The 56,555-nt window shown below is 71.9% G+C and carries 53 protein-coding genes (1 of these 53 running past the window's edge); 22 read left to right on the plus strand and 31 right to left on the minus strand.

Going from position 1 to position 56,555, the window contains the following annotated elements; genetic code table 11:
- A partial coding sequence (locus IEX22_RS15765; RefSeq protein WP_438816587.1) for a hypothetical protein occupies nucleotides 1–399 on the plus strand: 399 nt, incomplete at its 5' end.
- A gap of 340 nt (nucleotides 400–739) precedes the next feature.
- Here IEX22_RS15765 and IEX22_RS04025 read toward each other — a convergent pair.
- Nucleotides 740–2,002, minus strand: coding sequence for an FAD-dependent oxidoreductase (locus IEX22_RS04025; protein WP_188666622.1), 1,263 nt, complete (start codon nucleotides 2,000–2,002; stop codon nucleotides 740–742).
- Nucleotides 2,003–2,160: 158 nt separating this feature from the next.
- Between IEX22_RS04025 and IEX22_RS04030 the strand changes: the two genes are divergently transcribed.
- Nucleotides 2,161–3,951, plus strand: a complete 1,791-nt coding sequence (locus tag IEX22_RS04030) for a thiamine pyrophosphate-requiring protein (protein ID WP_188666624.1) — start codon at nucleotides 2,161–2,163, stop codon at nucleotides 3,949–3,951.
- 3 nt (nucleotides 3,952–3,954) lie between these two features.
- On the opposite strand, the gene IEX22_RS04035 is transcribed toward IEX22_RS04030, so the two are convergent.
- The 5 genes from IEX22_RS04035 to IEX22_RS04055 form a co-directional block, all read right to left on the minus strand.
- Nucleotides 3,955–4,998, minus strand: a complete 1,044-nt coding sequence (locus IEX22_RS04035; RefSeq protein WP_188666626.1) for a squalene cyclase — start codon at nucleotides 4,996–4,998, stop codon at nucleotides 3,955–3,957.
- Nucleotides 4,999–5,114: 116 nt separating this feature from the next.
- Complete coding sequence (scpB, locus tag IEX22_RS04040) at nucleotides 5,115–5,798, minus strand: SMC-Scp complex subunit ScpB (protein WP_188666628.1); 684 nt, start codon at nucleotides 5,796–5,798, stop codon at nucleotides 5,115–5,117.
- A complete protein-coding gene (locus IEX22_RS04045; protein ID WP_188666630.1) occupies nucleotides 5,791–6,768 on the minus strand; it encodes a segregation and condensation protein A in 978 nt (325 codons plus the stop codon). Before IEX22_RS04045 ends, scpB begins: the two co-directional genes overlap by 8 nt.
- 41 nt (nucleotides 6,769–6,809) lie before the next feature.
- Nucleotides 6,810–7,685, minus strand: coding sequence for a ParA family protein (locus tag IEX22_RS04050; RefSeq protein ID WP_188666632.1), 876 nt, complete (start codon nucleotides 7,683–7,685; stop codon nucleotides 6,810–6,812).
- Between the two features lie 262 nt (nucleotides 7,686–7,947).
- Nucleotides 7,948–9,342: a cation:dicarboxylate symporter family transporter gene (locus tag IEX22_RS04055; protein WP_188666634.1), complete on the minus strand. Its 1,395-nt coding sequence runs from the start codon at nucleotides 9,340–9,342 to the stop codon at nucleotides 7,948–7,950.
- Between the two features lie 211 nt (nucleotides 9,343–9,553).
- Here IEX22_RS04055 and IEX22_RS04060 point away from each other — a divergent pair, with 211 nt between their 5' ends.
- From IEX22_RS04060 to IEX22_RS04070, 3 genes are all read left to right on the plus strand, one after another.
- Nucleotides 9,554–11,341 (plus strand): sensor histidine kinase, encoded by a 1,788-nt coding sequence (locus IEX22_RS04060; RefSeq protein ID WP_188666636.1) that lies wholly within the window; start codon nucleotides 9,554–9,556, stop codon nucleotides 11,339–11,341.
- Nucleotides 11,338–12,117, plus strand: coding sequence for a response regulator (locus tag IEX22_RS04065; RefSeq protein WP_188666638.1), 780 nt, complete (start codon nucleotides 11,338–11,340; stop codon nucleotides 12,115–12,117). The genes IEX22_RS04060 and IEX22_RS04065 overlap by 4 nt, the downstream gene beginning before the upstream one ends.
- Nucleotides 12,118–12,303: 186 nt before the next feature.
- A complete protein-coding gene (locus IEX22_RS04070; protein ID WP_188666639.1) occupies nucleotides 12,304–12,507 on the plus strand; it encodes a hypothetical protein in 204 nt (67 codons plus the stop codon).
- Nucleotides 12,508–12,511: 4 nt separating this feature from the next.
- Here IEX22_RS04070 and IEX22_RS04075 read toward each other — a convergent pair whose 3' ends face one another.
- Nucleotides 12,512–14,416: a propionyl-CoA synthetase gene (locus tag IEX22_RS04075; protein WP_229659762.1), complete on the minus strand. Its 1,905-nt coding sequence runs from the start codon at nucleotides 14,414–14,416 to the stop codon at nucleotides 12,512–12,514.
- Nucleotides 14,417–14,588: 172 nt separating this feature from the next.
- Here IEX22_RS04075 and IEX22_RS04080 point away from each other — a divergent pair, with 172 nt between their 5' ends.
- From IEX22_RS04080 to IEX22_RS04095, 4 genes are read left to right on the plus strand one after another with little or no spacing between them, the layout of a single operon-like run.
- On the plus strand, nucleotides 14,589–15,281 hold the full coding sequence (locus IEX22_RS04080) for a GntR family transcriptional regulator (RefSeq protein WP_188666643.1): 693 nt from the start codon (nucleotides 14,589–14,591) through the stop codon (nucleotides 15,279–15,281).
- A 55-nt stretch (nucleotides 15,282–15,336) separates the two neighbouring features.
- Nucleotides 15,337–16,866 (plus strand): MmgE/PrpD family protein, encoded by a 1,530-nt coding sequence (locus tag IEX22_RS04085; RefSeq protein WP_188666645.1) that lies wholly within the window; start codon nucleotides 15,337–15,339, stop codon nucleotides 16,864–16,866.
- A 26-nt stretch (nucleotides 16,867–16,892) separates the two neighbouring features.
- Nucleotides 16,893–17,843, plus strand: coding sequence for a methylisocitrate lyase (gene prpB / locus IEX22_RS04090; protein ID WP_188666647.1), 951 nt, complete (start codon nucleotides 16,893–16,895; stop codon nucleotides 17,841–17,843).
- Nucleotides 17,840–18,979: a bifunctional 2-methylcitrate synthase/citrate synthase gene (locus tag IEX22_RS04095; protein WP_188666649.1), complete on the plus strand. Its 1,140-nt coding sequence runs from the start codon at nucleotides 17,840–17,842 to the stop codon at nucleotides 18,977–18,979. The genes prpB and IEX22_RS04095 overlap by 4 nt, the downstream gene beginning before the upstream one ends.
- A gap of 76 nt (nucleotides 18,980–19,055) precedes the next feature.
- On the opposite strand, the gene IEX22_RS16005 is transcribed toward IEX22_RS04095, so the two are convergent.
- From IEX22_RS16005 to IEX22_RS04140, 9 genes are all read right to left on the minus strand, one after another.
- Nucleotides 19,056–19,754: a PadR family transcriptional regulator gene (locus IEX22_RS16005; RefSeq protein ID WP_188666651.1), complete on the minus strand. Its 699-nt coding sequence runs from the start codon at nucleotides 19,752–19,754 to the stop codon at nucleotides 19,056–19,058.
- A 144-nt stretch (nucleotides 19,755–19,898) separates the two neighbouring features.
- On the minus strand, nucleotides 19,899–20,426 hold the full coding sequence (locus IEX22_RS04105; protein ID WP_229659764.1) for an 8-oxo-dGTP diphosphatase: 528 nt from the start codon (nucleotides 20,424–20,426) through the stop codon (nucleotides 19,899–19,901).
- 35 nt (nucleotides 20,427–20,461) lie between these two features.
- Complete coding sequence (gene xerD, locus IEX22_RS04110; RefSeq protein WP_438816588.1) at nucleotides 20,462–21,511, minus strand: site-specific tyrosine recombinase XerD; 1,050 nt, start codon at nucleotides 21,509–21,511, stop codon at nucleotides 20,462–20,464.
- Between the two features lie 3 nt (nucleotides 21,512–21,514).
- On the minus strand, nucleotides 21,515–22,174 hold the full coding sequence (locus IEX22_RS04115; protein ID WP_188666653.1) for an NUDIX domain-containing protein: 660 nt from the start codon (nucleotides 22,172–22,174) through the stop codon (nucleotides 21,515–21,517).
- Nucleotides 22,175–22,177: 3 nt separating this feature from the next.
- Nucleotides 22,178–23,899, minus strand: a complete 1,722-nt coding sequence (gene pyrG / locus IEX22_RS04120) for a CTP synthase (protein ID WP_306464425.1) — start codon at nucleotides 23,897–23,899, stop codon at nucleotides 22,178–22,180.
- Nucleotides 23,896–25,614, minus strand: a complete 1,719-nt coding sequence (gene recN, locus IEX22_RS04125; protein ID WP_188666656.1) for a DNA repair protein RecN — start codon at nucleotides 25,612–25,614, stop codon at nucleotides 23,896–23,898. Before recN ends, pyrG begins: the two co-directional genes overlap by 4 nt.
- Nucleotides 25,611–26,594, minus strand: coding sequence for an NAD kinase (locus IEX22_RS04130; protein WP_188666659.1), 984 nt, complete (start codon nucleotides 26,592–26,594; stop codon nucleotides 25,611–25,613). Before IEX22_RS04130 ends, recN begins: the two co-directional genes overlap by 4 nt.
- 64 nt (nucleotides 26,595–26,658) lie before the next feature.
- Nucleotides 26,659–27,399, minus strand: coding sequence for a TlyA family RNA methyltransferase (locus IEX22_RS04135; RefSeq protein ID WP_188666661.1), 741 nt, complete (start codon nucleotides 27,397–27,399; stop codon nucleotides 26,659–26,661).
- 36 nt (nucleotides 27,400–27,435) lie between these two features.
- On the minus strand, nucleotides 27,436–27,672 hold the full coding sequence (locus IEX22_RS04140) for a hypothetical protein (RefSeq protein ID WP_188666663.1): 237 nt from the start codon (nucleotides 27,670–27,672) through the stop codon (nucleotides 27,436–27,438).
- A 70-nt stretch (nucleotides 27,673–27,742) separates the two neighbouring features.
- Between IEX22_RS04140 and IEX22_RS04145 the strand changes: the two genes are divergently transcribed.
- Genes IEX22_RS04145 through IEX22_RS04165 form a run of 5 tightly spaced genes read left to right on the plus strand, consistent with a single transcriptional unit; the run spans nucleotide 27,743 to nucleotide 32,458 of the window.
- The gene (locus IEX22_RS04145) at nucleotides 27,743–28,501 is read left to right on the plus strand and encodes an EAL domain-containing protein (protein ID WP_229659765.1); all 759 of its coding nucleotides are present in this window, start codon (nucleotides 27,743–27,745) and stop codon (nucleotides 28,499–28,501) included.
- A gap of 42 nt (nucleotides 28,502–28,543) precedes the next feature.
- Nucleotides 28,544–29,575, plus strand: a complete 1,032-nt coding sequence (locus IEX22_RS04150) for a HoxN/HupN/NixA family nickel/cobalt transporter (protein WP_188666665.1) — start codon at nucleotides 28,544–28,546, stop codon at nucleotides 29,573–29,575.
- Nucleotides 29,576–29,607: 32 nt separating this feature from the next.
- On the plus strand, nucleotides 29,608–30,561 hold the full coding sequence (locus tag IEX22_RS04155) for a carbohydrate ABC transporter permease (RefSeq protein WP_229659766.1): 954 nt from the start codon (nucleotides 29,608–29,610) through the stop codon (nucleotides 30,559–30,561).
- Nucleotides 30,558–31,571, plus strand: a complete 1,014-nt coding sequence (locus IEX22_RS04160) for a carbohydrate ABC transporter permease (protein WP_229659767.1) — start codon at nucleotides 30,558–30,560, stop codon at nucleotides 31,569–31,571. Before IEX22_RS04155 ends, IEX22_RS04160 begins: the two co-directional genes overlap by 4 nt.
- A complete protein-coding gene (locus IEX22_RS04165; RefSeq protein WP_188666667.1) occupies nucleotides 31,571–32,458 on the plus strand; it encodes an alpha/beta fold hydrolase in 888 nt (295 codons plus the stop codon). Before IEX22_RS04160 ends, IEX22_RS04165 begins: the two co-directional genes overlap by 1 nt.
- A gap of 68 nt (nucleotides 32,459–32,526) precedes the next feature.
- Here IEX22_RS04165 and IEX22_RS04170 read toward each other — a convergent pair whose 3' ends face one another.
- Nucleotides 32,527–33,903, minus strand: coding sequence for an ABC transporter substrate-binding protein (locus tag IEX22_RS04170; RefSeq protein WP_188666669.1), 1,377 nt, complete (start codon nucleotides 33,901–33,903; stop codon nucleotides 32,527–32,529).
- A 250-nt stretch (nucleotides 33,904–34,153) separates the two neighbouring features.
- Here IEX22_RS04170 and IEX22_RS04175 point away from each other — a divergent pair, with 250 nt between their 5' ends.
- Nucleotides 34,154–35,914, plus strand: coding sequence for a purine-cytosine permease family protein (locus IEX22_RS04175; RefSeq protein ID WP_229659768.1), 1,761 nt, complete (start codon nucleotides 34,154–34,156; stop codon nucleotides 35,912–35,914).
- Nucleotides 35,915–36,124: 210 nt separating this feature from the next.
- On the plus strand, nucleotides 36,125–39,460 hold the full coding sequence (locus IEX22_RS04180; protein ID WP_188666671.1) for an ATP-binding protein: 3,336 nt from the start codon (nucleotides 36,125–36,127) through the stop codon (nucleotides 39,458–39,460).
- Here IEX22_RS04180 and IEX22_RS04185 read toward each other — a convergent pair.
- From IEX22_RS04185 to IEX22_RS04215, 7 genes are all read right to left on the minus strand, one after another.
- Entirely contained in the window at nucleotides 39,442–40,272 is an 831-nt protein-coding gene (locus IEX22_RS04185; RefSeq protein WP_188666673.1) for an ABC transporter permease, read from the minus strand. The genes IEX22_RS04180 and IEX22_RS04185 overlap by 19 nt on opposite strands.
- Nucleotides 40,269–41,258, minus strand: coding sequence for an ATP-binding cassette domain-containing protein (locus IEX22_RS04190; RefSeq protein ID WP_188666680.1), 990 nt, complete (start codon nucleotides 41,256–41,258; stop codon nucleotides 40,269–40,271). Before IEX22_RS04190 ends, IEX22_RS04185 begins: the two co-directional genes overlap by 4 nt.
- Nucleotides 41,259–41,407: 149 nt before the next feature.
- Nucleotides 41,408–42,394 carry an HAD-IIA family hydrolase gene (locus IEX22_RS04195; protein WP_188666686.1) on the minus strand — a complete coding sequence of 329 codons (987 nt, stop codon included), beginning with the start codon at nucleotides 42,392–42,394 and terminating at the stop codon, nucleotides 41,408–41,410.
- Nucleotides 42,391–43,485, minus strand: a complete 1,095-nt coding sequence (locus IEX22_RS04200) for a hypothetical protein (protein WP_188666688.1) — start codon at nucleotides 43,483–43,485, stop codon at nucleotides 42,391–42,393. Before IEX22_RS04200 ends, IEX22_RS04195 begins: the two co-directional genes overlap by 4 nt.
- Nucleotides 43,422–44,015, minus strand: coding sequence for a hypothetical protein (locus tag IEX22_RS04205; RefSeq protein WP_188666691.1), 594 nt, complete (start codon nucleotides 44,013–44,015; stop codon nucleotides 43,422–43,424). Before IEX22_RS04205 ends, IEX22_RS04200 begins: the two co-directional genes overlap by 64 nt.
- A 270-nt stretch (nucleotides 44,016–44,285) precedes the next feature.
- The gene (locus tag IEX22_RS04210) at nucleotides 44,286–44,774 is read right to left on the minus strand and encodes an SRPBCC family protein (RefSeq protein WP_188666692.1); all 489 of its coding nucleotides are present in this window, start codon (nucleotides 44,772–44,774) and stop codon (nucleotides 44,286–44,288) included.
- A gap of 56 nt (nucleotides 44,775–44,830) precedes the next feature.
- Entirely contained in the window at nucleotides 44,831–45,076 is a 246-nt protein-coding gene (locus IEX22_RS04215; protein ID WP_188666694.1) for a DUF2630 family protein, read from the minus strand.
- A gap of 116 nt (nucleotides 45,077–45,192) precedes the next feature.
- On the opposite strand from IEX22_RS04215, the gene IEX22_RS04220 reads away from it, so the two are divergent.
- The gene (locus tag IEX22_RS04220) at nucleotides 45,193–45,471 is read left to right on the plus strand and encodes a mycoredoxin (protein WP_188666696.1); all 279 of its coding nucleotides are present in this window, start codon (nucleotides 45,193–45,195) and stop codon (nucleotides 45,469–45,471) included.
- A gap of 62 nt (nucleotides 45,472–45,533) precedes the next feature.
- Here IEX22_RS04220 and ald read toward each other — a convergent pair whose 3' ends face one another.
- From ald to IEX22_RS04235, 3 genes are read right to left on the minus strand one after another with little or no spacing between them, the layout of a single operon-like run.
- Nucleotides 45,534–46,637 (minus strand): alanine dehydrogenase, encoded by a 1,104-nt coding sequence (ald, locus tag IEX22_RS04225; RefSeq protein WP_188666706.1) that lies wholly within the window; start codon nucleotides 46,635–46,637, stop codon nucleotides 45,534–45,536.
- Nucleotides 46,638–46,693: 56 nt separating this feature from the next.
- Entirely contained in the window at nucleotides 46,694–47,788 is a 1,095-nt protein-coding gene (locus IEX22_RS04230; protein WP_188666716.1) for an NAD/NADP-dependent octopine/nopaline dehydrogenase family protein, read from the minus strand.
- A 58-nt stretch (nucleotides 47,789–47,846) separates the two neighbouring features.
- A complete protein-coding gene (locus IEX22_RS04235) occupies nucleotides 47,847–49,433 on the minus strand; it encodes an AbgT family transporter (RefSeq protein WP_229659769.1) in 1,587 nt (528 codons plus the stop codon).
- 153 nt (nucleotides 49,434–49,586) lie between these two features.
- Here IEX22_RS04235 and IEX22_RS04240 point away from each other — a divergent pair, with 153 nt between their 5' ends.
- From IEX22_RS04240 to IEX22_RS04250, 3 genes are all read left to right on the plus strand, one after another.
- Entirely contained in the window at nucleotides 49,587–50,249 is a 663-nt protein-coding gene (locus IEX22_RS04240; protein ID WP_188666720.1) for a GntR family transcriptional regulator, read from the plus strand.
- 166 nt (nucleotides 50,250–50,415) lie between these two features.
- Nucleotides 50,416–51,501 carry an S-(hydroxymethyl)mycothiol dehydrogenase gene (locus IEX22_RS04245; RefSeq protein WP_188666722.1) on the plus strand — a complete coding sequence of 362 codons (1,086 nt, stop codon included), beginning with the start codon at nucleotides 50,416–50,418 and terminating at the stop codon, nucleotides 51,499–51,501.
- Nucleotides 51,501–52,142 (plus strand): MBL fold metallo-hydrolase, encoded by a 642-nt coding sequence (locus IEX22_RS04250; RefSeq protein WP_188666724.1) that lies wholly within the window; start codon nucleotides 51,501–51,503, stop codon nucleotides 52,140–52,142. The genes IEX22_RS04245 and IEX22_RS04250 overlap by 1 nt, the downstream gene beginning before the upstream one ends.
- 9 nt (nucleotides 52,143–52,151) lie before the next feature.
- Here the strand turns inward: IEX22_RS04250 and IEX22_RS04255 are convergent, their stop codons facing one another.
- Together IEX22_RS04255 and IEX22_RS04260 are read right to left on the minus strand one after the other, a co-directional pair.
- On the minus strand, nucleotides 52,152–53,006 hold the full coding sequence (locus IEX22_RS04255; protein WP_229659770.1) for a thioesterase family protein: 855 nt from the start codon (nucleotides 53,004–53,006) through the stop codon (nucleotides 52,152–52,154).
- A 72-nt stretch (nucleotides 53,007–53,078) separates the two neighbouring features.
- Complete coding sequence (locus IEX22_RS04260; protein WP_188666726.1) at nucleotides 53,079–53,795, minus strand: lipoyl protein ligase domain-containing protein; 717 nt, start codon at nucleotides 53,793–53,795, stop codon at nucleotides 53,079–53,081.
- 88 nt (nucleotides 53,796–53,883) lie between these two features.
- Here IEX22_RS04260 and IEX22_RS04265 point away from each other — a divergent pair, with 88 nt between their 5' ends.
- The gene (locus IEX22_RS04265; RefSeq protein ID WP_188666728.1) at nucleotides 53,884–54,525 is read left to right on the plus strand and encodes an endonuclease; all 642 of its coding nucleotides are present in this window, start codon (nucleotides 53,884–53,886) and stop codon (nucleotides 54,523–54,525) included.
- Here IEX22_RS04265 and IEX22_RS04270 read toward each other — a convergent pair.
- Nucleotides 54,512–55,510: a DNA topoisomerase IB gene (locus tag IEX22_RS04270; RefSeq protein WP_188666730.1), complete on the minus strand. Its 999-nt coding sequence runs from the start codon at nucleotides 55,508–55,510 to the stop codon at nucleotides 54,512–54,514. The two genes, IEX22_RS04265 and IEX22_RS04270, sit on opposite strands and share 14 nt — an antisense overlap.
- 127 nt (nucleotides 55,511–55,637) lie before the next feature.
- Nucleotides 55,638–56,435: an SDR family oxidoreductase gene (locus IEX22_RS04275; protein ID WP_188666732.1), complete on the minus strand. Its 798-nt coding sequence runs from the start codon at nucleotides 56,433–56,435 to the stop codon at nucleotides 55,638–55,640.
- Nucleotides 56,436–56,528: 93 nt separating this feature from the next.
- Here IEX22_RS04275 and IEX22_RS04280 point away from each other — a divergent pair, with 93 nt between their 5' ends.
- A protein-coding gene (locus tag IEX22_RS04280) for a DUF6480 family protein (protein WP_188666733.1) crosses the window boundary here: on the plus strand, nucleotides 56,529–56,555 show its 5' portion. Its footprint extends 264 nt past the window's final position; only the first 27 of its 291 coding nucleotides appear in the window; it begins with the start codon at nucleotides 56,529–56,531; the stop codon falls past the right edge of the window.

The raw sequence follows: 56,555 nt of genomic DNA on the forward strand, positions 1-56,555 counted from the left end.
GTCGTCGCCGGGCCAGCCGCCGCCGGTACGCCGGTCGTCGCCGGGACGGCCGCCGAAACCGCGGGACTCGTCGTCCCGGCCGTACCGGTCACCGTTGCCGCGCGGTGCGCCGGCGCGGGGAGCACCGGAGCGCTGTCCGGCCGAACGCGGAGCGCCGGCGCCGCCGCGTCCTCCAGCGGGACGTCCCGCGCCGTCACGGCGGTCACCACCGGAGCGGGGCGCGCCGTCACGGCCGGCACCACCGAAGCGAGGCGCGCCGTCACGGCCCGCACCACCGAAGCGGGGCGCGCCGTCACGGCGCTCACCACCGGAACGCGGGGCGCCGTCACGGCGGTCTCCTCCGGAGCGGGGGGCGCCGTCACGGCCGGCACCCGAGCCGCCGGAACGCGGGGCGGATGAACGGGGGTTCGAGGAACGCGGGTTCGACGAACGCGAAGCGGAGTTCCGGCCGGAGCCGGATGCCGAGTCGCCTCGACGGCGGTTGGCCTCCCGGCCCGCGCCGGAAGCTGGCGGCTGAGTCATGGTGCTGCCTCACAGACAAATGGTGTGGAGTGTCCGGCTCGTCGGCCGGAAAGGAGATGCGCCCCGGGCCTGGCCGGGGCGAACGCGGCCGCGCACGGCCACCCTCCACTGTATCGCGAGGCCACCGGCGATGAGCGGCTCCGAGCTGACGGGTGCGTCACGACGCGAGCCACGCGACGTCGCCGAGTGAACGGGAAAGGCACGCATCCGCGCCGGATCACCGCATCTGCCGTCCACTCGGCGCGACAACGGAAGCGTGCGGTCGGCTGGCCGGCGGCGACCAGCCGAGTACCGGGTCGAGGCCGCGGGCGATCACCGCAGCAGGGACGGCGCCGCCGGCCCGCGCCAGGACGCGGGCGAGGGCGGGTGGCAGGTCGTAGACGCGGCCGGCCCAGCGGGAGCGGCGCACGATGTCGGCCGTCCGGCCGGCCCGCAGCGCGGAGTACCGAGCCAGTCCCGCGTCGACGCCGCCGGGATGCGCGAGCACTGCGCCCAGCGTGACCGCGTCCTCGAGCGCCTGACAGCCGCCCTGCCCCAGGTCGGGCGTCATCGCGTGGGCGGCGTCGCCGAGCAGGACGACCCGGCCGCGGTGGTGGACGCCGAGCGGTTGCGCGACGAAGACGGCGTCGGTACGGATCACGTCCGACGGTGCGACGGCGTCGAGCAATTGGGGGATCGGCCGGTGCCAACGGCCGAACCGGTCCCGGAGCACCGCCCGCTCGTCGGTGTCCGCGGAGCCGGTCGTGACCGGTTCGGCGTAGGCGGTCGCGTAGCAGTAGCACCATTCCGCGTCGACGGGCAGGATCGCGAACCGTTCCCCGCGCCGTCCCCACGTCTCCCCGACGGGGAGGCTGCCGTCGTCGTCGAGCGCGTCCCGGCGGCGGACCAGCATCCGCCACGTGGTGTAACGGGCCGGTGTCAGGCCGGGATGCGCGGGGAACAGGCTCGTGCGCAGTCGGGACCGGGCACCGTCGGCGACGACGACGAGGTCCGCCGCGCGCTCCCGGCCGCCCTCCTCCACGACCGCCGCCCGCGCGGCGCCGGGTAGCACCGAGGCGACCGTGACGCCGTGCACGAGCCGGTCCGCCGGGATCCGCTCGCGCAACCGCCGCAGCAGGGTCTCGCGGCGGGTGATGAGCAGCGGACGGCCGTAACGGACGCGGATGGCGTCGGTCAGGTCCGTCCGGGCCAGCCATCGTCCGGCCGGGTCACGCACGCCGCTGCTGCCGCCCAGCACCGCGCCGGCGGCGACGACGTCGTCCAGGCCGAGTTCGGCGAGCGCGCGCAGGGCGTTCGGCCAGAGGCTGATCCCGGACCCGCGCCCACCTGCGCCGACGGCGTCGACGGCTGCAACGGCGTCCGGCGACGATGCCGCGGGATGACGCTCCAGCACCGTCACCGACCAGCCGGCGGCGGTCAGCGCCAGCGCGGCAGCGGCGCCACCGACACCCGCCCCGACGACGATGGCCTCGCGCGTCATCCCGTCCCTCTCGTCCCAGGCCGCACCGGGCGCGTCGATGCGTCGGCGCGTCCTCAGCGGCACCGTACGCCGCACCACCGACATCGGCCACTGCCCCGGTGCCGTCCGCGGCGGGCATAGACTGTCAGCCTACTGATCATCGATGCGGAGGATCCGTCATGGCGCAGACAGTGGCCGCCCACCTGCTCGAACGACTGCGCGACTGGGGAGTGGAGAAGGTCTTCGCCTACCCCGGCGACGGCATCAACGGCATCGTGTCCGCGTTCGGGGAGGCCGACAACCAGCCGGCCTTCATCCAGGCCCGGCACGAGGAGATGGCCGCGTTCGAGGCCGTCGGCTACGCCAAGTTCACCGACCGGGTCGGCGTCTGCATGGCCACCTCCGGGCCGGGGGCGATCCACCTGCTCAACGGCCTCTACGACGCCAAGCTGGACCACGTGCCGGTCGTCGCCGTCGTCGGCCAGACCAACCGGACGGCGATGGGCGGCTCCTACCAGCAGGAGGTCGACCTGCTCAGCCTCTTCAAGGACGTCGCCAGCGACTACGTGCAGGTGGTGACCGTCCCCGAGCAGCTGCCCAACGTGATCGACCGGGCCATCCGGGTGGCGCTGACCCGCCGGGCGCCCACCGCCGTCATCATCCCCAACGACGTGCAGGAGCTGGACTACACGCCGCCGGCCCACGAGTTCAAGATGGTGCCCTCCAGCCTCGGCCTGGAGCCGTCCACGACGGTGCCCGACGACGACGCCGTCCGCCGCGCCGCCGAGGTGCTCAACGCGGGCGGCAAGGTCGCGATGCTCGTCGGTCAGGGGGCGCGGGGTGCGGCCGCGGAGATCGAGCAGGTCGCGGAGCTGCTCGGCGCCGGCGTAGCCAAGGCGCTGCTGGGCAAGGACGTCCTCGCGGACGACCTCCCGTTCGTCACCGGATCGATCGGGCTGCTGGGCACGCGGCCGAGCTACGAGATGATGCGCGACTGCGACACGCTGCTGACGGTCGGCTCGTCGTTCCCCTACAGCCAGTTCCTGCCCGAGTACGGGCAGGCGCGAGCGGTGCAGATCGACGACGACGGCGCGATGATCGGCATGCGCTACCCGTACGAGGTGAACCTGGTCGGCGACGCCACCGCGACGCTGCGGGCGCTGATCCCCCTGCTGACGCGGAAGGAGGACCGGAGCTGGCGAGAGGGCATAGAGTCCGACGTCGCCCGCTGGTGGGAGACGATGGACAAGGAAGCCCACGTCAGCATGGATCCGGTCAACCCGATGCGGATCTTCTCCGAGCTGTCCGCGGTACTGCCCGAGGACGCGATCGTCACCGCCGACTCCGGCTCGGCCGCCAACTGGTACGCCCGGCAGCTGCGGTTCCGCGGTCGGGTGCGCGGCACCCTCTCCGGCACGCTCGCCACCATGGGCCCGGCCGTCCCGTATGCCATCGGCGCGAAGTTCGCCCACCCGTCGCGGCCGGTGATCGCCTATGAGGGCGACGGCGCCATGCAGATGAACGGGCTGGCCGAGCTGATCACCGTCCAGCGGTACTGGCGCGAGTGGGAGGACCCGCGCCTCATCGTCGCCGTCCTGCACAACAACGACCTCAACCAGGTCACCTGGGAGCTGCGGGCGATGGGCGGCAGCCCCAAGTTCGCGGAGTCGCAGCGGCTGCCCGAGGTGGACTACGCGGCGTTCGCTCGGAGCCTCGGCCTGCGGGGCATCGCGGTCACGACCGAGGACGACGTCGCCGGCGCGTGGCGGCAGGCGCTCGACGCCGACGCGCCCACCGTGCTGGACTTCCACGTCAACGCCGACATGCCGCCGATCCCGCCGCACGCCACCCTTGATCAGGCGCTGAACTCGGCCAAGGCGGTCCTGGCCGGCGACGAGAACGCTCTGGGTGTGATCGCCGAGGGCATCAAGACGAAGGTCCAGGAGTTCCTGCCGCACAAGGAGGGCTGACGCTCAGCGAGCGCCGTCCCACCAGTCCAGGACGCGGGTGGCGAAGAACGTCAGCCACGGGGACGGCTCGCCGACGGGCACGTCCACGTCGAACCAGACCTCGCCGGGGTGCCGCCGCTCCTGAAGCCACCGGCCGTCCGGCTGCCGCTCCATGCGGACGCGCTCGACGGCGTCGGCCATCCGCGGGTCCGGCGTCGTGCCGTCGCGCAGGGCGGCGGCCCGCAGGTGGTCCGCGGCGCTGAGGATGTTGTACACCCAGCGCGAGGGGTAGGCGAGGCAGGTGGCCCACGGGCCGACGACGTCGCCGGTCGAGAGCCGGTACAGCAGCTTCCGCTCGAGCAGGTACTGCTCCCCCGCGTGCCGGACGTCGCGGAGCGACTCGTCCCCGGTGATCTCCTCCCACGCCAGCAGCCCCTTGACCGTGTTCAGGGTCGAGTGGAACGACGACCGCGTCGACCCCTCGACCCACTCGCAGTTCCAGCCGCCGTCGGGCTGCCGGTGCTCGACGAACCACCGGGCCAGCGCGGAGACGTCGGCACCGAGCCAGGCGCCGTTGGCCAGGGTGAAGGCGTTGATGCAGCAGTCGACCTCCCCGCCCCAGTACGGCAGGTCGTCGTACTCCCAGCGGCTGTTCGCCGCGAGCTTCTCGGCGGTGCCATCCAGGGCGGCCGGGTCGAGCCCCCACTCGCGCAGCGTCACGAGGCTCCACGTCGTGGCGGTGTAGGGCTGACCGTCCCACGCGCTGTCCTGCTCCGGTTCGGCGGCCGGGCTCCCCGATGCGGCGGCCTCCTGGGCAGCCCTCTGCCTGGCCTGCTGTTCCTCGATGAAGGCCTTCGGGAAGTAGGCGCCGCCGGCCCACTGACCGTCGTCGTCCTGCTCGGCGAGCAGGGCGGCGCCGTATCCCTCCGTCGCGATGCGGGCGCGCGTCGCCTGCCACGCCTCCGGTGGCGCCTTCGCCAGATCCCGCTCCACCTGCCAGCGCAGGGCGGGATCGGTGTCCAGGAGCCAGTCCTGCAGAGCCGGGTCGATCGCGGTGTCCGTCGCCATCACCGCAGGCTACTGGCCCGTCGCAGCGGGGGGCAGGCTCCCCGGCCGGATCGAGTGGCACCGCGGACGACCACCGTCCGCATGGTTCGCGGCTCGCGGGACGACGGGCGGGAACCTCAGTACCCGGCGTCGTCGTAGTCGTCGAGCGCGTCCAGGCCCGGCAGGTGCGGCGCGATCTGTGGCAGCTCGTCGATGCTGCCCAGACCCATCCGCTCGAGGAAGTATGACGTCGTCCGGTACAGCAGCGCCCCGGATTCCGGATCGGTGCCGGCGTCCTCGATCATGCCGCGGGCGGTCAGGGTGCGCACGACGGAGTCGACGTTGACGCCGCGGATCGCCGAGACGCGGGCGCGCGAGACCGGCTGCCGGTAGGCGATGACGGCGAGGGTCTCCAGGGCCGCCTGGGTCAGCCGCGCGGTCTGCCCCTCGAGCACGAAGCGGGAGACGACGGGCGCGAACTCGCTCCGGGAGAAGAACCGCCAGCCGCCGGCCACGTTGCGCAGCTCGAAGCCGCGCGGCGGCAGCCCGGCGGCGCCGTCGGCACCGTCTGGCCCGTATCCGTCGTACTCCGCCCGCAGCTGGGCGAGCAGGGTGCGGATCCGGTCCACGGGCAGCGCCAGGGCGGTCGCCAGGTCCAGCTCGCCGACCGGCTCGTCGACGACCATCAGCACCGCCTCCAGCGCGGCCTTCGCCCCGCCGGGCAGCGCGTCGAGGTCGAGCCCGTCCGCGCTCGGCCCGGCGTCCGCATCGCGCCCGTCGTCGACGGCATCGTCGACGCCCGTGCTCGTGTCCTCAGTCATCCTCCGGTCCTTCCTCCTCCGCGAGTGCGGGTTCACGCCGCCGCCGGACGGCGGCCGCGACGTCGGCGTCCGTCACCGCCGTCGCAGCTGCCGCGTCGTCGTCGGACGCGACCCCGAGACCGTCGGCGTCGTACTCCTCGGTCAGCGCCTCGGCGGACCAGTCCGTCTCCGGGGAACGCCAGTGCACGGTCAGCTCCCCCAGCGGGCTGACCTGGTCGAACCCCACCACCTGGTCCCGGTACATCTCCAGCAGCGCGAGGAAGCGGGCGACGACGACGAGCGTGGTGTCCGCGTCGGCGACGAGCGCCCGGAACGAGGCGGCGCCGTGCTCCTGCAACCGGTGGGCGAGGATCTCGGCCTGCTCCCGGACGCTCACCGCCGGCGCGTGCAGGTGCGCCAGGCCGACCTCGACCGGGACGGCGGGCTTCGGGGCCAGCGCCTTGGCGGCGAGCGCGGCGAAGTCCTCCGGGGTGGTCTTGAGGATCAGCTCGGGCAGGAGCGCCGCGAACTGCGGCTCGAGGGACACGAGTCGCGGATGGCGGCTGGACTCGGCGGCCAGCCGGTCCCCGATCAACCGCGCCACCTCCTTGAACGCCCGGTACTGCAGCAGCCGGGCGAAGAGCAGGTCGCGGGCCTCCAGCAGCGCGATGTCCTCCTCGTTCTCGACCTCGCCGGCAGGGAGCAGCCGCGCGGCCTTCAGGTCGAGCAGGGTCGCCGCGACGACGAGGAACTCGCTGGCCTCGTCCAGCGCCCAGTCCTGGCCGGAGGCCTGCAGCCGGCGGATGTACTGGACGAACTCGTCGGTGACGACGGCGAGCGCGACCTCGGTGATGTCCATCTCGTGCTTCGAGATGAGGGTCAGCAGCAGATCGAACGGGCCGGTGAAGTTCTCGAGCCGGACGGTGAACCGGTCCGACTCCGCCTCGGGGGGCACGGAACCGTCCGCGGCGGCGACGGACTGCTCAGTCACGGGCGGCGCTCAGCGGTGCTGCGGGCAGCGGCGGACGCGGCTCAGGGAGCCCCGCCGCGGCTGATCAGTTCCTTGGCGAGGTTCCGGTAGGACGCCGCGGCCTGGTGGGTGCCGGCGTACGCGGTGATCGGCTCCGCGGCCACGGTCGCGTCGGCGAACTTGATGGTCCGCTTGATCACCGTGTGGAACACCTTGTCGCCGAAGGCGTCGACGAGCCGGGCGAGCACCTCGCGGGAGTGCAGGGTGCGCGCGTCGAACATGGTCGGCAGCACGCCGTCGATCTGCAGGCCCGGGTTGAGCCGGTCCTGCACCTTCTCGATCGTCTCGACCAGCAGGGCGACGGCGCGCAGGGCGAAGAACTCGGCGGTGAGCGGGATGATGACGCCGTGCGCGGCGGTCAGCGCGTTGACGGTCAGCAGGCCCAGCGAGGGCTGGCAGTCGATCAGGACGACGTCGTACTCGTCGGTGACCTTCCGCAGCGCGCCCTGCAGCAACTGCTCGCGAGCCACCTCGTTGACGAGCTGGATCTCGGCCGCCGAGAGGTCGATGTTGGCGGGCAGCAGGTCCACGCCCTCGGTCTCGGTCTTCACGACGACGTCGTGGATGTCGACCTTGCGGTCGGTCAGCAGGTTGTAGACCGTCAGGTCCACCTCGTACGGGTTCACGCCCATGCCGGCGGACAGGGCGCCCTGCGGGTCGAAGTCGACGAGCAGCACCCGGCGGCCCAGCTCGGCCAGGGAGGCGCCGAGGTTGATGGTGGAGGTGGTCTTGCCGACCCCGCCCTTCTGGTTGACCATCGCGATGATCCGGGCGGGCCCGTGGGAGGACAGTTCGGGCGGTTCGGGGAACTCGATCGCCGGTCGCCCGGCGACGTCGAGCAGGGTGTCCTGCTTGCTCGTCACTGATCCATCACTCATCTCGAAAGTCGGCTGCACGTCGCCCTCGCCAGCGGTCGTGACGCATCCGGCGGTTCACGGTCGAATCGTCGGGCGCGACGCGCAGGCACGGCCCCGTGGTCAGGTTCCACCCCAGCGTAGCGGTAGGCCGTGGACGGGACCGGTCGTAGGTTCAGGTGGAGGTTGAAGGCTGGGGCCCGTCCGACGACGAGGTCCCCGCCCGGGCAGACCGGACGGGGACCTCGACGGTGCGGTGACGGCGGTGACGCCGGCCGTGGTGCGCTCAGCGGGTGGCGGAGCTGCCGGTCCCGGCGAGCCGGTCCGTCGTCGACCCGTCGACGGCGGGCTCGGCGGTCACCGACGTGGGCTCGTGCAGGTCGGCCTCGCCGTGGGCGAGCATCGTCGCCTCGTCGAACCTGTCGTCGCCGGAGAGCACGCGGTTCACCTGGCCGAGGTCGATCTCGCCGACCCACTTGCCGATCAGCAGGGTGGCGACGGCGTTGCCGGTGAAGTTGGTCAGCGCGCGGGCCTCGGACATGAACTTGTCGATGCCGACGATGACGCCCATCCCGCCGAGCAGGTCCGCCCGGTGCGCCTGCAGGCCGGCCGCGAGGGTGGCCAGGCCGGCGCCGGTGACCCCGGCGGCGCCCTTGGAGGCGATGATCATGAAGACGAGCAGGCCGATCTGCTCCCCCAGGCTCATCTGGATGCCCATGGCGTTGGCCACGAACAGGGACGCCATCGTCAGGTAGATCGCGGTGCCGTCCAGGTTGAAGGAGTACCCGGTCGGGACGGTGACGCCGACCACCGGCTTGGAGACGCCCGCGTGCTCCATCTTCGCGATCAGCCGCGGCAGCGCCGTCTCGGAGGACGAGGTGGAGAAGATCAGCAGGTACTCGCGGCCCAGGTACTTCATCAGCTTGAGGATGCTGACCCCGGTGACCACCTTCAGCAGCGTGCCGAGCACACCGACGATGAACACGGCGCAGGTGAGGTAGAAGGCGGCCATCAGCAGGAACATGGCGCCGACGGCGGCCCAGCCGGTGCTGCCGACAACGGCGGCGATGGCGCCGAACGCGCCGATCGGGGCGACCCACATGATCATGGTGAGGATCCGGAACACGACGCCCTGGACCAGGGTCAGCCCCTTGATCAGCGGCTGCGCCGTCGGGCCCATCTGCTGCAGCGCGAACCCGACGAGCAGGGCCACGAACAGCACGGGCAGCACCGGGACGGAGCCCGGGATGATCTCCATCAGGAACTTGACCGTCGGATCGACGTCCCCGGCGGCGGCCGGGTTGTACGGGGTGAGCTTCAGCCCGGTGCCCGGGTGCACGAAGTTGCCCACCACCAGGCCGATGGCCAGGGCGAACGTCGACATCGCGATGAAGTAGACCAGGGCCAGGCCGCCGACCTTGCCGACCGTGGCGGCCTTCGCGATCGAGCCGATGCCGAGCACGATGGTGCAGAAGATGACCGGGCCGATCATCATCTTGATCAGGTTGACGAACCCGTCGCCCAGCGGCTTGAGGCTCTTGGCGAACTCGGGCGCGACGAGCCCGACGGCGACGCCGAGCACCACCGCGGTGATGACGGCGATGTACAGCCAGTGGGTGCGGTCCTTCTTGCGGGCCGGGACCCCCGGCTTGGCGGCGGCTTCCGCCTGGTTCTCACTCATGGTGTCCCCTTCGACTCCGTGCTGGTTCCGTGCTGATGGTGGAGAATTGCTGGTCGGCTGCTGTACTCGCGCCCCGGGGATGCCCAGGAGACGCAGCTCACGGCCGCTCGTGTTCCACGATCCCACTGCTGTGACCCCCGTCACCGGTTGTGGTCATACTGGTCGCGGCGACGCCGTCCCTGTCATCCGTCCGAGCGTCCGGAGGTGGAGCGTGCACCCGTGGAGCATCGCGCGGCGTCTCTTCGTCGGGCAGCTGCTGTTCATCGTCTGTGCCACCGTCGTGGTGTCGTGGGTCGTGGTGACCCACAGCCGGGACACGCTCGCCACGCAGGCGGCGGCCCGGATGAGCACGACGGCGGTGACCTTGGCCGACAGCCCGTTCGTGGCGGAGGGACTGCGCGGGGGCGCCAGCTCGGACCGGTTGCGTGCCTACACGCTCGACGTCACCGCCCACGCCCGGCTCGACTTCATCACGGTGATGCGGCCGAACCGGACCCGGGTGACGCACCCGAATCCGGCCGAGATCGGCAGGCCGTACCTGGGCACCGTCGAGCCGGCGCTGCGCGGACAGGTGTTCACCGAGACCTACACGGGCACGCTCGGCCCCTCGGTGCGGGCGATCGCGCCGGTGAAGGACGACGCCGGGACGGTGATCGGCATGGTCGCCGTCGGCCAGACCACGGCGTCCGTCGAGTCGACCGCGCTCGCCCAGCTGCCGGCCATCCTCAGCATCGCGGCCCTGTTCGCCGCGGCGGGGGCGATCGTCTCGGTCGGGCTGAACCGGTATCTGCGGCGGGTCACGTTCGGGCAGGGACCCGAGCAGCTCGCCCGGATGGTGGTGGTGTTCGACGCGGCACTGCACTCGGTGGACGACGGGCTGGTGCTGACCGACGACGCGCACCGGGTGCTGCTGTACAACGACGTCGCGGCGGACCTGCTCGGGCTGCCGCCGGCCGCGGCGGCGGCCCGGCCGGTGGCGTTGGCGGACGTCACGCTGCCGCCGTCGATCGCCGAGCTGGTGCGCACCGGCCGCCGCTGCGAGGACGAGGTGCACGTGGCCGGGGCCCGCATCCTCGTGGTGACGCAGCGCGACGCCGTCAGCACGGAACGGACCGGCCGGTTCCGGGGGTTCGGCATCCGTGCGGATCGCCGGATCGGCCGGATGCTGACGGTGCGCGACCACACGGAGCTGACCGCCATCGCCGGGGAACTGCAGACCACGCGCACGCTCAGCGACGCCCTGCGGGCCCAGACCCACGAGCACGCCAACCGGCTGCACACCGTCCTGACCCTGCTGGAGCTCGGCCGGGCCGGCGAGGCCGCCGGGCTGATCGCCGGTGAGCTCTCCGGCAGCGCCGCGGGGACGGGGTCCGCCGATCCCGCCGTCGCCGCCGTCGTCCCCGAGCCCCGCACCGGCGCCCTGCTGGCGGCGAAGGCCGCGCAGGGCCGCGAGCGCGGCGTCGACGTCACGGTCGAGGCCGGTGCCGGCTTCGACCCGACCGACCGCGAGGCCACCGCACTGCTGACCGTCCTCGGCAACCTGATCGACAACGCGCTCGACGCGGCGGCCAGTGCCGGGCCGGCGGGCCGCTGGGTGCACGTGGCGCTGGGTGGGGGCGACGGCGAACTGGAGGTCTCGGTCGCGGACGGGGCCGCGGCCCTCACGGCCGCCGACGTCGAGCGGATCTTCACCCGCGGTTTCAGCACGAAGCCGGTTCCTCCGGACGCACCCCGGGCCGCCGGCCGCGGCGTCGGGCTGGCCCTGGTCCGGCAGGCGGTGGCGAGTCTCGGCGGGGACATCGACGTCGACGTGCGCGACGGCACGGTGTTCACCGTCGCCATCCCGCACCAGCCGGCGGCCGACGCCGCCGACGCGGACACCGTCGCGAGCCCGGCTCCTCCCGGCTTCCCGAGCTCCCCGGGCCCGTCGGGCCGGCCGCGGGACGCGTCCCCGCACCGAACGGTGCGGGACAGTTCCACCGGGGTGCCGCTGCCGTGACGGCCGACCTGCGCGTCTTCGTCGTGGAGGACGACCAGCTGACCGCGTCGCTGCACGGCGAGTACGTGCGCCGGGTGCCCGGCTTCACGCTGGTCGGCACCGCGCACACCCGGCGGGAGGCGGTCGCGGCACTGCTGCCCGACGGCGCCCGCGCCGAACCGGGCTCCCGGCCGCCCGCCGACCTCGTGCTGCTCGACATGAATCTGCCCGACGGGCACGGGCTCGCGATCTGCCGGATGCTGCGCGCCGCGGGCGCCGGCATCGACGTCCTCGCGATCACGGCGGCCACGGAACTCCCGGTGGTGCGCGAGGCCATCGCGCTCGGCGTCGTGCAGTACCTGATCAAGCCGTTCGGCTTCGCCGCCTTCGAGGAGAAGCTGCTCGCCTACGCCGCCTTCCGCTCCACCCTGACCGCGGGCGCCGTCGACGGCGGCGCGACGCAGGACGCGGTCGACGCCGCCCTCACCCGGCTGCGCGGCGCCCGCGCCCCGGGTGCCGCCGTCCCGCCGGCCGCGGACGACGGGGCCTCGCGCGCCGTGCGGACGCCGTCGCCCCTGCCGAAGGGCCTGTCCGAGACGACGCTGTCCCAGGTGGCGGAGCTGCTCGCCGGCAGCACCGAGGCGCTCTCGGCCACCGAGGTGCACACGGGCACGGGCATCTCCCGGGTCACCGCGCGGCGGTACCTCGAGTACCTGGCCGCGGTCGGCCGGGTGGAGAAGGAGGCCCGCTACGGCACGCCCGGCCGCCCCGAGATGGGTTACCGCTGGCACCCGTGAACCGGTTTCGCCCACACGACCACACGCTGATTGAGCGGGTTCCGATCGAATGACGTGCTCAACGAGCCCCGCATTCGGACGGAACCCGCTGACTCACGCCGAATCGGGGTTCGATCGGCAGCACACGGTAGCGTCGAACCAGGAGTCCGGGATCGGGCTCCCCATCCCTGCGACAAGGAGACGACGATGAGCGACCTTCCCGGCGACGTGCCCATGGAGGACCCGACGGCGGACGAGCTGGACCCCCAGGACGGCCGCGACGCGCAGCCGGTCGAGGGCGACTCGGGCGACCCGCAGCTCGTCGACGATCCGCTGCGTGACGAGGCCGAGTTGATGGACACGGGCTTCGAGCCGGTGGACCCGGATCGGCCGGCTCAGCGCGACATCTGAGGCGTCAGGGTCGCAGCGCCGGGCGGATCGCGTCGAGGACGTCGGGATCCTCGATGGTCGAGGGCACCACGTAGTCCTCGCCGTCGGCGATCTGGCGCATGGTCTTGCGCAGGATCTTGCCCGACCGCGTCTTGGGGAGCGCGTCCACGACGACGGCGGTGCGGAAGTCGGCCACCGGCCCGATCTCGGTGCGGACGAGGGCCACGAGCTGACGCTGCAGTTCTTCCGGATCCGCGGACACGCCCGACTTGAGCACGACGTAGGCGTTGGCCCGCTGGCCCTTCAGGACGTCCGCGACACCGATGACGGCGCACTCGGCGACGGCCGGGTGCGAACCGACGACCTGCTCGATGGCGCCGGTCGAGAGCCGGTGGCCGGCGACGTTGATGACGTCGTCGGTGCGCCCCATGACGAACACGTAGCCGTCCTCGTCCCGGTAGCCGGAGTCCCCGGTGGCGTAGAACCCGGGGAACGCCGAGAGGTACGAGGAGACGAACCGCTCGTCGCTGCCCCACAACGTCGTCAGGGTGCCCGGCGGCAGCGGCAGCCGGATGGCGATGTTGCCCTCCATCCCGGCCGGCAGCGGCTCGCCCGCACCGTCGACGATCGCGATGTCGTAGCCGGGCACCGGCACGGTCGGCGAACCCGCCTTGATCGGCAGGGGCTCGAGTCCGCGGGGATTCGCGCAGATCGCCCATCCGGTCTCCGTCTGCCACCAGTGGTCCACCACCGGCACCTTCAGGTGCTCCGCCGCCCACCGGTACGTGTCGGTGTCCAGCCGCTCCCCCGCTGCGAACAGCGTCCGCAGGGAGGAGACGTCGTGATCGGCCAGCAGGGACGCGTCGGGGTCGGCCTTGCGGATGGCCCGCAGTGCGGTCGGCGCGGTGAACAGCACCTCCACGCCGTGGTCGGCCACCACCCGCCAGAAGGCGCCGGCATCGGGGGTACCGACGGGTTTGCCCTCGTAGAGCACCGTGGTGGCCCCGGCCAGCAGGGGTCCGTAGACGATGTAGGAGTGCCCGACCACCCAGCCGACGTCGGAGGCGGTCCACATCACCTGGCCGGGCCCGACGTCGTAGATGTTGGCCATCGACCAGGTCAGCGCCACACAGGCGCCGCCGGTGTCCCGCACCACGCCCTTCGGGGAGCCCGTGGTGCCGGAGGTGTACAGGATGTAGAGCGGATCGGTGGCCGCGACCGGCACCGGTTCGACCGGGGTGGCCGTCGCCATCAGGTCGTCCCACGACAGCCACGGCTCGCCATCGGCGGCGCCGTCGAACTCGGCCCGCCCGTGAGCGAACCCGTCCCGTTCGGCGACGATCACCGACCGCACGCGGTGACCGCTCAACCGCAGTGCCTCGTCGACCGCCGGCAGGTACTCGACGCGGCGCCGTGGCTCCACGCCGCCGCTGGCGGTGACGATGACGGCCGGCGCCGCGTCCTGCACCCGGCTGGCGAGTTCACGGGGTGCGAAGCCGCCGAACACCACCGAGTGCACGGCCCCGATCCGGGCACACGCGAGCATCGCGATGACCGCCTGCGGGATCATCGGCAGGTAGAGGATCACCCGGTCCCCGTACTCCACGCCCTGGTCGCGCAGCACGCCGGCGAAGCGGCTGACCTCGTCCAGGAGCCGCCGGTAGCTGTACGTCTCCGTGCGGCCCAGCACCGCCGAGTCGTAGATCAGGGCGGTCCGCTCACCGTGGCCCGCGGCGACGTGACGGTCCAGCGCGTTGGCGCAGGCGTTCAGCCTGCCGTCGGGGAACCACCGGTAGAGCGGCGCGCGCTCGTCGTCGAGAGCCCGGGTCGGCCTGGCGGTCCACTGCACCGCGTCGGCGGCCCGCAGCCAGAAGCCCTCGGGATCGGTCAGGCTGCTCTCGTACTCGCGTCGGTAGTCCCCTGCGCTCACCGCGTGCCCCTCTGCTCGGTCGGTGTGATGCACCTCATGGTAGGGACGGCAGCCGGGTCGCGCCACCCCTGTGTATACATCGATCAAGAAAACACGCCCTTCTGTCGCATCTTGACGCTCCTGTGTATACACTGACGACCGTGCGGTGACGACGCCGACCGGAGAGGACGCAATGGGCAGGCGAGCCAGCGACATGGCGTACGTCCGGTTGCGCACGGAGATCGTGGACTGGCGGATCCCCCCGGGGACGGTGCTCGCTGAGGTCGAGCTCTCCGGCCGGTTGGGCGTGTCGCGCACCCCGGTGCGGGAGGCCCTGAGCCGGCTCGTCGCGGACGGGTTGGCCGCACCGCAGGGCGGTCGCGGGGTGACGGTCACGGCCGTGTCGCTCGACGACGCGCGGGATCTGTTCGACGTGCGCGTCGCGCTCGACGGGCGCGCTGCCGCCCTCGCGGCCCGACGAGCGGATCCGGCCGTCTTCGCCGAACTCGGTGACCGATTGCGCGCCGCAGCGGACGTCCTCCGGCTCGACGAGGACCGGTCCGGCAACGACACCGACGCCTACTATGCGCTGGTCGCGCGGCTGGACGAGGCCGTCGACGACGCCGTCGCGAACCCCCACCTGTTCGAGGCGCAGCGCCGGCTGCGCGCCCAGCTCACCCGCCTGCGCCGTCTGGCCCGGGACAATCCCCGTCGCCTCGCCACGTCCGCCCTCGAACACGCCGCCATCGCCGACGCGATCGCCGCGGGCGACGCCGACCTCGCCGTCGCCGCGACGCGTCTGCACCTGGCCAACGCCCTGGCCGGGATCACGACCGCCATCACGGCCGACGCGCCGCGGCCGGCCGCCGCCGGCGTGGCTCCCTGACCCGCTCATCCGTCCCGTCCACGTCACCCGCTCCACTCGAGAGGACCTCCCACCGATGCAGACCCACCACGTGCGCGTCCACCGCAGCGACGAGAACCTGCCGCGCGAGCAGCAGCTCGCCCACCTGATCGCCGAGGTCGCCGCCGACCCGGTCGCCGTCGACGACGAGGTCACCGCCATGGTGATCAACCGCGTGATCGACAACGCCTCGGTCGCGATCGCGTCACTGAACCGCGGGCCGATCGTCGCCGCTCGCGCCCAGGCCCTCACCCACCCGGCCTCCCGCGGCGGGGCGGGCGCCCTGCTGTTCGGGCTCGACGGCGCGGCCGAGCACCGGACGTCCCCCGAGTGGGCCGCCTGGGCCAACGGCGTCGCCGTGCGCGAGCTCGACTACCACGACACGTTCCTGGCCGCCGAGTACTCCCACCCCGGCGACAACATCCCGCCGATCCTCGCCGTCGCGCAGCACACCGGCCGCAGCGGCGCGGACCTGGTGCGCGGCATCGCCACCGGCTACGAGATCCAGGTCGACCTCGTCCGGGCCGTCTGCCTGCACGCCCACAAGATCGACCACGTCGCCCACCTCGGGCCCTCCGCCGCCGCCGGCATCGGCACCCTGCTCGGCCTGGACGTGGAGACGATCTTCCAGGCCGTCGGCCAGGCCCTGCACACGACGACGGCCACCCGGCAGTCCCGCAAGGGCGAGATCTCCACGTGGAAGGCCCACGCGCCGGCCCTCGCCGGCAAGATGGCCGTCGAGGCGGTCGACCGGGCGATGCGCGGCCAGACCTCCCCCGTGCCGATCTATGAGGGCGAGGACGGCGTCATCGCCTGGCTGCTCGACGGTCCGCAGGGCGCCTACGACGTGCCGCTGCCCGCCGCCGGCGAGGCCAAGCGCTCCATCCTGGACACCTACACGAAGGAGCACTCGGCCGAGTACCAGGCGCAGGCCTGGATCGACCTGGCCCGCAAGCTGCACCGCGAGCACCCCGAGCTGGTCGACCCGGCGAACGTCGCGTCCGTGCTGATCAAGACGAGCCACCACACCCACTACGTGATCGGCTCCGGCGCCAACGACCCGCAGAAGTACGACCCGACGGCGTCGCGGGAGACTCTGGACCACTCGATCCCGTACATCTTCACGGTCGCCCTGCAGGACGGCGCCTGGCACCACGTCGACTCCTACGCTCCCGAGCGCGCCGGCCGGCCGGACACCGTGGAGCTGTGGCGCAAGGTCACCACGGCCGAGGACCCCGAGTGGACCCGCCGGTACCACTCCCTCGACATCGCGGAGAAGGCGTTCGGCGGTTCCGTGGAGATCACGCTGACCGACGGCCGGGTCATCACCGACGAGATCGCCGTCGCCGATGCGCACCCCCTCGGCGCGCGACCCTTCGGCCGCGACCAGTACGTCCAGAAGTTCCGCACCCTGGCCACCGGGCTGGTCGAGCCCGCCGAGATGGACCGCTTCCTCGACGCCGCCGCGCGCCTGCCCGAGCTGGGCGCCGGGGAGCTGGACACCCTCAACATCCAGGCCGCCGGCGGGGTCATCGACCTCGCCGCGGCCCCGGCCGGCCTGTTCTGAGTTTTCTTCCGAGAGGATCCACTCCGATGCTGTACTCCACGACGACACCGCAGGCCAAGCGGTCGAAACTCCGGGAGCTGCTCGTCCCCGGCACCGCCCGGCAGTTCCCCGGCGCGTTCAACCCGCTCTCCGCGCGGCTGATCGAGCAGAAGGGCTTCGACGGGGTCTACATCTCCGGCGCCGTTCTCGCCAACGACCTCGGCCTGCCCGACATCGGGCTGACGACGCTGACCGAGGTCGCCACGCGGGCCGGGCAGATCGCCCGGATGACCGACCTGCCGGCCCTGGTCGACGCGGACACGGGCTTCGGTGAACCGATGAACGTCGCCCGCACGGTGCAGGAACTCGAGAACGCCGGCCTGGCCGGGTGCCACATCGAGGACCAGATCAACCCCAAGCGCTGCGGCCACCTGGACGGCAAGGCCGTCGTCGACACCGAGACGGCGCTGAAGCGGATCAAGGCGGCCGCGGACGGGCGCCGCGACCAGAACTTCCTGATCATGGCCCGCACCGACATCCGCGCCACGGACACGGGCCCCGCCGGTCTGGACGCCGCCGTCGAGCGGGCGAAGGCCCTGGTCGACGCCGGCGCGGACGCCATCTTCCCCGAGGCGATGGCCACGGTCGAGGAATTCGCGGCCATCTGTGCGGCCGTGGACGTACCGGTGCTCGCGAACATGACGGAGTTCGGCAAGTCCGACCTGTTCACCCGGAAGCAGCTGGCCGACGCCGGTGTCGCCCTGGTGATCTACCCCGTGACCCTGCTGCGGATCGCGCTCGGAGCGGCCGAGCGGGCGCTCGACACCCTGGCCGCGGACGGCACGCAGGCCGGTGCGGTCCCCGACATGGCGACCCGGGCGCGGCTGTACGATCTCGTTGACTACGAGGCGTACAACCGGTTCGACACCGGGGTGTTCAACTTCCAGGTCCCGGGCACACCCACGACCGGACCGACGACGACAGGAGCTTCCTCATGACCGAGACCGACATCAAGAAGGGGCTCGCGGGCGTCGTCGTCGACACCACCGCGGTCTCCAAGGTCAACCCCGAGACCAACTCGCTGCTCTACCGCGGCTATCCCGTGCAGGAGCTCGCCGCCTCGTGCAGCTTCGAGCAGGTGGCCCTGCTGCTGTGGAACGGCGAGCTGCCGTCCGATAGCGAGCTGGCCGAGTTCACCGCGTTCGAGCGGTCCCACCGGGCGCTCTCCCCCGAGCTGAAGCAGATCATCGACGCCCTGCCCGCCACCTGTCACCCGATGGACGTGTGCCGCACCGCCGCGTCCGTGCTCGGCGCGCAGGACCCGACCGCGGAGGACTCGTCACGGGAGGCGAACCTCGCCAAGGCGAAGTCCCTGCTGGCGGCCATGCCCGCCGTCGTCGCCTACGACCAGCGCCGCCGCCGCGGCCAGGAGCTCGTGGAACCGCGCGACGACCTGGGCTACGCGCAGAACTTCCTGTGGATGACGTTCGGCGAGGAGGCCGCGCCGCCGGTCGTCGAGGCGTTCAACGTCTCGATGATCCTGTACGCCGAGCACTCCTTCAACGCCTCCACGTTCACCGCCCGCGTCATCACCTCGACCCTCGCGGACCTGCACTCGGCCGTCGTCGGCGCGATCGGCGCCCTCAAGGGTCCGCTGCACGGCGGCGCCAACGAGGCCGTGATGCACACCTTCGACGAGATCGGCATCCGGCAGGAGGAGACCGCCGAGGAGGCCGAGGCCCGGGCGAAAGCGTGGATGGACGACGCCCTGGCGCAGAAGAAGAAGGTGATGGGCTTCGGGCACCGCGTCTACAAGAACGGCGACTCCCGGGTGCCGACCATGAAGGCCGCCCTGGACGCGATGATCGAGCACTACGACCGGCCCGAGCTGCTCGGCCTGTACAACGGCCTCGAGAAGTCGATGGGCGAGGCGAAGAACATCAAGCCGAACCTCGACTACCCGGCCGGCCCCGCCTACCACCTGATGGGCTTCGACACCCCGACGTTCACCCCACTGTTCGTCGCCTCGCGGATCTCCGGGTGGACCGCCCACATCATGGAGCAGCTCGAGTCCAACGCCCTGATCCGGCCGCTGAGCGCGTACAACGGCCCGGACGAGCGTCACGTGAGCTGAGGCTCGCCGTCCCCACGGCGACGGCCGGCGGTCGCCCTCTCCGGGTGGCCGCCGGCCGTCGGCGTTCCGGGGTGGGCTACTCCTCGGTGTCCTCCTCCTCCGCGAGAATCCGGTAGATCGCCCGCCGCGCGGCGTCGACCTCCTTGATGGCGGCGCGCTGCTGCGCCTCGGGGGCGTTGCGCAGCTGCTTGGCCGCCTTGGCCAGTTCGGCGATGCTGCTGAACAGTTCGATGGTCTCGGAACCGGGCCAGGGGCCGTGCGAGGGCGCGGTGTCCCACACGGCGTCGATCGTCTCGCGATGCTCCTCGACGTAGGCACGGCCCTCGTCGGTGAGCGCGTACTCGACGCTGCGGCCCTGCCCTTCGCCGGCGACGAGCCCCTCGTCGACGAGCTGGGAGAGGATCGGGTAGATCGATCCGGCGCTCGGCGTCCAGGCGTCCTCGGTGCGCGAGGCGATGGTCTTCATCACCCCGTACCCGTTCGACGGCGCCTCGGTCAGGACGGCGAGGACCGCCAGGCGGATGTCGCCACGGCCGGCGCGACGCCGTCCGCCGGGCCCGCCCCAGCCCCGCGGGCCGAAGCCCATCGAACCGAACCAGGCGGCGGGATCGCCGCCGGCCCAGGGCGGTCGGCCCCCGCCGCCGCCACCGAAGCCGGGTCCGAACCCACCGCGGCCGGCGCCGCCCCAACCGGGGCCGCCCCAGCCGCCGGGACCGAAGCCGCGGCCGCCCTCGGGGCCCTCGTCCGAGCCGGGAAATCCATGATGGTGTCGCATGATCGCGACCTCCTGTGCTGCTGAAAGGTCGACGAACCGGATCTCCGGTCCGCCCGCATCGTGGGCCCTCGACGGAACTCCCGCGGTGCGTGCGTTAACGATATATCGCGATACAACGCGATACAAGGGGTCCGGTCCTCCTGCTCAATCGAGCGGAACGCTCCAGCTGGCGCGGACGGTGGCGTTGTCGTCGGCGAGGACGACGACGGTGTGGCGGCGCTCCCCGGCGAGCATCCGGGGCAACCAGTGCTCGGCGTCGGCCCACATCCGCTCGACGGGCAACTGCTGGTGGGCGAACCACTCCGGCGCGATCTCGGCCGTCTCCCGCAGCGTGCCGCCCCACCGTCGGGTCGTGAACAACGCCGTCGCCATCGACCATGCGGGCCTGGCGGGGAAGTGGAAGTCGACGACGCCGGCGAGGTTCACGTCCTCGAGCGAGGTGGTCAGGCCGGACTCCTCGGCCAGTTCCCGGCAGGCCGCCTGAGCATCGCTCTCCCCCGGTTCGACGTGGCCGCCGAGTCCGACCATCCGGCCCACCCCGAAGCCGGTCTTCTTCAGGCCGAGCAGCACCTCGGGGACGCCGTCACGCTCGCGGAGCGGGAAGCACAGGGCGATCGGGGTCAGCGTCTCCCGGGTCGGCAGATCCGGGACGGTCACGGGCGGGATCGACACGCTCCCAGCGTAGTGCGGCGGTCGGGCACCGCCCGCTACCCCAGGGCGCGCGGGTGGGCGGCCGCGTAGACCTCCCGCAGGGTGTCCGCCGTGACCAGGGTGTACACCTGCGTCGTCGTGACGGACGCGTGGCCCAGCAGTTCCTGCACCACCCGGACGTCCGCACCGCCCTCGAGAAGGTGGGTCGCGAACGAGTGGCGCAGCGTGTGCGGGGAGACCTCGCGGGTGATCTGCGCCTTCTCGGCGGCGGCCTTGAGGATGCTCCACGCGCTCTGCCGGCTCAGTCGCCCGCCCCGGGCGTTGAGGAACAAGCCCGGGTCGCCCTTGCCCTTGGCCGCCAGCGCCGGCCGGCCGCGCACCAGATAGGCGTCCACCGACCGCACGGCGTACGAGCCGAGCGGCACCACCCGCTCCTTCGATCCCTTCCCGAACAACCGGACGACGTCGGTCATCTCCCCGCCGTCGGTGCCCGGCCCCTCGTCGGCGAAGGACGACGCCAGGTACACGTCGTCGACGTCCAGCCCCACCGCCTCGCTGATTCGCGCCCCGGTCGCGTAGAGGAACTCGAGCAGCGCCCGGTCGCGCAGCCCCGTCGCGGTGTCCGAGCCGGCCGCCGCCAGGATCCGATCCACCTCGTCCACGGTGATCGCCTTGGGCAGCCGCTTGCCCGGCATCGGGGGGTGCACCTCGGCGGCCGGGTCGGTGGGGGTGACGCCCTCGAGCGCCCAGTACCGGTGCAGGCCGCGGACGGCGACGACGGTGCGCGCAGCGGACCGCACGCTCAGCGCCGCCCCGCCGTCGGACCCGTCACCGAGCGCCTGCGCGAACGCGGTCACGTCGGCCCGGGCGACGTCGGCCGGCCGGGTCACCGACCGGGAGGCCAGGAAGTGCAGGTACCGGCGCAGATCCCGCCGGTACGCGGCGAGCGTGTTGCCGGCCAGGCCCCGCTCGACGCTGACGTGCACGAGGTACTCCCCCGCGGCCCGCCCGAGCGGACTCGCCCGGAACGGGTCGTCCGACGAGTCGACCGGACCAGTCTGCGGAGGGACACCGCCCGGGTCGACCGGGGGCACGACGCGGGTCACCGCTCAGCCGCGGTTGCGCGGCCGGTTCTCGGGCCGGGTGGGGTCCTCGGGGAACGGCGCGTCGGCGGGCCGCAGGTGATCGAAGCCGGTGGCCTGGGCCGCGGCGGTGGCGAGGACGGCGACGACGGCGGACGGGCTGTGCAGCCGGCCCGCGAGCACGGCGGTGACGGCGTCCTGCACGTCGAACCAGCCGGTCTCGATCTCGGCCTCCTCGTCCTCGCGCTGGTGCCGGTCGGCCTCGGGCACGGGCCGCAGCCCGCGGGCGAGGTAGACCCGCTGCACCTCGGAGGAGGAGCCCGGCGAATTGTGGAAGTCGACGAGCACGTTCCACCGCTCGGCGATCAGATCCGCCTCCTCGGCCAGCTCCCGGGCGGCCGCGGTCTGCACGTCCTCCCCCTCGACGTCGAGCAGCCCGGCCGGGATCTCCCACAGATTCATCCGCACCGGGTGCCGGTACTGGTTGATCAGCAGGATCTGACCGTCGTCGTTCAACGCCACGATCGAGACGGCGCCGGTGTGCGCGACGTACTCCCGCGTGATCGGTTCGCCGTCCTCGGTGAGGGAGAAGGTGTCGGACCGGACGTCCCAGATCTTGCCGTCGAAGACGACGTCGGAGCCGCGGGTGAACCGTTCGCGGTGGGTGTCCTGCAGGGGCGTCGCCATGCCTCAGTTCACCTCGACCAGGCGACCGTCGCGCTGGCGCTGCAGGGCGGCCTGCACGAGGCCGGCGAACAGCGGGTGCGGCCGGGTCGGCCGGGAGGAGAGCTCGGGGTGCGCCTGGGTGCCCACGTAGTAGGGGTGCACGTCCCGGGGCAGCTCGACGTACTCGACGAGCTCCCGGTCCGGGGACAGCCCGGAGAACACCAGGCCCGCCGCCTCGATCTGCGGACGGAACTCGTTGTTGACCTCGTACCGGTGCCGGTGCCGCTCGGAGGCGCTGGTGGCGCCGTAGACCTCGGAGACGATCGACCCCTCGGCCAGGTCCGCCGGGTAGAGGCCGAGCCGCATGGTGCCGCCCATGTCGCCCTGACCGGCCACGATGCTCTTCTGCTCGGCCATGGTGGCGATCACCGGGTGCGTCGAGTCGGACTCGAACTCGCTGGAGGAGGCGTCCTCCCAGCCGACGACGTTGCGGGCGTACTCGATCACCATGCACTGCAGGCCCAGGCACAGGCCCAGCGCCGGCACCTGGTTCTCGCGCGCCCAGCGCAGGGCGCCGAGTTTGCCCTCGAGGCCACGGATGCCGAAGCCGCCGGGCACGCAGATCGCGTCCACGCCGTCGAGCGCCTTCCGGGAGCCGTCCGGCGTCGCGCACTCGTCCGAGCGGACCCAGCGCAGCGACACCTTCGCGTCGGTCGCGAACCCGCCGGCCCGCAGCGCCTCGGTGACGGAGAGGTAGGCGTCGGGCAGGTCGATGTACTTGCCGACGAGCGCGACCTCCACCTCGTGCTTGGGGTGGTGCACGGCCTCGAGCAGCCGGTCCCAGTCGGTCCAGTCGACGTCCTTGAAGGACAGGCCGAGGTGGCGGACGATGTACGCGTCCAGGCCCTGGGCGTGCAGGGTCTTGGGGATGTCGTAGATGCTCGGCGCGTCCGGGCAGGCGATGACGGCCTCGGGGTCGACGTCGCAGGCGCGGCCGATCTTGATCTGCATGGCGTCCGGGACGGGCCGGTCCGCCCGCAGCACGATGGCGTCGGGCTGGATGCCGATGCTGCGCAGCGCGGCGACGGAGTGCTGCGTCGGCTTGGTCTTCATCTCCTGCGACGGGCCGATGTACGGCACGAGGGAGACGTGCAGGAAGAACACGTTGGCCCGGCCGATGTCCTGACGGACCTGGCGCGCGGCCTCGAGGAACGGCTGCGACTCGATGTCGCCGACGGTGCCGCCGATCTCGGTGATGATGATGTCCGGCGCGTTCGGGGTGCTCGCCGCGAACCGCATCCGGTTCTTGATCTCGTCGGTGATGTGCGGGATGACCTGCACGGTGTCACCGAGGTACTCGCCGCGGCGCTCCTTGGCGATGACGGAGGAGTACACCTGGCCGGTGGTCACGTTCGAGGAGGCGTTGAGGTTCTCGTCGAGGAACCGCTCGTAGTGCCCGATGTCCAGGTCGGTCTCGGCGCCGTCGTCGGTGACGAACACCTCACCGTGCTGGAACGGGTTCATGGTGCCGGGGTCCACGTTCAGGTACGGGTCGAGCTTCTGCATCGTCACGGAGAGACCGCGCTTGCGCAGGACGTGACCGAGGCTGGAAGCCGTCAGGCCCTTGCCGAGGGAGGACGCCACACCCCCCGTCACGAAGATGTGACGCGTCATCGTGGACGAGCCTTTGGCCGGGGATCCGCTGTGTGTATTCGTTCGCTGCACCACGGAGTTCGAGCCTATCAGGCGCGCGCGGCCTCGAGCAGTTCCCGGGCGTGCGCGCGCGCCGTCGCGGACTGCTCCTGACCGGCCAGCATGCGGGCGAGCTCGACGACGCGGTCCTCGGCGTCCAGCACGGAGACGTCGCTCGTGGTCACGCCGGCGGACGCGTCGGAGGTCTTGAGCACGCGGATGTGCCGGTCGGCGAAGGCGGCCACCTGTGGCAGATGGGTGACGACGATGACCTGCACGTGCCGGGCCAGCCGGGCGAGTCGTCGGCCGATCTCGACCGCCGCCTTGCCGCCCACACCCGCGTCGACCTCGTCGAAGACGAAGGTCGGGACCGGGTCCACCTGGGCGAGCACCACCTCGAGGGCGAGCATGACGCGGGAGAGCTCACCGCCCGAGGCGCCCTTGCCCAGCGGCCGCGGCGCGGACCCGGCGTGGGGCTGGAGCAGCATGGCGATCTCGTCGGCGCCGTGCGGGCCGGGCTCGCCGCCGCCCTCGACGCGGACGACCAGGGTCGCGTCCTTCATGGCCAGGGCGGTCAGCTCGCTGCTGACGGCGGTGGCCAGCCGGTCCGCGGCCTCGGCCCTGAGGGCGGTCACCGTGGCGGCCTGCTCGGTCATCGCCGTCTCCGCCTCGGCGACCTCGGCCTGCAGGGCCTCGATCCGGCTGCTGTCGTCGGTGAGCTCGTCGAGCCGGGTGCGGGAGGTGGCGGCCCAGTCGAGCACCTCGTCGATGGTGGAGCCGTAGCGCCGGGTCAGCGTGGTCAGGGCGGCGCGCCGGTCCTCGACCTCGGCGAGCCGGGCGGGCCCGCTCTCGTCGAGCCGGGCGGAGTAGCCGGCGAGGTCGGAGGCGATGTCGGCGACGAGGTAGCCGACCTCGGCGACGCGTTTCGCGGCCGCGGCGATCTCCTCGTCGTCACCGGACTCCGCCTCCAGGGCCCGGCGCGCCGCGTCGACCAGCCGGGCGACGTCGGGCGCGTCGTCGACGCCGTCGGACACCAGCGCCTGGTGCGCGGTGAGCGCGGCGATGCGCAGCTGTTCGATGTTGCCGAGCTTGAGCGCCTCGGCGCGCAGGGCGTCGTCCTCCCCCGGCTGCGGGTCGGTGGTGTCGATCTCCTCCAGCGCCGCCTGCAGGCTCTCGGCCTCGCGCAGCCGCTCGCGCTGGTGCTCGGTCAGCTCCCGCAGGGTGGCCGCGGCGTCCGCGTGGCGACGCCAGGTGCGCTGGTACTCCCCCAGGGCCGCGGCGAGCTCGGCCCCGGCGAAGGCATCGAGCGCGGTGCGCTGGGCGGCCGGTGAGGCCAGCCGCAGCTGGTCCGACTGGCCGTGCACGGCGACGAGGTGCTGCCCCATGCCGGCCAGGACCCCGACGGGCACGGTCCGGCCCCCGGCGTGGGCGCGGCTGCGACCCTCGGCGCTGACGGTGCGGGCGATCAGCAGCTCGAGGGCGTCACCCGCGTCGTCCAGCACGGCCCCGGCGTCCTCGGCGGCCGCCCTGACCGCCGTGGTGGCCCCGGCGCCGGGGGCGAGCCGGACGGTGGACTCGACGACGGCGGAGGCGGCACCCGCGCGCACGGCGCCGGCGTCCGCACGGGCCCCGAGCAGCAGCCCCAGCGCCGTGACGACCATGGTCTTGCCCGCCCCGGTCTCGCCGGTGACCACGGTGAGGCCCGGACCGAGCGGCAGGGTCGCCTCGGTGATGACCCCGAGGTCGCTGATGCGGATCTCCTCGATCATCGCCGCGCCTCGGCGGCGGCGTCGTCGGGCTCGTCCTGGTCCCGCGGCGGCACCGGCACCGCCCCGGTCACCGGATGCGCGACCGAGGGTCCCCGCCAGCCGGCCGTGGGCAGGGAGAACTTGCGCACCAGCCGCTCCGAGAACGGCGCGACGTGGGTGCGGGCCAGCCGCACCGGCGTGGCCGAGCGGGTCACCTCGATCCGGGAGCCGGTGGGCACCTCGGTCGCACGACGCCCGTCGCACCAGAGCACGCCGGAGGCGTCGGTGCGGTTGAGCACCTCGACGGCGAGGGTGGAGGTGGGCGCGACGACGAGGGGCTTGGCGAATAGCGCGTGGGCGCTCAGCGGCACCATCAGCAGGGCGTCCACCTCGGGCCACACCACCGGGCCACCGGCGGAGAACGCGTACGCGGTGGACCCGGTCGGCGTGGCCATCACGACGCCGTCGCAGCCGAAGGTGCTGATCGGGCGTCCGTCGACCTCCATCACCACCTCGATCATCCGCGCCCGGTCGGACTTCTCCACGCTGGCCTCGTTCAGGGCCCAGTTGTGGTCCACCTGCCGGCCGTCGCGCCACACGGCGACGTCGATGGTCATCCGCTCCTCGATGTCGTAGGCCCGGTCGGCCACTTGGCGGATGGTCTCGGCCAGGTCGGTGCGATCGCTCTCGGCGAGGAAGCCGACGTGTCCGAGGTTGACGCCGAGCAGCGGGACGGCGGAGTGCCGCACCAGTTCGGCCGACCGCAGGATGGTGCCGTCGCCGCCGAGCACCATGCCCAGCTCGACGTCCGCGAGGCTGACGTGCTCGTTGAGGATCTCCCCGCACGCGACCTCGACGCCGACGTCGGCGAGCGCGTCCCGGTCGGTGCGGGTCAGGACCGCCGCGAGACCCTCGTCCTGCAGTTGCTTCGCCGTGGTCACCGTCGCGTCGATGGCGTCGGGGCGTCCGGTGTGAGGCAACAGGAGGATGCGGCGGGTCATGACTCGATGGTAGGCGCTCGGGTGCCCCCCACCGCCGGACCCGGACCGGCTGGTGACAACCGGGTCAGGCGGCGAGGCGGGCGCCGAGCCACAGGAAGAACTCGACGTTGCCGTCCTGGCCGGGCAGGGGACTGACCGCCTCCCCGCGGAGGGTGAGCCCCGCCTCGCCTGCCGCGGCGATCACGCCGTCGACGGCGGCGCGCCGGTCGGCCTCCGCGACGACGACGCCGCCCTTGCCGAGCCGGGACCGGCCCACCTCGAACTGGGGTTTGACCATCAGCAGCAGGTCCCCGCCCGGGGCGGTGACCGCGGCGAGCGGCTCGACCACCAGGCGCAACGAGATGAACGACAGGTCGGCGACCGTCAGCTCGACCGGGCCGCCGATGTCGGCGGCGGTCAGGTGCCGGATGTTCAGGCCCTCGACGACCCGCACGCGGGGGTCGTCGCGCAGCTGCGGGACGAGCTGGTCGTGCCCGACGTCGACGGCGGCGACCTCGCGGGCGCCGGCGCGCAGCAGCACGTCGGTGAACCCGCCCGTGGAGGCACCGGCGTCGAGGCAGCGGCGCCCGTGCACGCGCACGTCGGGGAAGGCCCGCAGGGCGCCGGCGAGCTTGTGCCCGGCGCGGCTGACGAACTCCTCGTCCGCCGCGGTGACGTCGACGACGTCGTCGGCTGCCGTGCCGGCCGAGGGCTTGGCCGCCGGCGACCCGTTGACGGTGACCCGGCCCTCGCGCACCAGGGACGCGGCGTGGGTGCGGGAGCGCGCCAGCCCGCGGGCGACCAGCTCGACGTCGAGCCGGCTCACCGGGCCCGCCTCACGAGCCGGCTCACCGGGCCCGGCTCACCGGTCATGGGGCCGTGGGCCCTCGGGGGCGTCCAACTCGGCGGTCAGGGCCGCGTGCAGGTCGGCGTACACCGCCGTCGGGTCGTCGGCGGCCCCCGTGCGGACGGCGTCGAGACGCTCGAGGATGCCGCGGACGGCGTCGTCGGTCAGTGCCGGGTCGTGCAGGTCGGGAAGGTCGGGCCACTCCGGTGGCTCCCCCAGCTCCGTCACGTCCGGCGCCTCGCGATCGTTCACGCCCGCCAGTCTAGGTCCCGGCCCGCACGTCGAGGCCGGCCACCGGACGCGACGCCGCTATCCTCGGGTGGTGCATTCCCCCCGAGGCGCCTGCCGCGCCTGCCGGAACGGCGACGAGCTGGACATCGCCTTCTCCATGGCCTTCCAGCCGATCGTCGACGTCGAGACGTCGACGACCTTCGCGTACGAGGCGCTGGTCCGCGGGCCCGAGGGGCAGGGCGCGATGAGCGTGCTGGGCCAGGTGACCGAGGCGAACCGGTACGGCTTCGACCAGGCGTGCCGCGTCAAGGCGATCGAGACGGCGATGGCCGCGGGCATCGCCGACACGGACGCCCGGTTGTCCATCAACTTCCTGCCGAACGCGGTGTACTCGCCCGTCGCCTGCATCCAGCTGACGCTGCGCACGGCGGAACGGTACGCGTTCCCTCCGGAGCGGCTGATCTTCGAGTTCACGGAGAACGAGCAGATGGCGTCGCCCGATCACCTGGAGGCGATCATCGCCACCTACCGGGACATCGGGTTCGCCGTGGCCGTCGACGACTTCGGGGCCGGTCACTCCGGGCTGGACCTGTTCGCCCGCTTCCCCACCGACCTGGTGAAGCTGGACCGGGAGCTGGTGCGCGGCATCGACACCGATCGGCGCCGGCAGGCGGTGGCCCGCGCCCTGGTCGGCCTGTGCGCGGACCTGGACACGGTGCTGATCGCCGAGGGGATCGAGACGCTCGAGGAGGGGCGGGCGCTGCGCGACCTGGGGATCCGGTACCACCAGGGGTTCCTGTACGCGCGGCCCGGGTTCGAGTCGCTACCGGAGATCGCCGTCGCCCTCTGAGGCCGCAATACGCAGGTAACCGCGTCTCACTAGTCTCGGGGCATGGCATCACTCGCACCCGCCGCGTCGTCCCGCGCGCTGCTCCCGGTCGTCGTCGCGATCGGTGTCCTCACGGCGCTCGGCGCGGCGACCCTCGGCGCCGCCGCGGTGACGGCACCGGGATCCGCGCCGACCGTGCTGGGCCTGGGCGTGACGTGCTGGCTGCTCGGCGCGCGGCACGCCCTGGACGCGGACCACATCGCGGCGATCGACAACACGACCCGCCGGCTGCTGGACCGGTCAGACGGAGACTCGACGGGCACAGCCGACGCCGGCCGGCCCCGCGCCGCCACCACCGGCTTCTGGTTCGCCCTCGGGCACAGCACCGTCGTGTTCGCGGCGGTCGTGCTGATCACCGCCGGCGTCGCGGTGCTGCGCGACCAGCTCGCCGACGACGGGTCGCCGCTCGGCCGGTTCACCGGGGTGTGGGGACCCCTCGTCTCCAGCGCGTTCCTGCTGCTGATCGCGGTGCTGAACCTGCGGATGCTGGCCGCCACCCGGCGCGCGCTCGGCACCGACGGCGACCGGGTGCCCGCGCCGGCGGGCGGCCCACTGACCCGGCTGTTCGCCGCACCGCTGCGGCGGATCGACACGCCCCGAGCGATGTACCCGGTCGGGCTGCTGTTCGGGCTCGGCTTCGACACGGCGACGACGATCGGGCTGATCGTCATCGCCGCGGGATCCGCCGCCCTGCTGCCCGCGTGGGCGGCGCTCGCCCTGCCCGTCGTGTTCGCCGCCGGGATGACCCTGGTCGACACGCTCGACGCCGTCCTGATGGAACGCGCGTACGGGTGGGCGCTGCGTGACCGGCGCCGGCGGCTGACCTACAACACCGTCGTCACCGGCGTCTCGATCCTGGCCGCCGTCGGCGTCGCGGCCGTCACCCTGGCGGCACTGGGCACCGAGCTGCTCGGGGACGTGCCGGTGCTCGGCCGGCTCGCCGCCGTCGACCTGCAGTACGCGGGCGTCGCGCTGGTCGGCTTCTTCGCGGTCGCGTTCGCCGTGACGCTGCTGCGCACCCGCACCCCGACGTGACGGGACCGGTCACGGTAAGTACGCTTCACGTCATGAACGCAACTTCCGTGACGACGAGGTCGCGGGCGGCCACCCGGCCCCGGATGTCCCGCATGCGCCGGCGTGAGGCCATCGCCGGGTATCTGTTCATCTCGCCCTGGATCGTGGGTTTCCTCGTCTTCACGGTCGGCGCGATGGCCTACAGCCTCGTCATCTCCTTCAGCCGGTACAACCTGGCGACGAACCTCGCCCGCCCGGTGGGCACCCGCAACTACGAGCAGCTCTTCGCCGACCCGAAGGTCGCCACCGCGCTGGCCAACACGCTCTACTTCGCCGTCATGGCGGTGCCCCTGGAGATCTGTTTCGCGCTGCTGCTGGCGCTCCTGCTGTCCCGGGTCGGCCGCGGCGCCGGCTTCTTCCGGTCGGTGTTCTACCTGCCCAAGATGACGCCCGCCGTGGCCACGGCGTCCGTGTTCCTGCTGCTGCTCAACGGCAATACGGGCGCCATCAACCAGGCACTGCGGGCCATCGGGATCCCGGGCCCGCAGTGGCTGGTCGACCCGACCTGGGTCAAACCGTCGATCGTGCTGATGACCCTGTGGGGCGTCTCCGGCACCATGGTGATCTTCCTCGCCGCCCTGAAGGCGGTGCCGCTCGACCTGTACGAGGCGGCGGCGCTGGACGGGGCCGGGCCGGTTCGCCGCTTCTTCTCCATCACCGTGCCGATGATCTCGCCCACCATCTTCTTCAACGTCATCGTGCTGACCATCGCCGCGCTGCAGGTGTTCGACTCGGCGTACCTGCTGTTCTGGCGGGACCAGTCGAACGCATCCCCCGAGGCGTCGCTGTTCTACGGCATCTACCTGTTCCAGCAGGCGTTCCGGGACTTCAACTTCGGCTTCGCCTCGGCTATGGCGTGGCTGCTGTTCGTCATCATCATGCTGATCAGCCTGATCCAGACTCGCCTCGCGAAGCGCTGGGTGTACTACGAGGGAGGCGCGCAGTGAGCGAGCGAACCGAACCCGCACCGATGCGACGCGTCGCTTCCGGGGCCGTGGTGGGCGGGACGACGGCGACGACGGCCACCGGCGTCAGCACGGGCGGCACCGCGCCCTCCCCGGTGCTCGTCGCGGCCCCGGGCGCGGCCCCCGTCGAGCCCGCCGGCCGCCGCCGTCGGCGCGTCCGGCCGTGCACCGTGCTGCTGTGGGTGCTGCTGCTCGGGTTCACCGCCCTGTTCCTCTACCCGCTGGTGTGGCTGCTCGCCGCGAGCCTGAAGCCGCGCGGCGAGGTGTTCGACAACCGGCTGATCCCCCAGACCTTCACCCCCGAGAACTACGTGCAGGTCTGGCAGCAGCTGCCCCTGCTCAGCTGGCTGGGCAACAGCGTGCTCATCGCCGTCATCGCGGCCGGCCTGGTCACCATCTCCAGCGCCGTCGTCGCCTTCGGCTTCGCCTACTTCCGCTTCCCGGGCCGGAACCTGCTGTTCGGCCTGGTGCTGGCGACCATGATGCTGCCCGGGGCCGTGACCATGGTGCCGCAGTACCTGATCTGGAAGAACCTCGGGGTGCTGGGCACCTGGATCCCGCTGTTCGGGATGAACCTGTTCGGGTCGGCGTTCTACATCTTCCTGCAGCGCCAGTTCTTCCTGGGCCTGCCGCGGGACCTGTTCGAGGCCGCCCGCATCGACGGCGCCAGCTACGTCGGCATGTTCCGCCGGATCGCGCTGCCCCTGTCCGTCCCCTCGCTCATCATCATCTTCATCTTCGAGTTCCAGGCCAGCTGGAACAATCTCCAGGCCGCGCTGATCTACCTCAACGCCGGCTCCGAGGAGGGCTACACGGTGCCGCTGGGCATCGCGCGGGCGATGACGATGTTCTCGCCCACCAACGGCGGGCACGGCGACTACCAGTACGTCATGGTCGCGGCGCTGGTGGTCACCATCCCGATGCTGCTGCTGTTCTCCTTCGCGCAGCGCTACTTCATCGAGGGCGTGGCCACGCAGGGCCGGAAGGGCTGATGTTCGACGGCTTCACGGAGGAGCGGATCGACGTCGGCGACGCCGTGATCCTCACCCGGCACCGTGCCGGGGCCGGGCTGCCCGTGCTGCTGCTCCACGGGCACCCGCGGACGTCTGCGACGTGGCACCGGGTCGCGCCCCTGCTGGCGGACGCCGGCCTGCCCGTCGTGTGCGCGGACCTGCGCGGCTACGGCCGATCGACGGGGCCGGCACCGTCCCCGGACCACTCCGCCCACGCCAAGCGGGCCGTCGCGGGCGACATGCTCGCGGTCATGCGCAGCCTCGGGCACGAGCGGTTCGCCCTCGTCGGACACGACCGCGGCAGCTACGTCGCGCTTCGGCTGGCACTGGACCACCCCGCGGCCGTCTCCTGCGTCAGCCTGCTCGACTGCCTTCCCCTGAGCGAGCATCTCGATCGCGCCGACGCCCGCTTCGCCACCGCCTGGTGGCACTGGTTCTTCTACGCCCAGCCGGAAATCCCCGAGCGAGTCATCACCGCCGACCCCGACGCCTGGTACCGGGGCGACCCGGACACCATGGGCGCGGAGAATCACGCCGAGTGGCGGGCGGCCGTGCGGGACCCCGACGTGGTCCTGGCCATGCTCGAGGACTACCGGGCGGGGCTGACGGTCGACGCCGCCGCCGAGCGGGCCGACCGCGCCGCCGGGCGGCGGCTGACGATGCCGGTGCAGGTGCTGTGGTCCCGCCGGGACGACCTCGAGGACCTGTACGGGGATCCGCTGGCGATCTGGCGGAGCTGGGCGAGCGACCTGCGCGGCCACGGGATCGACTCCGGTCACCACCTCGCGGAGGAGGCTCCCGAGGAGCTGACGGCGGCGCTCCGGTCGTTCCTCGCGGACGTGGCCGCCCCGAGCCCGAAGGGCTGACGCCGGCAACGACGGAGGGATCGGCCCGGTCGGCTGACCCCCTCCGTCGGTCGCGGTGACGCCGGCGGCTACTGGTCCGCCGTCTGGTTGTACGAGCGCATCGCGGCGGCCTGCGCGTCCGCGAGCGCCTGCTGCGGCTCCTTCTGGCCGAGCAGGGCCGCCGTGATGGCGTTCTTCAGTTCGTTCTTGATCGCCTCGCCGGCGGGCGAGACGCCGATCGACTTCCCGTCGTCGACGATGTCGTAGAAGGTGCTGATCGCCGCGTCGAAGCCCGCGTTGCCGGTCGCCTTGACGTACTTCTGCCGGATCGCGGTGTCGGCGGCCGGCGAGCCGGTGAACAGGCCGGTGTTGATCGCGCCCGGCGTCTTGGCCAGCGTCTCGGACCGGGCCTTCGCCGCGGCGTCCCATGCCGGCTGCGAGACGAGGCTGAGTGCCCAGGCGCACGCGGCGTCGGGATTCTTGGCGCTGGCCGGGATGACGAAGGCGCTGCCACCGGCGTAGGTGATGGGCTTGCCCTCGGTGTCCTTGAAGGCGACGGCGGAGATCTTCTCCTGCGCCACGTACGGGGAGAGCACGTTCAGGTACCACTGGGCGTTGGCCTGGGCCCCCACCTGATCCTTGACGTACTGGTTGTTCTTGCCGAACGTGTCGAAGGCGTCGGAGAAACTCTTGATCTTCGCGTGCCCGCCCTGGGCGTCGGAGATCTTCTTCAGTGTCTCGATCGCGGTGACGTTCTTCGCGTCGTCGAGGGTGGGCTTGCCGCTGTCGTCCATCAGCTTGCCGCCGCTGGCGAGCATCCACAGCTCCGGCTGGCCCGTCGCCACGGGGTCGAACCCCAGCCGGGTCGGGGCGCCGCCGCTGGCCTTGTACATTGTCTTGGCTGCGGCCACCAGGTCGTCGGGCTTCGAGGTGTCGATCTGCTCGGCCTTCACCCCGGCCTCGTCCAGCACGCGGGTGTTCGTGATGATGGCGGCGGGCTGGTAGAACTGCGGCACCGCCCACAGCTGGTCCCTGTACTTCACCGAGTCGGCGACCGCCGGGTAGAACAGCGTCGACGCGTCCACGTGGTGCGCGGCGTAGCACTGGTCGAGCGGCTTGATCAGGCCCTGCGCGGCGTAGGTGCCGACCAGCGCCCGGTCCATCTGCACGACGTCGGGCAGGTCGCCGGAGGCGGCCCGGGTGGTGAACTTCTGCGAGTCGAACGACGTCTGGTCCAGCTTGACGGTGACCCCGCCGACCTGGCTCTGCGCGTAGGCGAGGCGGGCCTTGCCCACGTCGTCCGCGTTGTCGAACGCCCAGGCGCTCAGGGTGCCGGAGGGGCTCGCGCCGAACGACGCCGCCTCGGAGGAGTCGTCTCCACCGGAGTCACTGCCGCCGGCGCAACCCGTCAGGGCGAGAGCGGAAACGAGGAGTACGGCCGACGCGGGCCGGACGGGAAGCGACATCGTTGTCCTCCGATCAGGGGCCGGCGAACGACCGGCAAACGGTGCGTCCCTACATCAGCACGCTGTGAGATGAACGTAGACCAGGCACCAGACCGGGGCAACTCGGCGCGCTGGACCCCGTCCCGGGCTCGCGAGGGCGTCGCCGGTGCAGGTGTCACCGCCGGGAAACACGGCGCTGACGTGGGCGCAACGGTGACTCGTCAGGGTGGGAGGGTCAGCATCCGCTCGCCCGCACCCCGGGAGGACCACGATGAGCACCGCATCTCCGGCCGCACCGCCGGCCGACACCGACGCCGCCCGTGCGGCCACCCGCGAATCGCTCGAGGACTACACGCTGCGGTTCGCCCCACGGTCCTACCGGCGCTGGGGGCCGGCGGTCGTCGCCACCAGCGCTCTGGGCGGCATCGCGTATCTGGCGGACTTCTCCATCGGCGCGAACATCGGCATGGCCCACGGCACCGTCAACGCCCTGCTCGGCATCGGCGTCGCCGCCGTCATCATCTTCGTCACCGGCTTACCGCTGGCCTACTACGCGGCCCGGTACAACATCGACCTGGACCTGATCACCCGGGGCGCCGGCTTCGGCTACTACGGGTCCGTGGTCACGAACATCGTCTTCGCGACCTTCACGTTCATCTTCTTCGCACTCGAGGGCTCGATCATGGCTCAGGGCCTTGAACTCGGCCTCGGCATCCCCCGGCCGGTCGGCTACGCTCTCTCGACCCTGATGATCATCCCGCTGGTGATCTACGGGATGAAGATCCTGGCGAAGCTGCAGGTGTGGACGACGCCGCTGTGGCTGCTGCTGATGGTGATCCCGCTGGTGTACCTGGTGGCCACGCACCCGGAGTCCGTGTCGCAGTTCTTCGCGTACGGCGGCCAGGCCGGAGAGGGGTCCCCCGACCTGGCGTCCGTGATGCTCGCGGCGGGCGTCTGCCTGTCCCTGATGGCCCAGATCGCCGAGCAGATCGACTACCTGCGGTTCATGCCGCCCCGCACGGACGCCAACCGCCGCGCCTGGTGGACCGCCGTGGTCATGGCCGGCCCGGGGTGGGTGGTGTTCGGGGCGCTCAAGCAGGCCATCGGCCTGTTCATCGCGGTCTACGTCATCGCGAACCTCGACCCGGCGGCGTCGGCGACGGCGAACGAGCCGGTGCACCAGTTCCTCGGCGTGTACGCCGAGATGATGCCGGCCTGGCTGGCGATGACCCTCGCCGTCGTGCTGGTGGTCATCTCGCAGATCAAGATCAACGTCACCAACGCGTACTCCGGCTCGCTGGCCTGGACCAACAGCTTCACCCGGGTGACCGGCACCTATCCGGGCCGGCTGGTGTTCGTGCTCGTCAACCTCGGCATCGCCCTGGCGCTGATGGAGGCGAACATGTTCGACGTGCTCAACACCATCCTCGGGTTCTACGCCAACTGCGCGATGGCGTGGGTGGTCACCGTCGCCACCGACATCGGGATCAACAAGTACCTGCTGAAGATCTCGCCGAAGGCCCCTGAGTTCCGCCGGGGCATGCTCTACGCCGTCAACCCGGTGGGGTTCGTGTCGATGCTGGCCTCGGCGCTCGCCTCGATCGCGGTGTTCTTCGGGGCCTTCGGTCCGGGTGTGCAGCCGTTCTCCCCGATCGTGGCGGTCGGCCTGGCCGTCGTGCTACCCCCGGTGCTCGCGGTCGCGACCCGGGGCCGGTACTACCTGCGCCGGTCCGACGACGGCATTGCGATCCCGATGGTCGACGCCGAGGGCAACCCGTCCGACGTCCGGCTGCGCTGCTGTGTCACGGGCCTGGACTTCGAGCGGCCCGACATGCTCGCATCGGCCCGGAGCGGGCCCGACGGCGAACCGCTGTTCATCTCCTCGCTCGCGCTGGCGACCGATCGGACCGGGGAGCACCTCCTGCCGGCCGACCCTCCGGCGCCGGGACGAGCGGGTGCGATCACCGCCACGGCGGCGCTGTCACCTGCCCGGGTGAACGAGCCGGAAACGGAGCCGGCCACGCGCTCGTGACGCGGTCGCTGGACGATCACCGCATGTCGGATCGACAAAACCATTGAAATGCTCCAGTCACTCTCCCTAGAGTGAAAGCCGGGGTGGTCGGGCCGACTGGGGAGGCCCGACCACCCCTCACCACGTCCGGGCCACATCGTCGCCCGAACCTCGACGTGGCGCGCGACCGGGAACGCGTCGGTTCGCCCCGCCGCCCAGTACCGTGGAGCCGTGCACCGGATCACCGTCGTCGAGGACGTCGCCCGCGACGGAAGGCCGCTGACCGGCACCCGGGCCCGCGACCTCGTCCGTCTGCTGGCCCTCTCCCCCGCCGGTGACCTCACGACCGCCGCCCTCGTCGACGGCCTGTGGGCCGACGGCCGGCAACCGACCCATCCCGCCAAGGCCGTCCAGGTCGTCGTCTCCCGGATCCGCGCGCAGTGGGGCGCGGACGCCGTCACGACCACGGCGGACGGGTACCGGCTGGCCGAGGACGACGGCGTCGACCTGCGGCGGACGCTCGCGGACGTCGACGCCGCGGAGACCGCCCTCCGGCAGGGCCACCCGGATGCCGCGCTGGACTTCGCCGACCGGGTGCTCGCCATGAGCGCCCACGGTGTGTCACCGGAGACCGCCGACCCCGGGGAGAGCTCGCCCGGCGCCGACGTCGCCGCCGTGATGACCGGCGCGCACCGCCGGGCTGCCCGGATCCGAGCGCTCGCCCTGGCCGATCTGGGCCGCTGGGCCGAGGCGCTGCCGAGCCTGGAGCAGGAGGCCACCGCCGCCCCCGACGACGAGGTGGTGCTCGCCCGGCTGCTGCGCGCCGAGGCGTCGGTCACCGGCACCGCGGCTGCGCTGACCCGGTTCGAGCGGTATCGGCGCCGGCTGCGTGACACCCTCGGCGCCGATCCGGGTCCGGATCTCACGGCGGTGCACGCCGACCTGCTGGCCGGCGGGAGCGCCGGCGCCGCGCCGGCCACCGCCACCGAGCTCGTCGGCCGGAAGGAGGCCATCGACGCCGTCGTGGCGCTCACCCGCAGCAGCCGGGTGACCACGATCGTCGGGCCCGGCGGCCTGGGCAAGACGACGCTCGCCCTCGCCGTCGCCGACCGGCTGACGACCGCCACCGTGATCTACGTCGAGCTGGTCACCGTCACCTCGGCCGACGATCTGGCTGGGTACCTCGCCGGTCAGCTCGGCGGCACCGGCCGGGCGAGCGTGGGCGCCCCGCGAGCGGCCCTGACGCCGCGACAGGTGATCCTCGATCGACTGCGCGACTCGCGCGCCGTGCTCGTCCTGGACAACTGCGAGCAGATCGTCGACGCCGTGGCCGACCTCACCGCCGCGATCGTGGCGACCTGCCGACGGGTGACCGTGCTGGCCACCAGTCGCGCTCCCCTGCGGATCGCCGCCGAGGCCGTGTTCGCCCCCCGCCAGCTCACGCTCGCCGAGTCGGTCGACCTCTTCTCCCGACGGGCCCTGGCCGTCCGGCCGGACGCCGACCTGGACACCGACACCGTGTCCGCGGTCTGCGAGCGGCTCGACGGTCTTCCCCTGGCCATCGAGCTCGCCGCGTCACGCGTCCGGACGCTGACCGTGACGGACATCGCCGCCCGGCTCACCGACCGTTTCGCCCTGCTGCGGGGCCGGGACCGCGACCGACCGGACCGGCACCGCACCCTCGAGGCGGTGATCGAGTGGAGCTGGGACCTGCTCAGCGCCACCGAGCGGAACGCCCTCGCGGCGCTGACCGCCTTCCCGGACGCCTTCACCCCCACCGCCGCGGCCGCCCTGGTGAGCGGCGATCCCGATGCCGGCCCGGGTGCGGACCCGGAGGACGTGCTCGACGCGCTGGTCGACCAGTCGCTCCTGGCGGTGCTCGAGGGTGGCCGGACGGCGCACGTCGCGGTGCTGCCCGTGCCCGGGGTGCGGTATCGCCTGCTCGAGACCGTCCGCGAGTTCGCCGCGCCGCGGCAGACCGATCCCGGGGCCGTGCGGGACCGGTTGATCGCGTGGGCGGCGGACCGGGGCACCGCCGAGCGGAGGGCCCTGCACGGACCGGACCAGCCGGGCGTGCTCGCCCGCGTCGCCGCGGACGCGGAGAATCTCACCCGCGCGCTCCGGCTGGCCGTCGAGGACGGCGACCCGCGGGCCCTGCCCATCGCCGCCGCCGTCGGCATGGGGTTGGGTCTGATGGACGACGAGGCGACCCTGTCGGCCCTGGCCGGCCCCCTGGGTGAGGTGGCGCGCCGGGAGGCGGACCGGATCGTCGCGCACGGAGGGACTGACCACCAGGTCGCCGTCACGGCGGACACGCTCAGCGTGCTCATCCTCTACACCCGTGACGATCCGAGCGGGACGTTCTCCCTCCGTTCCCGGGCCCTGAACGTGCGGTCGCTGCGCACCCTGCTCGATGCGGCACCGGGGACCGACGACGAACCGGACCAGGTGCACGCGATGCGCGCCCTCGCCCGGCGGTTCCCCGAGGTGCTCCACACCGTCACGCGCGGGGATCCGCTCGAGCCGGGGCCCGGCGCGGGCACCACCGAGCGGGTCGTCGTGGCGTTCCTCGGGGCCTTCCTCACCGAGAACCAGGGCCGCGTCGCCGACGCGATCGCGGATCTGACCTCCCTGGTCCCCCTGCTCGGCGACGTCGCGCCCTGGCTGCGCGCCGGGGTGCACCTGCGCATCGGCGAACTGTGCCTCGGTCGTGCCGACGCCGAGGGAGCGCGGCGCTGGGTGGAGCCGGTGCTGCCGTTGATCGGATCCCTCGGGTCAGCGGAGAACCTCGTCCAGGCGCACGCGGTGTGTCTGATGGCGGCGATGGCTCGCGGCGATCTGGACGACGCACGGGCGCACCTCGCCGTCGTCGACCGGGTGCCGCCGCAGCGCGACGGCGGTCCGGCGCCGTTCCGGCTGGTGACAGGCACCGTGACGGCCGAGATCGCGGCGGCCGAGGGCCGGGTGCACGACGCCGAGCGCATCCTGCGGGACCTCGCTGACGACGCGCGGGACCAGCAGGGGTTCTTCGCGAGCATGGACCGCCCGAATGTCTGGTATGGCACGGCGATGGCCCTGCACGTGGCCATCCTCGCGCGGCACCAGCGGCCGCTGACCGGTGACGACGTTGCCGCCGCGCTGAGCGACTGGTTGCTCTCGGTCGTCGGCTGGACGGCCTCGCCGTTCCTCGACCGTCCGCAGTACGGGACCGTGGTGTTCGCCCTCGCGTCGTGGTTGCTCGCCGCCGGCCGGACCCGCAGTGGGGACACGGGGACGGCGAGCAGCCGGGCCGGTGCCCGACTGCTCGCCGTCGCGCTGCGGCTGGACTACAACCGCACGTATCCGTCGATGAGCCTCGATCCCGTCCGGACCCTGGCCCGGGAGGGGGCGGCCGACGTCTTCGACGCGGCCACCGCCGAGCTGGCCGCGCTCGAGGACGACGCCCTGCTCGACCGGTGCCGCGAGATCCTCGCGGAGGTGCTCACGCCGCTACGGGCCGGTGCCGGTCCGGTGGCGGACACCGACGCCGGCCCGGCCGACGACACCGATCAGGTGCGCCGGCGGTAGCCCCAGAGGGCCAGCGGGGCGAAGACGGCCACCACCACGGCGAGGCACACGACCGTCCAGAACACCTCGATGGTCACGCCGCCGCCGTTGCACAGATCCCGGACCGCCGAGACGAGGTGGGAGACGGGATTGACCTGGACGAACGCCCGCAACCAGTCCGGCATGGTGTCCGGTGAGACGAACGCGTTTGAGAGGAACGTGAGCGGGAACAGGATCATCATGCCGATGGCCTGCACGGCACGGGCGCTGCGCGCCACCGTGCCGAGGAAGACAAAGATCCAGGACAGCGCCCACGCGCTGACGATGACGAGGAGGCCGGCGCCGACCACGCCGAGCGCCCCGCCGGAGGGCCGGTAGCCGAGTGCGAACCCGACCGCAAAGGTCAGCACGGTGGCGATGAGGTACCGGATCAGGTCCGCGATCATCGGCCCGGCCAGGGGCGCGATCCGTGACATCGGCAGGGACCGGAAGCGGTCGAAGACGCCCTTCTCCATGTCCTCGCGGATGCCGGTGCCCACGCTCATGCAGGCGCTGATCATGGTCTGCGCCAGGATGCCGGGGATGATCATCGGCAGGTAGGAGCCGATGGAGCCGGCCACGGCCCCGCCGAAGATGAACGTGAACATCACCGTGAAGAGGATCGGCTGGAGGATGACGTCGAACATCTCCTCCGGCTTGCGCAGGATCTTGATCAGCGACCGGTGGGCCATGGTGAACGTCTGCTCCACGGACCGGCGGAGGGACAGCGGAGGTGCGGCCGCGGCGGTCGCGGTCGTTCTGCGGGGGGCGGGGGTGAGGGTCGAGGTGCTCATCGGGCGGGCTCCATCACGGGTGCGGCCTCGTCGCTCGCGGCGGCGGGGGTGGGGTCGGCGGTGAGGGCGAGGAAGACCTCGTCCAGGCTGGGCTTGTGGACGGCGACCTCGGCGACGTCGATGCCGGCGTCGCGCAGCCCGGTGAGGACGTCCACGGTGCGGCCGGTGCTGGCCAGCGGGGCGACGAGCCGGGACGCCTCCGGGGTGAGCGCCGGGGCCACCCCGAGCTGACGCTCGACCAGCAGGGCGGCGTCGGGCAGCCGGCTCGCGTCCGTCAGGCGGAGGGAGAGCGAGGCCGAGCCGACGCTGCTCTTCAGGTCGTCGGGGGTGCCCTCGGCGACCTTCCGGCCGTGGTCGATGACGGCGATCCGGTCGGCGAGCTGGTCCGCCTCGTCGAGGTACTGGGTGGTCAGCAGGATGGTGGAGCCGCCGCGGACGAGGTCGCGGATGGTGTCCCACATCTGGCCGCGCGTGCGGGGGTCCAAGCCGGTGGTGGGCTCGTCGAGGAAGATCAGCGGCGGCTGGGCGATCAGGCTCGCGGCCAGGTCCAGGCGTCGGCGCATGCCGCCGGAGAACTGGCGGAGCGGACGGGTCGCGGCCTCGGTGAGGGCGAACTGCTCGAGCAGCACGTTGGCTCGGGCGGTGGCCGCTCGGCCGGACAGGCCGAGCAGGCGTCCGAAGATGGTGAGGTTCTCGCGGGCGGTCAGTTCCTCGTCGACGGACGCGTACTGCCCGGTGAGGCCGATCAGGCCGCGGACGGCGTGGGGGTCGCGGGCGACGTCATGGCCCAGGATGCGGGCCCGGCCGCCGTCGATCGGCAGCAGCGTGGCGAGCATCCGGATGGTCGTGGTCTTGCCGGCGCCGTTGGGTCCGAGGACGCCGAACACCTGGCCCTGCTCGACCGTCAGGTCGATGCCGTCCACGGCGGTGTTCGCCCCGAACCGCTTGATGAGGCCGCTGGCCTCGACAGCGTTCTCGGTGGTCATGGTGGTTCCCTTCAGTGGGTCGTCGTGGCGATCGCCACGACACCACTCTCGGACCCACCGGTTTCAGTCCGGCCTCACCCCGGTTTCACCGCCGGTTGCGGCGGTTTCACCCGCGACGATCGCCGACGCCGTCAGCCGCCGCGGGGAGGTCAGCCGAAGGAGACGTGGGGCGTCGCGGCGTCGTCCGGGTGGGCGGCCCACCACGCGGCGCAGGCGGCGCGCCAGCCGTCGAGGTCGTCCTCGCGGCCATCGACCAGCACGGTGTCGCCGTCCACCCGGGCGCTGGATTCGCCGCACCGGAAGCCGTCGCCGTCGGGCGCGGCCTCGCTGACGGGCGCGAACAGTTCGCGCAGGTCCGCCAGCAGCAGATCCGGCCGTTGACCGGGGACGGCGGCGATGGTGGTGTGCACGGTGTCCACGCCGGTCAGGACCAGCGCTGACGTGAGGCCGGCGTTGTTGCCTCCGAGGATGTCGGTGTCGAGCCGGTCCCCGATGACCAGCGGTGCGCTGATGTCGAGTTCGGCGGCGGCGGCCTGGAACAGCGGTGCCTCCGGTTTGCCCGCGACCAGCGGATCCACGTCGACCGCCGCGCGGACGGCGGCGACCAGTGTGCCGTTCCCGGGGGCGATGCCCCGGTCGCGCGGGATGGTCGCGTCCGTGTTCGTGGCCACCCAGAGGGCTCCGGCGTTGATCGCGTACGCGGCCTCGGCCAGGTCGACCCAGCCGATGGACGGGTCGAAGCCCTGGATCACGGCCTGCGGGTCGTCCGTGGCGGAGGTGACGGGCGTCAGGCCGACCCGACGGACCTCCGCGGCCAGGTAGTCGCTGCCGGTGATGAGCACGGCGTCCCCGGGCGTGAGCTTCTCGGCCAGCAGCCGCGCTCCGGCCTGGGCCGAGGTGACCACGGTGCGTTCGCTCGCCGGGGCACCCAGGTCGGTCAGGTGCGCGGCGACGTCGGCCGGGGACCGGGAGGCGTTGTTGGTCACGTACCCGACGGCGATGCCCGCCTCGGCGATCCGGTTCAGGGACTCCACGGCATGCGGGATCGCGTTCGGCCCGGCGTAGACGACCCCGTCCAGGTCGCAGAGCAGGCCGTCGAACCGGTCGATCAGCCGACCGCTCCGGTCACCGCTCACGCGGTCGACCCGGCGTCCGGCTCGGCCGCGTCGGCGTCCGACGCGGGAGCCGCGTTGTCGGTATCGACGTCGGCCTGCGGCGCCGCGTCCTCCGACGAGGCGCCGTCCGCCACGGTGCCGGCGTCCGGCTCGGCCGCGTCCGCCTCCGACACCGGTGCCGTGCCGTCCGTGTCGGCGTCGGCCTCGGTACCTGCACCCGGCTCGGCCGCGTCAACCTCCGACCCGGCGACAGCCACGGTGCCGGCATCCGGCTCGGCCGCGTCAGCCTCCGACGCGGGAGCCGCGTCGTCGGTATCAGCGTCGATCTGCGGCGCGGAGTCCTCCGACGAGGCGTCGTCCGCCTCGGTGCCGGCAGCCGGCTCGGCCGCGTCGGCGTCCGACGCGGGAGCCGTGTCGTCGGCGTCGGTGTCCGCGCCTGCGTCCGCTCGCTCGTCGTCCCGCCGGTCGCGGCCTCGTCGATCCTCCGGCTCGTCGTCGTCGCCGAGATCGATGATGTCCGGCTCGGCGAAGTCGCCGACGCCGAGGGCTTGTTCGGCCCGCTCCGACTGCAGGCGCCAGCGCTCGGACTCGCCGGTGCGGCCTGCGGCATCGAGCGCATCCGCGTAGGCCAGGAACAGCCGGGGGCTCCAGGAGAAGGCCCGGTTGATGTCCAGCTGGGGGATCTCGAGCGCGGTCAGGGACTCCTCGGACCGGCCGAGGTCGGCGTGGGCGCCGGAGACGACCATGGCCAGTTCCACTCGGGTCGGCGCGTCGAGGGTGGAGCCGTCGACGCTGGCGGCCAGCTCGATCGCCTTCTGTGGCCGGCCGAGTCCGCGTTCGCAATCGGCCATCAGGGCCAGATACTCGTTCGAGCCGCTGATCCGGCGGAAGGTACGGAACTCCCGTAGGGCCTCGGCGAAGTCGCCGGCCTCGTAGGCGGTGATCCCGACGGCCTCGCGCACGGCTCCGATCCGGCCACCACGGCGGCTCGCCGCGAGGGCGTGCTCGAATGCCAGCGCGGGGTCGATGTCGAGGTACCGGCCGGCCATCACCAGGTGCTTGGCGACCCACTCGGCGTTCTTCGACTCGAGCGTGCGGAGCTGGGCCCGCACGGCCTTGTCGAGCTCGCTGCCCGTGACGTCGTCATCGATGTCGGGCGACTTGGCCCGGTCCGGCCGGTTGGACCGCCGGAGATCGTGATGCGTTGCCTGCTGCTCGCGCTCGACCCGCTCACGGTCGTCGCGACGCGGGCGGTCAGCGCGGTCACGGTCGTCCCGACGCGGCCGATCGCTCCGGTCACGGTCATCGCGACGGGGACGGTCCTCCCACTGCCGACGGGGGCGATCACTACCGGCACGGTCATCCCGACGCGGGCGGTCGGCGCGGTCACGGTCATCGCGACGGGGACGGTCCTCCCACTGCCGACGCGGCCGATCACCACCAGCCTGATCATCCCGCCGCGGCCGATCGCTCCGATCGCGGTCATCCCGACGAGGCCGATCCTCCCACTGCCGACGCGGCCGATCACCACCAGCCTGATCATCCCGCCGCGGCCGATCCTCCCACTGACGACGCGGACGATCCCCACCAGCCTGATCATCCCGACGCGGACGATCCTCCCACTGACGACGCGGCCGGTCACCACCAGCCTGGTCGTCCCGACGAGGCCGATCGCGCCAGGGCCCACCCCGGCCGGCACCGCTGCCGCCGCGGGAGTCGCCCGGGCGCCCCGAGCGTCCCGGTCCGCCGGGTCCGCGCCGGGGACCGCGCCGCTCGTCGCCTGTGCCGTCAGCCATGTGTGTGCTCCATCCTTCGTGCTCGGCGCACCGCGTGGGCGGACCGTTCTCCCCTATGCATGATGTGGCCGGCCGTGCTCCGGGCATGTCCCGAGCGCCGACATCGACACTCGAGTCTAGTCGAGGTCGGTCCGACCACCGAGGAACCGCACGTACCGCTCGAAGGCGTCGGACCACGTGTCCCGCGGGTGCGCATCCTCGACCCGCCACGTGACGGTCGTCGCCAGCGCACCGTCGGAAGCCTCGTCGAGTTCGACCAGCACGGTGGAGGCCTCCAGGACGGGCGCGTCGGGCGACCACTCGAGTTCGACCCAGCGGTCCTGCTGCCAGCCGCGCGCCTGCGCCCAGAGCGCGGTCTCGTTCCGCGGACCGGTCTCCACGAGGGCGTCGCCCTCGAACTCGACGTAGGCCTCCTCACCCCAGGTACTCACCTGACCCAGCGGCCACCACAGGTGGATGCTGTCGGTCAGCGCCCGGAAGGCGGCGTCCACCGGCGCCCCGATCGACGCCGTCAGGACGAGCGGGCCGTGCGGTTCCGACGCGACGTCCGGCTCGGCGGCCGGGGCGTGGGAGAACGGGGAGAAGACGCTCGGTTCCTCCGGCATGCGACCAGCTCCCGTCGGCACTCGTCGATCGGCCTGACCGGTGTCGGTCGGCGTGGTCAGTTCCGGTAGTTCTCCACCTCGGCGGCCGGGCGAACCTGGGCCTCGTCCGGGTTGTCCCCGAACTCGGCCTTGCTGCGCCGCTGCCGGAGCAGGTCCCAGCACTGGTCCAGCTCGGCCTCGACGGACCGCAGGCGCTGCCGGTTCTCGTCCGACTTGTCGGGGTTGTTCCGGAGTTCGTGCTCCTCCGCGATCAGGTCGTTGATGGAGGAATTGATCGACGCGTTGCTGCTCTGCTCGGCCATGCTGCGAATCTAGCACCGGCCACCGACAGCCGCCGTCGGACGCCGTCCGGCGAGGGAATGCCGGCCCCCGCCACGCCGTTGTGCCGGTGGTACCCGTTCACAGGAGAGGAAATCCGATGGCCCAGACTGCCGACATCACCGAGTACACCCCCGCCGCCGGCTCGATCACCATGTTCTCGACGTCGTGGTGCGGCTACTGCCGCCGTCTGAAGTCCCAGCTGAGCGCCGACGGGATCGGCTTCACGGAGGTCAACATCGAGGAGACCCCCGGCACGGCCGACCTCGTCGAGGCGATCAACAACGGCAACCAGACCGTCCCGACCGTCATCTTCCCCGACGGGACCAACGCGACGAACCCCTCCGCCAAGGAGGTCAAGGCCCGTCTCGGCCTCTGACCGACGTGGTGACCCGTGATCGGCCGTCGTGTTCCGAGCCACCAGCGCCCGTACCCGCGTAATCAGACGCACTCCGCCAGCTCCAGGCCGTGCGCTCCGGCGACGCCGGCGTGCGTGACTGCACCGTCATGCACGTTCAGACCACGGGCCAGAGAGCGATCCGAACGCAGAGCGCGCTGCCAGCCCTGATCGGCGATGTGGACCGCATGCGGCAACGTCGCGTTGGTGAGGGCGTAGGTCGACGTATGGGGCACGGCACCGGGCATGTTGGCCACGGCGTAGAGGACCGAACCGTGGACGGGATAGGTCGGTGCGGCGTGGGTCGTGGGGCGCGAGTCCTCGAAGCAGCCGCCCTGGTCGATGGCGATGTCGACCAGCACCGATCCGGCCTTCATCCTGGAGACCAGTGCATTACTAACCAACGTGGGGGCCTTCGCCCCGGGAACGAGCACCGCGCCGACCACGAGGTCCGCCTCGAGGACAGCACCTTCCAATGTGTATGCGTTGGAGGCCAGCGTCTGGACCCCGCCGCCGAACTCACGTGAGGCGGTCCGTAACGCATCGACGTTCTTGTCGAGCAGGGTCACCCGCGCACCCATCCCCACCGCGACACGAACTGCGTTCATGCCCGAGACGCCGGCGCCGATGACGACGACATGTGCCGGGGCGACCCCTGGCACTCCCCCGAGGAGTGCGCCGCGCCCGCCGGCGGCCTTGAGGAGGGTAGCTGCGCCGACCTGGGTGGCCAACCGGCCGGCGACCTCCGACATGGGCGCCAGCAACGGCAGCGCGCCGCCGTCCCTCTGGACGGTCTCGTAGGCGATTGCCGTGACCCTGCGCCCGAGTAGTTCCTGGGTCAGCGGTCTGTCGGCGGCCAGATGCAGGTAGGTGAACAACACCTGACCGGGCCGCATCCGGTCGTACTCCTGGCGCACTGGCTCCTTGACCTTGAGGACCAGCTCACCGGCGGCCCACGTCGTGTCGGCGTCGGGCTCGATCGTCGCACCGGCCGCGACGTACTCAGCGTCCGCGATCGAAGAGCCGACACCGGCACCGGTCTGCACGTGCACCGTGTGGCCGTGACGGCCGAACTCGTGCACACCGGCCGGAGTGATAGCGACCCGGTACTCGTGGTTCTTGACTTCCTTCGGGACAGCGATCCGCATCGCAGGCCCCCTTTCTGTGCGTGGCGCGACTCTTTGCGTACTCGTGAACGGAACGATCAGCTGCGGCTTTGCGGGAACTCCCCGGTGACGAATGCCGCCTTGATGGCGTGGGCGTCACCACCGACGAGCCCCAGCGTTGTCGCCGTGCGTCCGTCGAGCGCCCAGTCACGGCCGCAGAGGACCGCGCTGATGCGGACGAACGCGTCCGTCAGGGGCATGCTCACACCGATCTCCGACGCGATCGAGCTCCAGGTGAGAAGTCCGAAGGGGACGTCCTCGGTGAAATAGCGGTGCTGGATCGAGTCCGGCTCGGGGAAGCCCTGGCGACCGTAGCCGGCGACGATCCGGTCGACGAAGCCGCCCTCGCTGACGCCGTACGACGTCTCGAGGAAGTCCCAGAAGCTCGGCACCGTCACTCCCAGTGCCTGTCCGAGCCCGATGCGCTCCTCGTCGAGTTCGTTGATCAGTTCGCCGATCCGCGGGCTGACGAGGGTGTGCTGCGGAAGGCGAGCAGCTTCCTCGACCGTCTTGAAGTTCAGGATCGCCGGAGGCACGTGGTACACGGGGTTCACGTTCGTGAGCCCGACCGTGAGCGTGTCCCCACCGTCGAGGTACCGGTTGCCGAAGTAGGGCTCCAAGCGTGCGAGCACGTCGCGAGTCTTCGCGTTCGGAATAGCGGAGATCGGTACCGCGTTCTTGATCGCCCCGACGTACACCTCGGCGGGCCCGCGCAGCCGACAGGTGTACAGGCTGGTCGCGGTCTCGGCAATGAGCGCCGGGGCATGCCCGGCCACTTCTGACTTCCTTCTGAGTTCGACAGCGCTGCCGAGCACCCCGGGCTGGAAGACGACGAGCTGATCGGGTGTCACCACAGTGGCGAGAGCCTCGGACAGGAACGGGTGTGCGAAGGCAGGCGCGGCCACGACCACCAGGTCTGCGCCGTCGGTGGCGACCCTGACATCGGTCGTCAGCAGGTGCGGGACGGCAGTACCTTCCACCTCGCCGGTGAGCGTGATGCCACCGTTCTGTTCGATCGCGGCATAGTCACGCTCCCAGCGCGAGAAGATGCGGATCTCGTGTCCCTCCAACGCCATGTGGCCTCCGATCGCCTGGCCGACGTTGCCTGCTCCGATTACTGCGATGCTCCCCACGGAAGCTCCTTTCGATGATGCGGAACGACGAGGCGCCGCCCCTCGGTGAACTGTGCGGTCAGCGGATCGGGACGCCGGGGCCGAGGGGGATTCCCAGGGCGTACCAGAGCACGAACAAGGCGACCCAGACGACAAGGACGACCACGGCGATCGGAATCGTGAAGGACAACTGCGTGCCGATGCCTGCTCCCTTCCGGAACTGCTGGACAAAGCCCAGCGCAAGGACGAAGTACCCGTTGAGCGGAGTGATGCAGTTCGTGACCGAGTCCCCGATCATGAACGCGACCATGGCGGCCTCCGGCCTCATCCCGACGTACATGACCAGCGGCACGATGACGGGGGCGAGGATCGACCACATCGCTGATCCGCTGGTGATCAGCATGTTGAGGATGCAGATGGCGAAGACAATGACCAGGAGCACAATCAGGTGCGGCGCATGGAGATTGCGGAGCAGGTCGGCGCCGTTGACGCTGACCACGGAGCCGATGTTCGTCCAGGTGAAGTACGCCAGGAACTGCGCCACGACGAAGAACAGGACGAGGACGGGAGCCAGCGAACGCACGCCCTCTGCCATGGCCGGCGGGACGTCGCCCAGCCGGGGAATTGTTCCCGTGATCCGGCCGTAGGTGATGCCCAGAAGCGCGAAGATCACCGCGATGAAGATGGCGATGTACTTGACGACGTACGAGTCGAGCAGTCCTCCGTTCTCACCGAGAAAGGGCGATCCAGGTAGCAGCATGAGGACGACCACGACGACGGAGACCGCAAAGACCAAGGCGGAAAGGGTCAGCGCTCGTGACTCGGTTCGCGAGAGAGTGATGGAACGCACCGACGCCACCGTCGTCGCGGTCTCCGTGTTGAAGAGTCGGTCAGAGACCTTGAAGTCCGCTTCCAGCCGCGACGCGGAGAACTCCGGGCGGCGTGCGAGGACAAGGTCGACGAAGACGGCGATGGCGGCGGCGAGGATGACGGATGAGACGGCGGTGAAGAAGTACGTCGCGACCGGGGTGATGGCGTAGTCCGGGTCGACGAGTTGAGCCGCCGCCGTCGAAAGGGACGACCGGATGGCGTCCTGCGGCGTTACCAATGGACTCGCGTTGAAACCGACGGCCGTGGACGCGTACGCCACCATGAGCCCGAGGACGGGGCTGCGGCCCGCCGCTCGAAACGCCAGGGCACCGAGCGGGATCATCACCAGATAGGCCGAATCGCTCATGATGTGCGCGATCATCGAGCTGAACGCGATGGCGAACGTGAGCAGGCGGACGGGGAGGCGGCCGACCGTGATGCGCAGGATCGCGGTAAGCAGGCCGCTGCGTTCGGCAACACTGACGCCTAGCAGCACGACGACGACCATCGCCAGAGGCGGGAACGTCGCATAGTTCGTCAGCGCGCTCTGGATTGCGAACCGCGCGCCCTCGACGGAGAACAGGTTGTTCACCGCGACCGTCTTGCCCGACGAGGGAATGGTCACCGTCACCCCTGCCACGGCGAGGACGGCGCTCACCGCTCCCAGGGCAACGATCAGGAGGACGAACAGCCAGAAGGGGTGCGGAAGCTTGTTGCCGGCACTCTCGATCGCGCTGAGCGCTCGGTAGAAACGGTTGAGCGGAGCTTCTTGGCTCACGCCGTGTGAAGTCGTCATCGTCATCGCCTTGTCTCTCGCACCACGCCGTCGGAACAGGCGCCATATCGGGCACGGTGCCATCCCGTTGAAATTACTGTGAAATTTCTCTCAGATGCTAGGGTGCTTTCGACACGAGAGTCAAGAGCGATGCGGAACGAACGGAGACAGGGCGTGGGGCGTGAGCCGTCATTGGTGGACCAGGCCTACCAAGCGCTCAAACGAGATATCCTGCAGTGCCGTCTGAAGCCAGGCGAGGTCATCATCGACGCTCGACTCGCCGAGATGTACGGCATGAGCAAGACGCCGATTCGACAGGCCATCAACGTCCTCGACCGGGAGGGCCTGGTGGTGGTGGTGCCACGCCGCGGTACGTTCGTGAAGATCGTCGACTTCACCGAGGTGCAGGACGTCTATCGACTGCGGGCGCTCCTCGAGCCCGAGGCTGCCGTCCTCGCCTCACGTCGCGCGACCGCCGAGGAGCTCGACGAGCTCGACGAGCTGAGCGAGGCGACGGTGAGCGTCGAAGCCGACAGCACGTCCCGCAACGAAGCGAATCGCATCCTTCACGTACGCATCGCCGAGGTGGCGCGCGTACCCATCCTGGTGCGAACGGTGACGGCGCTCAACGAGGAGATCGAGCGTTTCCTCAACCTGCGGAAGGAACTCGGTAAGCCCTACACCGCGGTCAATCACGGACGCATCGTCGATGCCATCCGCGGTGGTGACGAGGCGGAGATCAGGACGGTCGTGTCCGCAGGAATCGAGAGAGCCCGGGTACACATGCTTGAGGCAATGCTGGAGGGCAGCACCAGCTCCGCCGGTAGAGCGTCCTGACCTCCTTGCACCGAAGGCTTCGTGCGCGACAGCGGACGGACGCCTCGGGGCATGGATCAGTCGGAGCGGCCGGCGTCATCTCGCCACCCGGCGCTTGATCTTTTCTAGGATGGCGGCGGACGGAAATCCATTCCATCGCAGTCGACCGATGAGGGAGAGAGAGAGCATGGTTCACCGGGTCAAGGGCATCGTCGTCAAGGGCAAGAACGAGCCGGTCTCCCTCGAGACCGTGCTGGTGCCGGACCCCGGCCCCGGGGAGGCACTGGTCGACATCATCACCTGCGGCGTCTGCCACACCGACCTGCACTACAAACTCGGCGGTATCAGCGACGACTACCCCTTCCTGCTGGGCCACGAGGCCACCGGACGAGTGAGCGCCGTCGGTGAGGGCGTCACGGAGGTGTCCGTCGGCGACCGCGTGATCCTGAACTGGCGCGCCGTGTGCGGCGAGTGCCGCGCCTGCCGCAAAGGCCAGCCGCAGTACTGCTTCAACACCCACAACGCCACCCAGAAGATGACCCTGGAGGACGGCACCGAGCTGTCCCCGGCGCTGGGGATCGGCGCCTTCATCGAGAAGACCCTCGTCGCCGCGGGCCAGTGCACGAAGATCGACGAGGAGTCCGACGCCGCCGCGGTGGGCCTGCTCGGGTGTGGCGTCATGGCCGGCATCGGCGCCGCCATCAACACCGGCGCCGTGCAGCGTGGCGAGTCCGTCGCCGTCATCGGCTGCGGCGGCGTCGGCTGCGCCGCGATCGCCGGCGCGAAGCTGGCGGGGGCGACGACGATCATCGCCGTCGACATCGACCCGCAGAAGCTCGCCCAGGCCGAGCACCTGGGCGCGACCCACACCGTCAACTCCTCCGAGAGCGACCCCGTCGAGGCCATCCGGGAACTGACCGGCGGGTTCGGCGCCGACGTCGTCATCGAGGCCGTGGGCCGGCCGGAGACCTACCGGCAGGCGTTCTACGCCCGGGACCTGGCCGGCCGCGTCGTGCTCGTCGGGGTGCCCACGCCGGAAATGACGCTCGAGCTGCCGCTGCTGGACGTGTTCGGCCGCGGCGGGGCGCTCAAGTCCTCCTGGTACGGCGACTGCCTGCCCTCGCGCGACTTCCCCATGCTGGTCGACCAGTACAAGCTCGGCCGGCTCGACCTGGACGCGTTCGTCACCGAGCGGATCGGCCTGGGCGACATCGAGGCCGCCTTCGAGAAGATGCACGCCGGCACGGTGCTGCGCTCGGTGGTGGAGCTCTGATGGCGGGCAACGGGCCGACCCGCATCGACACCCTCGTCACGTCCGGCACGTTCTCGCTCGACGGCGGCACCTGGGACGTCGACAACAACGTCTACGTGATCGGCGACGACGCCGAGTGCATCGTGATCGACCCGGCGCACGACGCCGACGCCGTCGAGAAGGCGGTGGGCGGCCGGACGGTCACGGCGATCCTGCTCACGCACGGGCACGACGACCACATCGGCCAGGTTGCGCACGTCAAGGCCCGGCTGGACGCCCCGGTGTACCTGAACGCGAACGACCGGGTGCTGTGGGACCAGGTCTTCGACGACGCCGCCCCGGATCACGCCATCGAGGACGGGCAGCGGTTCACCGTCGCCGGCGCCACGCTGGAGGCGATCCACACGCCCGGCCACTCCCCCGGCTCCACCTGCTTCTACTGGGAGGACAACGCCACCCTGTTCAGCGGTGACACGCTGTTCCAGGGCGGTCCCGGCGCCACCGGCCGCTCCTACAGCGACTTCGGCACCATCGTGGACTCGATCACCAACCGCTTGCTGACGCTGCCGGCGGGGGTGACGGTGCTGACCGGGCACGGCCCGGCGACGACGATCGGCGACGAGGCCCCGCACCGACAGGAGTGGATCGACCGGGGTCACTGACCGTGCTCGTCAGGGTGTCGGCTGGTCCGCTCCGGGCAGTTCGCGCAGCGTGAGGATCTGCAGGGACCGGCCGAACGGGCCCGTCTCGTCGTGCAGCGCGGTGGAGGTGATGCCGACGCCGTCGGTCCCGAAGTCCACGGAGACGTCGAGCCCGAGCCAGCGGCCCACCGGCTCGCGCAGCAGGTGCAGCTGCAGGTCCACGTTCGGGAAGATCCAACCGCCGGCCGGGTGGACGCGGGTGGCGACGCCGTTGGCGGCGTCGGCCATGCCCATCAGGTGCTCCAGCGGGCTCGGCTCCTCACCCTGGACCAGCGCCAGGTCCGTGGTCAACCACACCCGCCCGCGACCCGGCGCGTGGTCCGGCAGCACCCGCCCGGTCAGGGACTCGATGAAGCCGCCGCCCCACTTCTCCGTCATGGGGTAGGGCTCGGCCTCCCCGGGGCCCGGCAGCGGGTCGACGGTGAGCCCGGCGACCGGCGTCGAGTCGGTCGTCGTCAGCCGCCAGCCGGTGGCCCGCACGACCGGCCGGCCGGCGGCGATCATCTCGGCCTGCACCAGTTCGATGGTGCGGCCCGGCCGCAGGGTGGTCGTCTCGATGGTGAACTCCCCGGCGGGGATGAGGCCCAGGATTTCGCACCCGATCCGTGCCAGCCGCAGCCCGGGGCGTGGCTCGTGCCGCAGCAGCGCGCGGGTGAGCAGCCCGGTGACGGGGGCCATGTGCTGCTCGTGCTCGTTCCAGGCGCCCTGGGCGGCACGGGTCGACTCCCACCTCCCGTCACCGAGGTCGCGGTAGTAGCTGCTGGGCTGCTCGGTGGACGGCGTACTGGGCGCGGCGGCACGCGCGTCGGCGGTGGGGTGAGTCACGCCCGCCACCGTATCAACCGGACGCCGCCGGCCCGCGCCGCCGGCGGGCGGTCAACGGCCGCACCGGCCCCGTCAGCGGACCGTGAGGTCGGTGCGCTGCCCGTAGGCCCAGACGAGGTGCTCGATGAACGCGTCCGGGGTGATCGCCGGGGCGAAGTCGGTGGCGGAGCCGATGGTGCCGGGGTCGAGCGGCAGGTCCAGGTCGGCGTAGACGTCGGTGATCAGACGCCGCAGGGACGCCGTGTCCTCGATGCTGACGACCGCGCTGATCACCCACGCACCGGCGATCACCCGCTGGGCGACGCCGGCGAGCTTGGCGCGGTGCAGCCCGTCGGTGCCGTACACGCTGTGCTCGCCCGCGCAGTACTCGCCCGGCAGCTCGCCGATGCCGGCACCGACCCCGGCGCGCTCGAGGGCGTCCGCGATCACGGCGGAGAACTCGCCGTAGCGCTGCTGGGAGCCGACGATGGCGTCGGTCGCGGGCTCCACGTGGTCGATGACGACGGCACCCTCGTCGTAGATCGCCACCCGGCCGCCGGACTTGCGCACGACGGGCGCGTACCCGGCCTCCTGGCAGCGGGCGGCGGCGGCGGCGTACCCGGGCAGCCGCACGTCGCGTTGCCCGAAGGCGGCGGTGGGGCGCGGCCGGTAGATCCGCATCGTGGGGGCTACGGCGCCGTCGCGCGCGGCGGAGAGCAGGTGCAGCGCGTAGTCGAGGTCCTGCCGCGCGCCGAAGGAGGTGTCCTGCACCACGACCTCGAGGTGCCCGGTGAACAGGCCCTCAGCCATGTCGTCTCGTCTCCGCCCGGTCCGCACCCATATCCACAGGATGCCACGGCCCCTGTCGCCCGGTGCGGCGGCGCGACATCATGGGACCATGGCCAGCCACGCGAGCACCGTCGACGCCCTCCTGGACGCCTGCGGCACCACCTTCGCCGAGGATGCCGGGATCACCCTGCGGGACACCCCGGCCCCGCTGTACCAGCTGCTCGTGCTCGTCACCCTACTGTCGACCCGGATCAAGGCCGACATCGCCGTGGCGGGAGCGCGGGAACTGTTCGGCGCGGGCTGGACCACGCCCGAGCGGCTCCGGGAGTCGACCTGGCAGCAGCGGGTCGACGCCCTCGGCCGCGCCCACTACCGGCGCTACGACGAGGGCACCGCCACCCGGTTGGGCGAGGGGGCGGACCTGCTGCTGGAGCGCTGGCACGGGGACCTGCGTCGGCTGCGGGACGAGGCCGGGGACACGGCGGGCGTGCTGAAGGCACTGCAGGAGTTCCCCGGCATCGGGCCGACCGGGGCGGCGATCTTCTGCCGGGAGGCGCAGGGCGTGTGGCCGTCACTCGCGCCGTTCGCCGACCGGCGGGTCGCCGACGGGGCCGGGAAGCTCGGTCTGCCCACCGACGCGGCGGCCCTCGCCGCGCTCGTCGGGACGGAGGACCTCCCCCTGCTGGTCGCGGCGTGCGTGCGGGTCGCGCTGGACGACGGGCTGGCCGAGCGGGTGCTCAGCGCCCGGTGAGCAGCTCGACCGTCGCGCGGTCGGGGCTGATGCCGGTCTCGATCACGCGACCGCGCCGGAACCGGTTGACGACGCGCGGGTCGACGTAGCTGTTGCGCGCCATGGCCGGGGTGTTGTGCAGGGTCTCGGCGGTCTCGCGCATGGCACGGGAGACGGCGCGCGCCTTGGCGCTGTCCGAGGCTGAGGCGCCGACCGTGCGCGCCGCGTCGGCGAGGCTCAGGGCCGCGGTGACCGTCCCCTTCCAGGTGCGGAAGTCCTTGGCGGTGAACTCGCCGCCGGCGATGTCGGCGATGTAGTGGTTGATGTCCGTGCTGGTCAGGCCCACTCGCTTGCGGCCGACCCGGTAGGAGAGGAATCGCTTGTTTCCGCCCTGGCCGCCGCGGTCGCGGGCGTAGGCCGCCAGCTGGTCGTCCTCGATCAGCAGGTCCCATTCCTTGCCGGACTTGCCGCGGAACTTGAGCCGGACGGTGTCGCTGTTCTCATCGACCGAGACGTGGCGGGCCAGCAGGGTGGACACCCCGTAGGAGCCGTTGTCCCGGGCGTATCGCTGGCCGCCGATGCGCAGGGAACCGTGGTCGAAGAGCCGCACGGCCGCGGCGAGGCACCGCAGTCGCTCGTCCTCCTGCTGGGCGATGTCGCGGGAGACGGCGCGCCGCACGCGGGTCATCCGCGAGCCGAGGTCGAGCGACCGCTCGTACTTGACGCTGGAGCGCCGGCCGGTCCAGCGCTCGTGGTAGATGTACTGGCGGCGGCCGGCGGCGTCGGTCCCGATCGCCTGGATGTGCTCCCGCTCGGTGGGGGCGATCCACACGTCCTTCCAGGCCGGAGGGATGGCGAGGGCGGCGAAGCGCTCCTTGAGGGCGTCGTCGGTGACGTTGGTGCCGTTCCAGTCGAGGTATTCGAAGCCCTTGCCGCGGCCTCTGCGGACGAATCCGGGGCCGCTCGGCCGGGCCCGCTTCAGTCGCTGGTTCCGCGTCGCGGCCACCGGCCCTCCCGTCGTCCGTACCACGCCCGCCGTTCATCAGCAGGCTTGCTGTGTGTGCCAGCCTACGGCACGATGTCTCGCTCATCGAGAGGAACCGGCGAGCGGTCCCGGACCGCCCGCCCGCCGGTCAGACGTCGCGCCAGTCGTCGCTGGTGAGGTGGGAGCCGGCCTGCGGGCCCATCTGCAGCATGCCGCCGTCGACGGGCCAGGAGGCGCCGGTGACGTAGCTGGCCGCCGGGGAGGCGAGGAAGCCGATCACGGCGGCGATCTCATCGGGGCTGCCGGGACGGCCGAGCGGGATGCCGGGCCGCTTCTCGCGGAAGGCGTCCGCGGCCTCGGAGTCGTTCATCGGGGTTGCGATCTCGCCGGGGGCGACGGCGTTGACGGTGATGCCGTGCCGGCCGAGTTCGAGGGCCATGGTCTTGACCAGGCCGCCGAGGCCGTGCTTGGAGACGTCGTAGGCGGAGGCGCCGACGCGGGGCTGGGTCTCGTGGACGCTGGTGACGACGACGATGCGGCCGCCGTCGCCCGCGTCGACCATCCGGCGGGCGGCGCGCTGGAGGCACACGAAGGCGCCGGTGAGGTTGGTGTCGACGGTGGTGCGCCAGGTGTCGAGGTCCAGGTCGAGGAAGGGGGTGCCGTCGCCCGTGCCGGAGTTGTTGACGAAGACGTCCAGGCCGCCCAGGTCCTCCGCGAGGGCGTCGATGACGTCGCCGCAGCCGTGCAGGTCGCTGGTGTCCAACTGCCGGACGGCGGCCTGGCGACCGGCGTCGCGGACCGCGGCCGCGGTCTGCTCGGCGCCCTCCCGGTCGGAGTGCCAGGTGATTCCGACATCCATGCCCGCGCGGGCAAGGGCGATGGCGGTCGAACGGCCGATGCCGGAATCGGATCCGGTGACGATGGCTCGGCGCGGGGTGAAGGCCACGGCATGCTCCTGACGGTGTCGAGGGCGGCCCGCCGAGCGACGGGCCCATAAGCATGCTTTCGAACTGACGGGCAATCGTGCAAGAGTGAGTACATGAGTAGCAATCCCGACCCGGAGGAC

This window comes from Tersicoccus solisilvae, from assembly GCF_014643255.1.
GTDB lineage: Bacteria > Actinomycetota > Actinomycetes > Actinomycetales > Micrococcaceae > Tersicoccus > Tersicoccus solisilvae.

Excerpts from the sequence above, each read along its gene's own strand:
- IEX22_RS04165 (WP_188666667.1), top strand. The coding sequence starts at position 31,571 with ATGTTCGACGGCTTCACGGAGGAGCGGATCGACGTCGGCGACGCCGTG.
- IEX22_RS04085 (WP_188666645.1), top strand. The coding sequence starts at position 15,337 with ATGCAGACCCACCACGTGCGCGTCCACCGCAGCGACGAGAACCTGCCG.
- IEX22_RS04095 (WP_188666649.1), top strand. The coding sequence starts at position 17,840 with ATGACCGAGACCGACATCAAGAAGGGGCTCGCGGGCGTCGTCGTCGAC.
- IEX22_RS04050 (WP_188666632.1), bottom strand. The coding sequence starts at position 7,685 with ATGAGTGATGGATCAGTGACGAGCAAGCAGGACACCCTGCTCGACGTC.
- IEX22_RS04115 (WP_188666653.1), bottom strand. The coding sequence starts at position 22,174 with ATGGCGACGCCCCTGCAGGACACCCACCGCGAACGGTTCACCCGCGGC.
- IEX22_RS04170 (WP_188666669.1), bottom strand. The coding sequence starts at position 33,903 with ATGTCGCTTCCCGTCCGGCCCGCGTCGGCCGTACTCCTCGTTTCCGCT.
- IEX22_RS04130 (WP_188666659.1), bottom strand. The coding sequence starts at position 26,594 with ATGACCCGCCGCATCCTCCTGTTGCCTCACACCGGACGCCCCGACGCC.
- IEX22_RS04150 (WP_188666665.1), top strand. The coding sequence starts at position 28,544 with ATGGCATCACTCGCACCCGCCGCGTCGTCCCGCGCGCTGCTCCCGGTC.
- IEX22_RS04210 (WP_188666692.1), bottom strand. The coding sequence starts at position 44,774 with ATGCCGGAGGAACCGAGCGTCTTCTCCCCGTTCTCCCACGCCCCGGCC.
- scpB (WP_188666628.1), bottom strand. The coding sequence starts at position 5,798 with ATGACTGAGGACACGAGCACGGGCGTCGACGATGCCGTCGACGACGGG.
- IEX22_RS04155 (WP_229659766.1), top strand. The coding sequence starts at position 29,608 with ATGAACGCAACTTCCGTGACGACGAGGTCGCGGGCGGCCACCCGGCCC.
- prpB (WP_188666647.1), top strand. The coding sequence starts at position 16,893 with ATGCTGTACTCCACGACGACACCGCAGGCCAAGCGGTCGAAACTCCGG.
- IEX22_RS04070 (WP_188666639.1), top strand. The coding sequence starts at position 12,304 with ATGAGCGACCTTCCCGGCGACGTGCCCATGGAGGACCCGACGGCGGAC.
- IEX22_RS04055 (WP_188666634.1), bottom strand. The coding sequence starts at position 9,342 with ATGAGTGAGAACCAGGCGGAAGCCGCCGCCAAGCCGGGGGTCCCGGCC.
- IEX22_RS04190 (WP_188666680.1), bottom strand. The coding sequence starts at position 41,258 with ATGACCACCGAGAACGCTGTCGAGGCCAGCGGCCTCATCAAGCGGTTC.
- recN (WP_188666656.1), bottom strand. The coding sequence starts at position 25,614 with ATGATCGAGGAGATCCGCATCAGCGACCTCGGGGTCATCACCGAGGCG.
- ald (WP_188666706.1), bottom strand. The coding sequence starts at position 46,637 with ATGCGGATCGCTGTCCCGAAGGAAGTCAAGAACCACGAGTACCGGGTC.
- IEX22_RS04025 (WP_188666622.1), bottom strand. The coding sequence starts at position 2,002 with ATGACGCGCGAGGCCATCGTCGTCGGGGCGGGTGTCGGTGGCGCCGCT.
- IEX22_RS04215 (WP_188666694.1), bottom strand. The coding sequence starts at position 45,076 with ATGGCCGAGCAGAGCAGCAACGCGTCGATCAATTCCTCCATCAACGAC.
- IEX22_RS04245 (WP_188666722.1), top strand. The coding sequence starts at position 50,416 with ATGGTTCACCGGGTCAAGGGCATCGTCGTCAAGGGCAAGAACGAGCCG.
- IEX22_RS04265 (WP_188666728.1), top strand. The coding sequence starts at position 53,884 with ATGGCCAGCCACGCGAGCACCGTCGACGCCCTCCTGGACGCCTGCGGC.
- IEX22_RS04250 (WP_188666724.1), top strand. The coding sequence starts at position 51,501 with ATGGCGGGCAACGGGCCGACCCGCATCGACACCCTCGTCACGTCCGGC.
- IEX22_RS16005 (WP_188666651.1), bottom strand. The coding sequence starts at position 19,754 with ATGCGACACCATCATGGATTTCCCGGCTCGGACGAGGGCCCCGAGGGC.
- IEX22_RS04175 (WP_229659768.1), top strand. The coding sequence starts at position 34,154 with ATGAGCACCGCATCTCCGGCCGCACCGCCGGCCGACACCGACGCCGCC.
- IEX22_RS04260 (WP_188666726.1), bottom strand. The coding sequence starts at position 53,795 with ATGGCTGAGGGCCTGTTCACCGGGCACCTCGAGGTCGTGGTGCAGGAC.
- IEX22_RS04030 (WP_188666624.1), top strand. The coding sequence starts at position 2,161 with ATGGCGCAGACAGTGGCCGCCCACCTGCTCGAACGACTGCGCGACTGG.
- IEX22_RS04235 (WP_229659769.1), bottom strand. The coding sequence starts at position 49,433 with ATGACGACTTCACACGGCGTGAGCCAAGAAGCTCCGCTCAACCGTTTC.
- IEX22_RS04185 (WP_188666673.1), bottom strand. The coding sequence starts at position 40,272 with ATGAGCACCTCGACCCTCACCCCCGCCCCCCGCAGAACGACCGCGACC.
- IEX22_RS04220 (WP_188666696.1), top strand. The coding sequence starts at position 45,193 with ATGGCCCAGACTGCCGACATCACCGAGTACACCCCCGCCGCCGGCTCG.
- IEX22_RS04080 (WP_188666643.1), top strand. The coding sequence starts at position 14,589 with ATGGGCAGGCGAGCCAGCGACATGGCGTACGTCCGGTTGCGCACGGAG.
- IEX22_RS04035 (WP_188666626.1), bottom strand. The coding sequence starts at position 4,998 with ATGGCGACGGACACCGCGATCGACCCGGCTCTGCAGGACTGGCTCCTG.